The sequence below is a fragment of the Microcystis sp. M083S1 genome, assembly GCF_020246405.1.
Taxonomy (GTDB): Bacteria; Cyanobacteriota; Cyanobacteriia; order Cyanobacteriales; family Microcystaceae; genus Microcystis; species Microcystis aeruginosa_C.
On sequence record NZ_JADBTB010000054.1, the window covers coordinates 1 to 57,671 of the forward strand.

The following is a 57,671-nucleotide window of genomic DNA, read 5'->3' on the forward strand; positions in this document are numbered from 1 at the left end:
CCCGAAAAAATCCAACCCCCCAAAACCCGTAGGGGCGCATCGCGTGCGCCCAACCCCCACCAAAAAACCCCAAAAAACCCCCCCCAAAACCCGTAGGGGCGCACCGCGTGCGCCCAACCCCCACCAAAAAACCCCCAAAAAACCCCAATCCCGTGATTAACCCGATTATTGCCGGCGGGCGAACGCAGTTCGATAAACTCACTGACCACAGTTCGCCCCTACAAAATCGACCCGCCTAAGGGCGGGAAAGAAAAGAAAAGAGAAAAAATAGGGAATGAGGGTAAAAGGGGAAAAAGGAAAAAGGGTTAGAGAGTTCTCCCGAATACGCAGACTACCCGAAAACCGTCGTCCCTGTAGCTGTCGGGGCGGTCGCTGCAGAGGCGTAAAGCAGAACGGCAGACATCCGGATTGCTGCACCAAGAACCGCCCCGCATAGGAGAACAATTATCATCCCCATTTTTTATCCAGACACTGCCATCCCTCGGCGCACGGTCATAATTATCGTGCCAGGTATCGGCGCACCATTCCCAGACGTTCCCGTGCATATCGTAGAGTCCGAAGGCGTTTGGGGGAAACTGTCCCACGGGAGTCGTTTCTTCTCGATATTCTCCCTTCGCTTCCCCGGCGTAGGTTTCGCTGGCACGGTAGTTGGCCAATTCCCCCGTAATGGTTTCCCCAAAGTAGAATGGGGTAGTGGTTCCAGCACGACAAGCATATTCCCATTCCGCTTCACTCGGTAGTCGGTATTCCCTTCCGGTCAGCTTCGATAATCTTGCACAAAATTCGATCGCATCGTACCAGTTGACTTGTTCGACGGGTAGCTCATCCCCTTTGAACTTAGAAGGGTTTGTCTCCAGGTCGATGTCTATTTTAGCGGTTGCGGCGATCGCTTTCCACTGGGACTGGGTGATGGGATAACGTCCCATGTAGAAAGAAGAAACGGTTACTCGATGTTGAGGTCTTTCCCATCTAAATCCGTCCAGGTTAAATTTTTTCACCAGTCTTTCGATTTCCTCATCTTCTGTTCCCATCAGGAAAGTTCCCCCCGGAATGGCAACCATTTCTAAGGTGATGTCGTTGCCCAGATCTTCCCTGAAATATTGGGACTGTTTCGACTCTTTTTTGATTTGCTCACCCTTCGCATTTACTCGCACGATCTCAAAGTTAAATACTGATAACAGTTGTTTTGGCTCTTCTGGTTCAAGCTTGAACTGATAGCCAATTGCTCTTTCTAGTTGCTCAAATCCGTCTTCTTCCCAATAATCAAGCCGGTGAATATCTCGCAGATTCAAGCCAACTTCTGACATTCGCAGATCAGGAATTTCGCATTCTTCTAACCTCATGGGAATAAAAAAAATTGTCCCCGGTAGCATCTCTCCGAAGGTATCAAGTGCAATCCTCAACTCCCGTTGGATGTATCCCTGTTTATTAGCCGATTTCCCTGACAGACAGGCGAGAAAAATCTGACTAGCTTTAATCGCTTTCGGAATTTCATCTCGCCAAATTTGACCCGGAATCAGGTCTTTTTTATCCAACCAAGGTTTATATCCCGCTTGCTTGAGGCGGTTATACAGTGCCAAAACTGCTGGTTTGTCCTCACTGGCATGGGCCAAGAAAATTTGGATCTCTGACTTTTTCATAACTTTTTCTTATGACCACAAGTAGGGGAGAGCCAGATTAACTGGCAGAAAATCTCTAAATAAACCATTTAATTGATTATTACTCATTCTTAATTCTCCTGTCTCGGAGTCTCCTAACTACTGATTCCTCACCAACCAGGACAATTTGGGATTTTTACAGCAAGTCCACTTTCTCACTTTCCCCACCCGCGACCTTTTTCCGTTAGATTATAAATGGATACAAAACTTAACATTTTATCCAGAATCTACCGAGAGGGCAGACCGTGCGGCCAGATACCCTAGAAAATAACCAGCATTCAGCCGATAATTCGCTAGTTCCCGAAATTATCGCACTTAATCCTGAAATTGAGCCAGAGAAAACCGAATACTCGCCAAAACCGACAAAAACCAACTCTTGGCTATCGGGAGGAAAGGGTTTATTTATCGGTGTGGGATTGGGGGTTTTATTGACCCTAGGGGCGACTCGTTTCGCTAATCGACCCCAAACAGCCCAAAACCCCAATACTCAGCCCGTAGCGGCAAAAAATGAGGCACCAGCACAAACAGTAACCACCACTAGGGTAGAATCCACTCCCGTGGCCCGCACCCTGAAAGCGACTGGAAGCGTGGCAGCCGATGAATTAATCCCGATTCTTTCCCAAGCGACAGGACTACAAATCAAAGAAATCTTTGTCGATGAGGGTGATATCGTTAGCCAAGGTCAAATTCTCGCTCGTCTCGATGATACCGTCCTACAAGCGCAATTAACCCAAGCACAGGCAAATGTCGCCCAATCACGAGCGCGTTTGGCAGAATTGCAAGCGGGTAGCCGTAAAGAGGAGATCGCTGGAGCTAAACAAACTATTCAACGCATAAAAGCCGAAATTAGTCAAGCTCGATCGGATTGGGATTTGGCTAAAAAACGGGTCCAGAGAAACCAAAGTTTAGAAGCGGAAGGAGCGATCGCCCGGGATCGTCTCGATGAAGTCCTCAACGAAGAAAGAAACAAAGCGGCGATCGTACAACAGACCCAATCTCGTTTAGGAGAAGCAGAGCAGCAACTGGCACAATTGCAAGCCGGCAATCGTCCCGAAGTGATCGCCCAAGCTACAGCCCAATTAGCGGAAGCTCAAAGCCGTTTAGCCATTGTTAAAGCCCAATTAAACGAGACGCGCCTGATTTCCCCGGTTAGTGGCAAAATTGCCGAAAGAAATGGCCGCATCGGGGATACCACCAACGGTCAAAATGCTCTCTTTAAAATCATCGAAAATGGGCGTTTAGAGCTAAGATTGCGGGTTCCTGAGAATCAATTGCCCTTAATCCGCGTCGGAGCGCCCGTTACTATCACTTCCGATGCTAATAGCAGTTTAAAATTATCGGGACAGGTGCGCGAAATTAATCCCATCGTCGATGAGGCATCCCGTCAGGCAACGGTTAAAGTCGATTTAACCGACAATACAGGGTTAAAACCGGGGATGTTTTTACGAGGTGCGATCGTGACAAATATTAGCAATAGTTTAACCGTCCCCATGACCGCGGTTTTACCTCAAAAAGATAATCAAGCTCTAGTTTATTTAGTGGAACCTGATAACACTGTTACCGCCAAAACTGTGCAATTAGGTCAAATTATGCCCAATAACCGCGTGGAAATTCTCACCGGTTTACAAGCGGGCGATCGCATTGTGGTCAAAGGGGCAGCCTATCTCGGTGATGGCGACAAAATTACGGCAATCAGCGATCAGTAATCAGTAATCAGTGATCAGTAAACAGTAATCAGTAATCAGTGATCGGTGAAAAGACAGTAGCAAACTGCCATTTGATCAGGCTCACTTAATATATACTGCTCACTCAAAACTTAAAACTTAAAACTCAAATCTGATAACTGATAACCGGTAACTGAAAACTCACATCTGGTAACTGATAACTTACCCACTGATAACTGATAACTGATAACTGATAACTGAAATTATGGCTTTTAATATTTCTAATTGGTCTATCAAAAATCCCATTCCGACGATCCTGATCTCCCTGGTTATGGCCCTAATGGGATACATTGCCTTTCTAGGATTAGGGATCGATCGCTCTCCTAATATTGACATTCCGGCCGTGATTATCACCGTTAATCAACCCGGCGCAGGTCCAGAGGAATTGGAAACCCAAGTCACCAAAAAAGTCGAGGATGCGGTGGCTGCTTTGGGTAATATCGATCAAATTACTTCTACCGTTAACGAAGGCAGCAGCACCACCACCGTTAACTTTATCCTCGGCACTAACAGCGATCGCGCTACAAATGATGTACGCAATGCCATAGCGCAAATTCGGCAGGATTTACCCCAAGATACTAATGATCCAATTGTCCAACGTTTAGAATTTGCCGGGGGTGCGGTGATGAACTACACCATCTCCTCCCCGAAAAGATCGATCGCCGAATTAAGTGATCTAGTTGATCGTCAAATTGGCCGCGCTTTAACGGGAGTGCCGGGGGTAGCACGAGTCGATCGCGTTGGGGGAGTCGATCGAGAAGTGCGTGTAGATTTAGATCCTGGCCGTCTGATCGCCTACGGTATCACGGCCACGGCAGTTAATGACCAAATTCGCAGTTTTAATATTAATTTACCCGGAGGGCGCTCGGAAATCGCCGGCAGTGAACAAACTGTCCGCACCCTCGGCAGCGCTGAAACGATCGAAGATTTAAGAAATTATCAAATCTCTTTACCTAACGGTGATAGCGTCCCCTTAAGCAATTTAGGGACAGTTAGCGATAGTTCCAGTGATCCTCGACAAATGGCCCTCTTAGATGGGCAGCCAGTGGTGGGTTTTTCGATTCTACGGGGGACTGGCAGCACCTTGGTGACGGTAGAAACAGCAGTGCGCCAAGAAATCGAGAATTTAAAGAAAAAACTCCCCGAAGATATTAAATTTCAATTAATTTTTACCCGTGCTGACTCAATTCGTGCTAGTTACGAAAGCCTTCTTAGCGATCTCCTGATTGGTTGTATGATGACGGTGATCACGGTAGGTCTATTTTTAGGCAATTGGCGCGCCACGATTATCACGGGTTTAGCCCTGCCTTTGTCCATTTTCCCGACTTTTTGGGTGATGCAGTCCCTGAATTATACCCTTAACGGCATGACCCTACTGGCGTTAGCTTTAGCTTTGGGTAATCTGGTGGATGATGCGGTGTGTATGGTGGAGGACATCGATCAACATTTAGCTATGGGTAAAAAACCCCTGCAAGCGGCCTTTGATGCCTCAAAAGAGATTGGATTAGCCGTTTTAGCCAGTGCAGCGGCAATTATGGCGGTATTCCTGCCGGTTGCTTTTATGGGCGGTGTGCCGGGGCAATTCTTTCAACCTTTCGGCGTTACGGTGGCGGTTTCTACCCTATTCTCCAGTTTGATCGCTGTCACCGTCACCCCGATGTTAAGTGCCTATATTTTACAGCCGAAAAAGCTGAAAACCGGTGATAGTAATCCCTCCTCGCGCCCCCGTTTTCGTCCCTACAAAAGTTTGTTAACTTGGGCTTTACGTCATCGAATCCTGACTTTATTGGCGGCTTTGGCCTTTTTTATCGGTAGTTTACAGTTAGTTCCCTTGATTCCAAAAGGGTTATTTAGTTCCGGGGATACTGGATTAAGTACCATAAGCCTAGAATTGCCTCCCGGTGCGACTTTGAATGATACTGTTGCCGTGGCCAATCAGGTGAATAGTTTACTGCAAAAAAATCCCGCCGTCGCTAATGTTTTGGCTATTCCGGGAGATTCGGGGCGGGTAAACACGGGGTTAATATATGTTAATTTAGTTCCTAAGGAACAGCGATCGCTAACTCAACGGCAATTTGAGGAACAAACCCGTCGGGATTTCCAGAAGATACCGGGGGCAAGAGTGACTTTTCGGGCGCAGGGGGGAGCAGGAAGTAGCAAAGATGTGGCTATTGTCCTAAAAAGTGAAAATGGCGATGTTTTAACCCAAACTGCCCAAAAATTAGAGCGAGAAATGCGGGCTTTACCCGGTTTTGTCGAGGTAAGTTCCGGGGTAAGTTTAGTTAAACCGGAGATTATTATTCAACCGGATCCTGTCCGGGCTGCTGATCAGGGAGTCTCGGTCAGAGCGATCGCCCGTACTGCATCTTTAGCTTTAATCGGCGATAATGAGTTTAATTTAGCTAAATTTAACCTTGCTGACCGACAAATTCCCATCCGGGTAAAAATTGCCAACGATGGACGCAGCGAGATAGAAACTCTGCAAAATTTGCGGGTTCCTAGCAGTAATGGGACGTTAGTACCGCTTAACTCGGTGGCGACAATTAGCTTAGGTAGTGGACCTGCGGAAATTCAACGCTTTAACCGTCAACGTCAGGTTAATATTGGAGCTAATTTAGAGGGAGTTTCTTTGGGAAGTGCGGTGACACAAATTCGCGCTTTACCAATCATGAAAAACTTACCCCCAGAGGTGACAGAAGAACCCTTTGGTGATGCTCGCATTATGCGCGATATCTTTGCTCGTTTTTTGGGGGCGTTAAGTTTAGCAATTATTTCTATCTATGGGATTCTGGTCTTGTTGTATAACAATTTTCTCTATCCCCTAGCGATTTTAACTTCCCTTCCTTTATCGATTGGTGGTACTTTAATCGCTCTTTTAATTACCCAAAAAGAGTTAGGTTTATACGCTTTAATTGGCATAGTTTTACTGATGGGGTTAGTCACTAAAAATGCGATTCTGTTAGTAGATTTTGCCCTGAGTGGTATTGAGTCAGGGAAACCGCAATTTAAGGCGATGATTGATTCGGGAGTCTCTCGTTTACGACCAATTATTATGACCTCCGTTTCCACTGTTGCCGGGATGTTACCGATTGCTTTAGCTTTGGGTGCAGATGGGGAAATTCGCGCACCGATGGCGATTGCTGTTATTGGTGGTTTTACCACTTCCACCCTATTAACTTTGGTGGTTGTGCCGGTAATCTTTACTTACATCGATAGTTTTTACTATTGGTTGCGGGGATTATTTGTTAAACAAAAACCCACATCGATTTAGTAGTAAAATATCTTGCTGAAAGCTTGAGAAAAAACCCAGAGAAACTAACCCATGAATCCCTTGACAGTCACACATCAAACTCTATCCCTTCCCCCCATGGGCTGCGGTACTTGGGCCTGGGGAAATCGTCTTCTCTGGGGTTACGATGAGAGTATGGATAGCCAGTTACAAGCGGTTTTTAATCTCTGCGTCGAGCGGGGTGTCACCCTATTTGATACGGGAGACTCCTACGGCACAGGCAAACTCAACGGACAGAGTGAGAAGCTATTAGGACGCTTTACAGGGGAATATAGCGGTTATAACGCTGATCATATCCGTATTGCCACTAAACTCGCCCCTTATCCTTGGCGTTTAACCCGTCATGCCATGGTGAAAGCTTGTCAAGCTTCGGCAACCAGACTAGGCCGCCCGGTGGATTTAGTGCAAATGCACTGGTCAACGGGCAATTATGCGCCATGGCAGGAGGGAGGATTATTAGACGGATTGGGGGATTGTCTGGAAAAGGGGTTAGTTAAAGGAGTCGGTTTATCCAATTTTGGACCGAAAAGATTGAAGTCTGCCTATCAAAAGTTTGCCAGTCGCGGCATTCCTATTACCAGTTTACAGGTACAGTATTCTCTCCTTTCTACCTATCCTCTCACTGACTTAGGATTAAAGGAACTATGTGATCAATTGGGCATTAAAATTATTGCCTATAGTCCCCTAGCTTTGGGGTTATTAACGGGGAAATATCGAGATAATAAAAACTTACCCCCTGGATTACGTCGCTTCCTTTTTGGTCAATTAATTCCCGCTATTTCTCCTCTGATTAGTTGCCTAGAAGTTATTGCCCAAGCTAAAAATAAAACTATTAGCCAAGTTGCCTTAAATTGGTGTATCTGTAAGGGAACAATTCCCATCCCCGGAGCTAAAAATGTTCGACAAGCTGAGGATAATTTAGGTGCTTTAGGATGGAGTTTAGACAGTGGGGAAATAGCAGAATTAGATAAAATTGCCGCAGGTTTAGATAAAAAAATGGTGCAAAATATTTTTCAAACTAAGTAGGGTTGGCTGAAAAAGTTTGTTGGTGGGGTGTGGGGTGTGGAACGAACCACAAAGACACAAAGGACACAAAGATTGATCGCTTATAAGTTAAACTGATCACACAAAGAATAAGAGGGACAATTTCCCCCCGATAAGTCCAAAGACCAGTACTTTTTGATGTCAAAAAAGCCTAAAGATATTATCCAACAAGGTTTTTAGATTTATTCAACAAACCCTATATAACCATTAAGATAACTGCTATAATTGAGTTCGCTCGAACAACAAGAGATAATAAAGATATAAAAAGTTTTACAAATAAATATTTCAAAATCTTGGTTACAGGGGTCAATTTATAGGAGGTATAGATAGCATATAGCTAAGGTTTGTTCCAGTTAAGAGAAATAAATTGTTGAGGAGTCAATTGGTTATGTTCGGTTCTCTTACTTTGGGAATAATAACCCCAGTAAAACACTTGTGAACAAGGCGGTTTTAACAATGACTCAACCTTATGAAATGCCCGATGAGCGGGAGGGTTCTACTATGGAATCATCAACGAATAAAGATGTGATCGAATTTGATCCCAATGCGCCTTTGGGAAGCGAAAATCAAGCCTTAGAAGTAATGGAAGCCTCCGAGTCGATCGATACGATCGGTATCACTCAAGATTGGTTTTCAGCCCAAGAAGAATTAGAACAGCGCCTCGGAGGCAGTGAAACCTTTACCGCCTCCCTATCCGAGTCGATTGCGGACTATGACACCGGAGGGGAACGTATTCTCGGCACTGGCATCGGTTTTCGTAGCGTCGGTGGACTGCTTACCCCCGATGTGACTCTGAAAGTTTACGTCAGCGAAAAAGTGGCCGGGACAATTGCCGCTAGTGCTTTTGCCGCCGTACCCACCTCGATCGGGGGTATGCCTGTGGAAATAGAAGAAGTGGGCGAGATCGTCACCCAGTTATATAATCGTCGTTATGCGCGCCCAGTTCGTTGTGGTGTCTCCATCGGTCATCCGCAAGTAACCGCGGGGACTCTTGGCTGTCTGGTAGTGCTACGCAATAATAAGCTGTGCCTGTTGAGTAATAACCACGTCATCGCCAATTCCAACAACGCCCGTATCGGCGATCCGATTATCCAGCCCGGACGGGTTGATGGTGGGGTTGTCCCCGGCGATCGAATCGCCCTCTTGGAAAATTTTGTCCGGGTCAACTGTCCGGGCCCTAACTTGGTAGATGCGGCCGTTGCTTGGACAGCTTTTAGTTTTGTCGATCCGCGTCATGTCAGCTACACCCTCAATCCTACACCGATCGCCGCCCGCCTAGGTATGACGGTGAAGAAAAATGGTCGGACAACCCAAGCAACTATCGGCACGATTACCGATATTAACGTCAACATCTCCGTCGGCGGCTACTCCTGCGGTGCCGCCCAATTCCGCAATCAGATCGGCATCCGTGGCATCGGCGGCAATCCTTTTAGTCGCGGTGGGGACTCTGGTTCACTGATCGTGACGGCAAACAGCAATCAACCGGTCGCCCTCCTCTTTGCAGGACGAACAGACAACAGTATCACCTTTGCTAACCCGATCGGATCCGTGATCTCGCAACTTTCGATTCAGAGATTTGTCAACAGTCGCTAATTCCCCCTCAAGTTTTCCTCTGGCCAATCTCCACACCTGATCGCCGAATCCTAGAGGCGATCGGGTGTTGTTTCAGCTAAAATTTATTTGTCGCCGACCATCGATTTAATAGAGGTAACACCAATGAAAAATTATACTCAGGAACAGTTGTTGGCTTTGCGTGACAGCCAAGAAGCTTGGTTGATGGCTCAACCCGGTGTAACTGGCACCGGAATCGGTCTAGATGCCAGAGGGCAGCTGGTGTTACGCATCTTCACCAAAGGCATTTCTGCCAGCACACGCCAGTCTATTGCCGGGCAACTCCCCCATGTTCCCCTTGACTGGGAAGAAGGAGATGTAATCGCTTATTAAAGCCAGCGAGTGCCTGATGGCAAAATAACAGCGATCTTCAACTGTCTTGAGAGACCAATTTTAAGCTAGGACGGGGTTGGATTGTTCCCCCGTAAGCGACGGCAGTGTGAGGAGATAGGACAAGATGAGGAGATACACCCAGGGAAATTCGATAGATTTCCCCAGCTTTATCCATTAATTGCTGTTTAACTGGCTCTTTCGGCAAATTGTGCCGCCAAGCTAGGGGAATCCCCCCGATACCGTTGTACAATCCCGCCCAAATTCCCGCTAAAGTGCTAGTTAATTGCCGTTGATAGGGACTAGAATTAGCGCGACGCACGCTCACGGCGAAATCCTCGCTCGTTTGCAGAAAGGTATAGAGAGAAGCTGCGATCGCAATTCCTAAAGGTGAGATATCTTTCGCCCAAGCCGATAAAATGGACTCTAAGGGATGATTTTGCCCTAAAGCTGACTGAATCTGCTCTAATAGCTTATTCTTGGGGTTAATAGTTAGTAATTGCCCCATTAACTGATTTAAAGGCCTTTTTCCCTGTAATAACAGACCCACTGCCTCTCCCCAAATTATCGCTTCTTGTCGGGTTAACTCGGAAATTAAGCCCTTTTTTAGCCAAAAATTTAATCTAGCTTGCCAACGTTCCCCATGGTCAGGCCAGGTTAAAATCTCCGGCAACAGCACAAATAATAACGCCGATTCCGACTGCTGCTTGGCTGCGATCGCAAGGGAAAAATCCTCCTGAGATTGCAGAGCTTGCAAAAGCAGGGTCGTCCTCGGTGTAGCCTCATAGTTAAAGGCTGGTATTAGGGGTTGATTATGCAAGGATTCCCCAATATATGCCCCGATTAACCCTCCCTGAAGGCGATCGAGGGGTGAAAAGACCTTTTGCATAAATTAGCTCAATTTGCCCGGTAGGTGACTTCCCCGACTTTGCCCGGTTGCCCTAGTTGTTTAGCATTGGCGTTATTAACAGCAACGTAAACCCCGCCGGCATTACCCGCTCTCACGGTTAATTCTCGGTTTGCTTGCCAAGTGCGATGGGTTCCCTGGGGCAGCACACCCTCAAATTCTGTCTTCCCATCCACCACCACCCGCAGCCAGCAGTCATCCTCCAGTTTTACCCCCACCACCAGCTGCTGATTATTACTGGTTTTGTTGGCTACCGGTTGAAGGGGATTGCTTTTCCGTTGGACAATTTGCTGTTGTGGCAAGGAAGGCGGCGGTAAGCGATTCGATTGCAGTACCGATTTTTGCAGGACGTGGGATAGGGTTTGTACGGAACCAATAACTAAGATTAAATAGAGAAAATAGAGATGAATCGGGCGAATTTGAAGACTTGGCAGCGATAAAGACGGTTTTGTTCCCCTAAAAAAGTTATTGACCTTGGTGGGAAAACGTCGGCTAATCGTCTCACCATCCAGGGACAGACTATCGGCAAATTGTTTGATTAACCAACGAATATAAATCGGTTCGGGCAATGCCTCCAAATCCCCCGCTTCCAACGCTTCTAGGCGATGGCGCGGGATTAGGGTTTTCTGGGCAATTTCCTCGAGAGAAAGGGACTGTTCTAGGCGATTTTTTTGCAAATAAACGCCGATTTCCAGTAATTTGGTTCGCTGTTTACGCTGGGGGTCGAGTTGTGATTGGAGAAGGCGAAACATATCGCTATTAGGGCTGACTTTCAGCTTAGTTAATCTGGTTCTTTAAATATTTCAGTTCATCAAGGGTTAAAAAACGGTAATCACCCAAGGGTAAGGGGGAATTATTACCAGAGTTTAGTTGAATACGACCGATGGCACTGCGATGAAGTTTCAGGACGCGATAGCCTAACTCTTCGGCTACAGAGCGAATCTGCCGATTTCTTCCCTCCACTAAAATAACTTCTAGTAGGGTTTTTTGGTCGGTTTGCTTGAGTATCTCAACCTGTGCGGGTAAGGTTTTTTTTCCCTCTAAGAGGATACCTTCTCGCCAACGCTGGAGAGCAAGTCTATCAATCGCACCATCTAGCCAAACCCGATAGGTTTTGGGCAAATGATAACGGGGATGGGTGAGGGTGAGGGTCAGTTGACCGTCGTTGGTGAGGAGTAAAGCCCCAGTGGTGTTGATGTCCAACCTGCCTACGGGATGTAACCCTGTCTCGCTGGCGAGGGAGTCGGGCAAAAGGTCGATTACCGTCGGCCGGTTTTGTGGATCCTTACAGGTAGAAACCACACCAATGGGTTTGTTGATCAGTATATACAATCTTTTGGGACGATTGGCCGGTTCAATTTTTTTTCCGTCTATCTCTAGGTGATCTTTTTCGGGGTCGGCTTTTTCTCCTAACTGCACGATTTTGCCATTCCGTCTCACCCGGCCGGCTACGATCATCTCCTCCGCCCTTCTTCGGGAGGCAATTCCCCACTGGGCAAGGATTTTCTGGACTCTCTCCGCCATTTTTTTTTAGTTTTTAACCCTTTCTATCTCCTATTATAGGCATCCTAAAAGGGTTTTTTCGCCCAAATAGTGAAGAAAAACCGAATATCTCCGGCTGCCTCTTTGATTTTTTTTCTTTGAAAACTTCTCAAAAAAAAGAGGAGTAATCCCTTGACTTGGGCGGCGGCTTCGGTTATACTTTTCTTATAATGGAAATCTGTGCGTTTTTTAGTGAACTCTGCCACTCCATTATATATAAAGTCTTATAAAAATATTATTGCAAAAAGCCGTGAAAAAAGCAAGCAAAATTTTGCCGACAATTGTTAAAAAAGTCGGGCTAATTTTTTTTACGGGGGGATATGACTTTAAACGGGTTATTTCTCGGTTATCCAAGCGGTAAACTTTGATTGATGATAAATTGGGGACGTAAGCGACGGAGTTTGCGTCTCTTTGTTATAATTCAAAGGCTAGGCTATAATAACTCTTCATAAACACCGATAATTTTAGTCAAAGATGTAAAAAAATGAATATTCAACTCGTGGAATCTCTAGTTAATGCAATTAAATCCTTGTCCCTAGAAGAACAAGAATTGTTAGGAAAAAAACTCAAAGATCACCCCTCTTGGGAAATTGCATTAGAACGAATTGACGCAACTCGAAAAGCCATTTATGAACGTCGTCAGGGAAAACCATTTAAAACCGATGTTACTGAAATTATTCATCAAATGAGAGAAGAAAGAGATCGGCAATTGATGGAAGAAATTGTGAGTGAATAGAGAAAATAATGACTAATACATTTATCTGTGTTGATTCTAGTTTTATAGTTCGTTTAACAACGGTTGAACCTTCTGTAACAATGTACAGTCAACTCTGGCAAAAATGGATGACCGAGGAAAATTTAGTGATTGCACCAACTTTATTATGTTACGAAGTCACTAACGTATTTTATCATCTGAAAAAAGCTGGTCAAATTTTGGAGACGGAAGCGCAAACCCTCCTTACAGAAGTCTTAGATTTACCTATTCAGTTTCATGGAGATCATTACCTCCATTACCAAGCAATAGAAATTTCGCAAACCTTGAATCTTCCTGCTACTTATGATGCCCATTATCTAGTATTAGCTCAACGATTTCAAGCAAATTTATACACTAGCGATAAACGCTTATTTAACAGCGTTAAATCTTCTCTAAGTTGGGTTCATTTGGTTGAAGTGTAGATTTTTATTTCTCTCTCAATAGCTTTAGTTTTATTTAACCTGACTAGGCAGTATGCTTAGAAAAGCACAAAAGTCGAGCTAGTTTTGCTTACGGGGGGATATGACTTTAAACGGGTTATTTCTCGGTTATCCAAGCGGTAAACTTTGATTGATGATGAATTGGGGACGTAAGTGACGGAGTTTGCCTCTCTTTGTTATAATTCAAAGACTAGGCTATAATAACTCTTCATAAACACCGATAATTTTAGTCAAAGATGTAAAAAAGTAAGAGCATTATTGTGATAGGGTGTAATTAGTATAATTAAAGTAAAAATTATTCCAATGTAGCCATGATTAAAAATATTAATGTAACTGGACTTAAATCTGAACAAATTCAGCAGATACAGGTACTTATTGCTGCATTTAAAGCTCAAAATCAACTCAGTAAAAGGGAAACTGAAATTGATATGATTGAATACCTATTGGAAAATCCTATAGAGGTTGATAATTTAGAATTTATGAAACGAGAAGAAATTTATGACAGAATTTAAAAATCATAGTTGTTTTGTTGATTCTAATATTTGGCTTTATGCTTTTTCCACTGATAAAAAAGAAGAAACTAAAAGAATATTAGCGAAACAATTAATTAAAGAAAAGTCCATCATTATCAGTACCCAAATAATTAATGAGGTTTCTTGTAATTTACTTAAAAAGCATAAGCTTGATGAAAAACAACTGTTTAAATTAATTATTTCCTTTTGAAAATATCAAGTTATATCATTTAATCTTGATATTTTTGAATCTGCATCTAATCTGAGAACTCAATATCATCTATCATTTTGGGATAGTTTGGTGATTGCTTGCGCTTTATTTTCTGATGCAAATATTTTGTATTCAGAAGATATGCAGGATGGTTTAACTATTAATAAAAAATTCACTATTATTAATCCCTTTAAGCAATAAAATTATTTTACTGGTTAATGATGATAAATTTAGCATTAACTAGGTGATATTCGTACCAATGCAGCTAGTTTAATCATTGCTAAATATTCCTCTGGGGGAAATTTTAAATAAACCTATTAACGGATCAGATTCATTATTATCTTGAGGAGTTTTGGCAAGTATTAAAACTTCAAACACCTCACCCACATTTAATTCAGGGGTGGCAATTTCAATCTTATTACCGGGTAAAACCTGAGTGCTTATATATAAAGTATCTCCTGTCATTTTTTTAACAGATAAATAGTAGAAGTCATGACCAAATCTTCTTAACCAGAACTAACTTAGCTGACAATTAATTCTTTGTACCAATGCCATCACACAAATGCCTATCCTCCTCCCTGACACCAGAATTAGGGTTGTGCAAATAAACCCGCACCCAATCGCAACTACGCCCCATTAAATCACTTAAACCCCAGTCTGTCCCAAGATTCCAGAGTTTGATAGTGTTGTCCCAACTACCGCTCACCAAAGTCTTGCCGTCGGGACTAAAATTAACGCTTCGGACAGAGTTATCATGCCCCTTGAGGGTGCGAATTTCTTGGCGTTTTTCTACATTCCAGAGTTTGATAGTTTTGTCATCACTACCGCTCACCAAAGTCTTGCCGTCGGGACTAAAATTAACGCTTCTGACAGGGCCATCATGCCCCTTGAGGGTGCGGATTTCTTGGCGTTTTTCTACATTCCAGAGTTTGATAGTCTTGTCATAACTACCGCTCACCAAAGTCTTGCCGTCGGGACTAAAATTAACGCTTCTGACACGGCCATCATGCCGCTTGAGGGTGTGGATTTCTTCGCCTGTCTCTACATTCCAGAGTGTGATAGTCTTGTTATCACTACCGCTCACCAAAGTATTGCCGTCGGGACTAAAATTAACGCTTCTGACACGGTCATGATGCCCCTGGAAGCCATGGAAGGTGGGGATTTCCTTGCCTGTTTTTACATTCCAGAGTTTGATAGTCCCGTCCCAACTACCGCTCACCAAAGTCTCGCCGTTGGGACTAAAATTAACGCTTCTGACAAGGCCATTATGCTCCTCGAAGGTGTGGATTTTTTTGCCTGTTTTTACATCCCAGAGTATGATAGTTTTGTCATCACTACCGCTCACCAAAGTATTGCCGTCGGGACTAAAATTAACGCTTCTGACAGGGTAATCATGCCCCTTGAGGGTGCGGATTTCTTCGCCTGTTTCTACATTCCAGAGCTTGATAGTCCCGTCATCACTACTGCTCACCAAAGTCTTGCCGTCGGGACTAAAATTAACGCTATAGACAGGGCCATTATGCCCCTTGAGGGTGCGAATTTCTTGGCCTGTTTTTACATTCCAGAGTTTGATAGTTTTGTCCCGACTACCGCTCACCAAAGTCTTGCCGTCAGGACTGAAACTGACACTAATAACGTGCCAAGTCCGTATCTTTGAAATACTTGTGAAATCAGAGTTTTGAAAAAGTCGCACACGGTGTTACTTTTATTTACCCCATTCCGACTCACAATAATCAAACCTTCTTTTGTTTTCTTCATACTCCTCAACCGTTCCATAACCTTGTTTCCAATTCCTATCTCTTAGGAGTTGGTAACACATTCTCCCTCTCTCATGAATTTTGCTTGTCCTCGCTTGTTCTTTCGCGGACTCTACTTGTTCTTTCGCGGACTCTATCTCGTACTCTAGTTGTCGTTCAAGGTTATTTATTTCTTTTCGCTTTTCGGCGTTCTGCCATTGAATCAATATACCCAAAGCTAAAATCAAAATCGAACCTCCTGCTAGTACATAAACATAAACAGTCTGTCGTCTTACACGTTCTCGCCGCCTTTGTTCTTTGTCTCGCAGTTTTACACTTACTTGGATATAAAATAGCTCCCCTTCGCTCAAATCCTCTGGACGTTGTTTCAGCTTCTCTTCTGCCTCCGCCAACGCTGTACCCCGCAACAATCTGCTTTCATCCCATCCAGTTACGTCTCCATTTTCTATCTGTTGCCATTGATACATTCCTGCCCTTAATCGCTCTTGCCAAGCGCGAAAAACCCGGTCTGTGTCCATCCAGCCCCGCAATTCCCCCCAATTGCGAATCAGTGCTTCATGCACCACTTCCACCGTCTCCACCTGTGCCTCTTCACTGCGACTGGTGACAACTAAACGCGCATCCGCCAGTTGTTTCACCAGCGCCCAATTTACCGCCCCTAATTCCGCTTTTGTCGCCAGCCGCCGCGTATCTTCTGTGCCTTCCCCTGGGCGTACCAATTGGATGAAAATGCGCCGCACCTCTTTCCGTTGCGCCTCACTCAGCTTGTCATATTCTTCATTGGCATGGCGGGCCAAAGCACCCTGCACTTGGCCAATTTCTGTATATGCCAGATGGGTTAATTCTTTGCCCTGTCGCCGCTGCCACAATTCCGTCAAAGCAAACTCTAGTAATGGCAAATTCCCCGGCTCACTCTCCACATCATCGAGGATGCGTTTCACCAGTCCCGCTTCCAATGTCACCCCCAATTTTTGCGCCGGTTTTTCAATAACTTCTGTGAGTTCTTCTCGGTTCATCGGCCCCAATTTCAAGTCGGTATTTTGCAAGACATCAGCAAAGGGACGATAGGAAAGAGCATTCCCCAAGAAATCCGCCCGCATCGTTAATACCAACACCATTCCTACCCTTTCAAAAGGGGATGTAGTTAATTTATCGAGAAAATTACGACGGATTGTTTCATCAGGACAGAGGGTATAAAGTTCCTCAAATTGGTCGGCAATTACCAGCACCCGTTCACTGGGATAATTCTGTTGGATTTGGGCAACAACGTCAGCTAAAGAAATATCGCCATCACGCAAATAATTGGCTAACTGACGCGCTTGGGCGAGGCGTTCTGTCTCATTTAAATTAGTTGTATAAAGGGGAACTAATGCTAAAGCTAGGGCATGAAAAGGGTCAGAACCGGGACGAAAATGGGTAAACTGCCAGTGACCTTCTTGTTGCAATTTGGGGACTAATCCCGCAAAAACTACCGAGGATTTACCACTTCCCGACGCACCTAATAGGGGGATGAAATTACGGGTTTGGGTTGCCTGAAATAGGTTTGTGATAAAGCTTTTGCGCCCAAAAAAGTATTCTGCATCTCCTGGCCCAAAATGAAACAAGCCACGATAGGGACAGGGCAGTTTATCATCGGCAACATCGGCAGAATCAGCAGGTGCTATTCTTGCTTCTTCTCGATAATAGTAATTGGTAATCGTGATGGTTGCATTGCCAGTCCCAGAGGCAGCAGCATATTGAGCTTCTGTAATATTTTGTTGAATTTCGCTTGGTTCTGACATATCAACCATCCTGATTAATTAAAATACAGTCTCAGTCATCCTTAGATGTGCCATGCTCGGTGATGCCGCTAATACTAGCATTACCCGTGCCAGAGGTAGCAGCATATTTAACATTACTGATATTTTGGGTGATAATTTGTTGTCCACCGGGTTGTTCTTGGAGCTTGTCTAGTAAATCTTGGGCTAATTTAGTGATTTCATTATCTTTATCAACCCCGGCTTCGACAATTTTATCTTTTAACAAACCTTCAGCTTTCTTGATATCCTCTGGTTTTGCCTCTACCATTGCCTGTGCTAAAGCATCATTAGCAAACTTACGCTTAATCAAGGTTTTCAAACCTTGATATGTATCTTTAACGCCTTTTTCCGCCGTATCTTTAGCCGCAGCAACCGCACCGGCAGTCAAGGCCGTGATAATCAGAGAAACTGGTTCCATTGTTTGATACTCCCAATACAATATTGCTGATTCAATCTTAGATCAAATCAGTTTTTAATAGTAAGCCAAACCGCAATCAGCTAGAGAACTGGAATTTCACGGCCAAGGCACTAAACCTTAAAATTATTACTATGTAGGATTTGCTGAATAAATGTGAAATGTAGGCAAGGTAGGGGCTTTCTGGCTTTTCTCTGGAAACAGGTGCAAGATTTTGAGAGAATCGTGCTTCAAAACCTTGCGTCTTCATCGGCCCGCGTCCTGTAGGGGCGAAGCATTCGGGCAATAACCTATCGATGAAACCGTAGATTTTCTATCCGAATGCTTCGCCCGTACTTTTTGCCGCAAACCCTATATAAGAATCGTAGCTAAAAAAGCCAAACTACGGTTTTCCCTGTGGATGGGGTTTATCAGTTATGGGATTTGAGTTTTCAATTCACTGTTTACTGAACAATGAAAAAAGCTCCCTGATTATCGCCGATGATACCAACGGGTAAATAATTTTTCTAACTCCACCCAAACGAATAATAAGGTACTAAATCCCAAACAGATTAATAATTCTTCTTTAGTTAAAAATTGAGTGCCGAAAAAATCCCGCAGAGCAGGAACATAGATTAACATCAGTTGAAAAATTGTCGTCAGGGTTACTGCTACCCAGAGATAGGGATTAGTCAAAGGATTCATTTCTATGGTAAGATGATCGCTCGATCGCACGGAAATGGCATGACCCATCTGAGCTAAACAGAGAGTAGTAAAAACCATAGTTTTCCATGAACCAGTATTACCAAAAAGTGGATCCAAGCGCACAGCGATTAACATTTGAGTGATATTAATAATCGAAAAAATAATCCCAATTCTCACAATATAACTGCCCAAACCGCGAGCAAAAATACTTTCTTGGGGACTAAAAGGAGGGCGACGCATAATATTAGGAGAAGCGGGTTCCACTGCCAAAGCTAACGCGGGTAAACCATCAGTAACTAAATTCATCCAGAGAATTTGTAGGGGAGTGAGAGGAGTAGCTAAACCCAAAAGAGGCGAAGCAGCGATAGTAATCACTTCCCCGATATTACTGCCGAGAATATATTTAATAAAACTGCGAATATTGTTATAAACCACTCGCCCTTCTTCCGTGGCAGCGACGATGGTGGCAAAATTATCATCAAGGAGAATCATATCACTAGCCTCTTTGGTGACATCGGTGCCGGAGATTCCCATGGCAATGCCGATATCTGCTTGTTTCAGGGCCGGAGCATCATTAACCCCATCTCCGGTCATAGCGACAAATTTACCCTTTTTTTGCAAGGCGCGGACAATAGTTAATTTATGTTCGGGGGAAACACGGGCATAGATGTTAGTTTTGTCAATGATGTTTTCTAGCTGAATTGGTGATAATTTATCTAATTCTTGCCCTGAGATGACTAAAGCTCCCGCTTGGGCAATACCAAGACTTTTAGCCACCGCTAGAGCGGTTAATTGATGATCGCCGGTGATCATGATCGGACGGATTCCCGCTTCTCGACACCTAGCCACGGCGATTTGTACCTCCGGTCGCGCTGCGTCGATCATACCGACCATTCCTAACCAAATTAGCTCATCTTCGCTGATTTCAGTTGATTCTGGCGGATAAATTAGTGTTTTATAGGCTAATCCTAAGACTCGTAAACCCCTGTTAGCCATAGCATTGTTAGCGACTAAGACTTTTTCTTTTTGCCTATCCCCAAAAGGAAGACTTTCTAATCCCGATTGGTAGGAGAGACACTGTTCAAGGATTAATTCCGGGGAACCTTTGGTAAATAGTACGCGATTGACTCCTTGACAAATGACCGACATTCGCTTTCTTTGGGAAGAAAAAGGGATTTCAGCGATTCTAGGGAACTCTTGCTTGGTTAGGGATAAATTTAAGCCCGCTTTCGCCCCTAAAACTAATAAGGCTCCTTCCGTGGGATCGCCTAAAATGCTATCGTGACCGTTATCGAGGTCTAAACTGGCATCGTTGCAGAGGATACTGGCAATTAAAAGACGATGTAATTCTAGATCGGTTTTGGGATCGATCGCCCGTTGCTTGGAGTCTAAAAATTGTCCTTTTGGGCTATATCCTTCCCCAGTAACTAAAAAACTGCGATTAACTGTCTCTATCTCGCGTACAATCATTTTATTTTCCGTTAGCGTCCCGGTTTTGTCGGAACAGATCACATTAACGGAACCAAGGGTTTCTACTGCCGGCAGTTTACGAATCAAGGCCTGACGTTTGACCATGCGTTGGGTACCTAGGGCGAGAGTTAGGGTGATAACTGCGGGTAATCCTTCGGGAACGACGGCTACTGCCATACTAAGGGAAACTTCGACTAATTCCTCTAGGGCCGACCAACCGGCATTGATCAGGCCGATGGTAATAGTCAGGGCCACTAGAATGAGAGAACCAGCAACAAGGACATTGCCCAAGTGAGTCATTCTTTTTTGGAGAGGAGTGGGTTCATTGCCGACTGTTGCTAACATTTGAGCGATTTTGCCTAATTCCGTTGTCATCCCCGTACTGGTAACGATGACCTTGGCCCGGCCTTGCAGTACCTCTGTTCCAGTAAAGACAAAATTTAAGCGATCGCCAAGGGGAGTATCCCTGTCTAAGGGGTCAATGGAGGCGGATTTATTAACACTATTTGCCTCTCCTGTCAAGGCCGATTCGCGAATTTGCAGGTTAAAAGCTTCGATAATTTGGCCGTCGGCGCTGATTTGGGTTCCCGCTTCAATCAGCATGATGTCCCCGGGGACGAGATTAACCGCATCTATTTCTGTGCGTTGACCCTCGCGAATAACATTAACTTGGGGAGAGGAAAGTTTTTTTAAAGCGGCCAGAGCTTTTTCGGCGCGACTTTCTTGCAGATAGCCGAGGATGCCATTGAGGATGACAATTGTTAAGATAGCGATCGTATCTTTGAAGGGAACACCAATTTTAGCCAGATGACCGCGCTGCAATTCCAGTAAATCCAGTCCTCCGGAAATTATGGCCACGGCAATTAAGAGGAGGAGCATAATATTGGTAAACTGATCTAGGAGAATTTGCCAATTACTGCGCCCTGGACGTTCTTTTAGTTCATTTTTGCCATAATATTTAATTCTTTCGGCGATTTGCTCCCTATTGAGGCCATTAACAGCCGAACTACCGAGGATAGATAGGGTTGTTTCCACCGGATAGGTATGCCAAGGTTGTTGCAAGTTAAGGCTAGAATGGGCAGAATAGTCGGCATTAGCGGCCATGGCAAGTGAAGATAGTTGATCTAAATAGATCTTAGCCGTTTCTTTCCCTGGTAACAGGAAAAAACAAATGTTTAAACTGGCTCTTCCTGCTCATAGACAGTCTTAACGAGTAATGTAGATAAGTAGCTGGTTATAATTAAATTGAAGATAGATCCCCCCTTAATCCCCCCTTGATAAGGGGGGTGCCGATCCCCCCTTAATCCCCCCTTGATAAGGGGGGTGCCGATCCCCCCTTAATCCCCCCTTGATAAGGGTGGTGTCTGAAAGTTTTTAACATCTACCTACTTAGTCAACAGCTTAGTAGGGCAAAGTAAACCAAAATTGTGAACCTTTTTCGTCATTATTCATAATGCCAATTTCCCCTCCGTGAGCATGGATAATTTGACGACATAGATATAAACCTAGTCCTAAACTAATCTGATTATTATTATTGCCTCGTTGATAGCGATCAAATAATTGTTTTCTCTGGGTTTCGCTAATTCCCACCCCATTATCGGCAATGCTACACCGGAGATAATTGCCCTCTAGTCTAGCCGAGAAAGTGATAATTATCCCCTGGGGATTGTGTTTAAGGGCATTGGCTAATAAATTCTCAAAAACTCGCCAGAGATGGTGAGCATCGGCATTAACTAAGGGTAAATCGGGGGAAAAATTATTAATTAAAGTTGCTTGATTTTCCTTTAATCTTAACTCCCATTCCTGACCGATCTGTTGACCAATTTCGTAGAGAGATAAAGGATTTAGTTCTAGGGAAACTCCCCAAAGATCATTTTGTCGGGTTTCGACAAGAGAATCAATTAAAGTTAATTGTCGATCGCAACTGTCGGCCATCTGTTGTAAAATCTTCCGGGATACTTCTTTAGTTTCTCCCTGAGAATTTTTAATTAAATTATTTAAGATCATTAACATCCCGATCACGGGATTGCGGAGATCGTGAGAGACAGCATGAAGATAAATTTCTAAAGTTTCCTCAGTTTTTTGACGTTCTTTAATTTCGTTTTGTAGTTGTTTTTTTTGACGGCAAATAGTTAATTGATTTTCAATGCGGGCCATGACTTCTTCCCCTTGAAAAGGTTTAGAAATATAATCAACACCTCCCACTTGAAAAGCTTTGACTTTATCGAAGACATCATCAAGAGCGCTGATAAAAATCACGGGAATTTCTCTGGTTTTTTCATCAGCTTTTAACTGTTCACAAACTTGATAACCATTGAGATCGGGCATATTAATATCAAGGAGAATCAGATCGGGAATTAGCGATCGCACTGTATTCAGGGCCATCTGTCCATTAATCGCTTTCCGTACCTGATATCCCTTCTCGGTGAGCATAATCGACAATAGCCGCACATTATTGGGCAAATCATCGACAATTAAGACACTAGGGCGCGGTGTGAGTTGAGTCATGCCTGTTATTTTATAACTCAAACTATTTAGTAAAAGTGTATAAAAAAACAGACGCGACACTCGCATCTGTTACAAAATTAACTATATTTTGAGGACAAGAACATCTAAGGACTTTCACCACCCACAGCGATACCAGTACCATAAATCTGAGCATTTGTCAAGTTAATTCTCTCCATTGATGCACCCGTCACATCAGCATCATAAATCACCGCGCTGGTGAAATTGACTCCATCGAGATCAGCTTGATTCAAACTGGCATTAGTCAGAAAAGCTGCGGTTAAATTTGCGCCTTCTAGGTTAGCATCGGTCAAATCTGCGCCCTCTAAGTTAGCTTCCTCCAGATTAGCTCCCTGTAAATTCGCTTTTCTCAAATCGGCACCGATTAGATGCGCCCCTCTTAAATCTGCACCACGGAGATCACAGCCCGGACATTCCCGCGTATTCAATAACTCTTGTACCTGTTGGGGATTTTCCGCACCGACGGGGTTAATCAGCAGTAAGGAGGCTAGGGAACCTAGAACAATCATTAAAGTCCTTTTCATCTTTTTCGCCTCCTCTTTCGTTTTCCTCTCTACTTTTAGGATAGGAAAAAAGCTGCTAACCAACTTCCCCCGATCGGGCTAATTCTCCTGTTATCTCACTTTTGCTTGCTTTTGCTAGTCGATCTCTCCTTTCATTACCGTTGCGATCGCTGCTCGGGCATTTTCCTTAAATTCCTTGACATCGACGCGACTTAATAACCAAACTGCTAGGATCATTCCCAGTGCTTGCACAAGGAAAACTAAGCCATAGGCTAAAACCGGGCTAGAAAAGACAACTTTACCGATATTTAAAATCGTACCGCCTAAAACCGTGGCTAATCCCCGGGCGATCGCTTGGGATAATCCCCAAGCGCCGATAAAAGTTCCTGCGGTTTCGGCTGCGGTTAAATCTAACATTAAACTGGTAGCCCCGGCGGTAATCATTCCCGAAGCTAAACCGAAAAAGAGCAAGCTTGATTTTAATAAACTTTGATTAGCAGAAAAGCCGGCAAAAATCAAGAGAATAAAACAAATTGTTGCAAAAATACAGCCATATTTAGTGGTTTTTTGTTTACCGATGCGGGGAATGAGCATAAATCCCGTGGCGGCAATACCAAAAAGGGTTCCGGTTCCCCAAAAAGCGTTTAATTGGGTGGTTTGGGCGATACACATCCCAAAAACCTCGCCCCCAAACGGTTCCATAATTGCATCCTGCATAAATAAACTCAAAGTCATCATCAGCAGAAAGGTGAAAAATAAACCGGTTTGCCGACTAGCGGTGAGAACCTGTAACGCATCTTTAAAGGTAATTTGATCCTCTCTTTGCACGAGAGTGGACCGACTACTAAAACGAGAATATTTTTTTTCTACGCCAAAAGTCGCTAAAATACAAAGACCAAAAACGATAGCGGGCATAATCGTGAACACGGGGTTAATTGTCGCCTGTAGTTGCGGAATATTGGCTATAGGGGCTGATTGAGTCGGATCATAGGTCAAAATATTTGTACCGCAGATATTGGGAGTATCCAGCAAACGAGAACTAACGATCGCCCCGACGACAATTCCCACCATCAGCATTGACCAAACTATAGCAACTAATTGCGATCGATTATCTTCATCGGACACATCCACCAAGAGGGCAGCAAAAGGGGTGGAACTGGCGCTTAAAGCGAGTCCGTAGAGGGCGAAAATTAAGGCTAAGAGGGCAATCCAAGCGTAGGAAATGGTATTCCATCCCGAAGTTTGAATACTAAGTCCCAATTGCCAGACTACCTGCAAAGCAATAAAAGCTAAAGCGGTAAAAACTGCCGCCCCAATCCAGACATAACCGCTGCGATGATGACCTAAAATAGTTTTACCGTCGGATCTTTGCCCAAACCAGATGCGTGCTGGACTAACAAACTGGTGCATAGCGATCGCAGCTGCGGCGAGAAAGGGTAAAACTTTTAACTCATCGATCATAATCCGATTGAGAACCCCCAAAGTCAGCAGAGACATAATACCTAGTCCCATCTGAAAGAGTCCTAAGCGAAACATGGTGAAAAGTCCCAGTTTTGGCAGGGGTTTTGGGGATGAGTGAGTAGAATGGGGAATATCGCTGGTAGCCATGGTTAAATCAATACAAAAAAAGCCAGTATTTAAAAATTTAACGCAGGACGAGCAGACATCTTCTGGGGATTTAATTTTCTATCTCCAATAACCAAGTGGTCAGATCTGTCAAGCTGGTAAAATCGAGCAGCGCTTCTCCTAAAGTTTCTAATTGTTCTAGAGATAGTTCTCGGATTTGTTGGCCTAAAGTCGACGATATTTCACCTAAACGACGGTTAAGTAGCCGTAGAATCAAAGAAACCGCTTCTTCTCGTCTTCCTTCCTCTCTTCCTTGTGCTTTTCCACTTTCCCGGATATCCTGATAAATAACTGATTCGCGCATAATTTCTTCCCTTAATAAGCTTCCGATGATTTCCTTACTTAATACTAACCCCGCCAGAATTGCTGTAGCGGCGGCCAAATTGCTTTTTTCAGTTCTACCCTCGATATTATCAATTTTTGCGGCTACTTGTCGTAGAATTTCCTATTGTATTATCCATTTTCTGAATTTATCCATATCATTATTGACTACTGCTTCAAATGCCACGTTAGCATCAATTATCGTCCTTGTAAAATAAGTATTTATCGGCTGTATTTCAGGATCACTCTCGGTTTTAAATAAATATTTTCTGATTTCTAAAATAAGTCTTAAGCTGTATTCCTTATTTCTTTTTGAATAATATTCTAAAAGCTTACTTTTTGTGTTACTACTATGAACTAGCATATTTCTAATGCGATAGATATTATACACATCATTTTTGACATCGATTATTGCTTGTTTTATTTTATTCAAGCAAGTTGTGTGATCAATAAAATGACCACGAATCTCACTTATATATTTATCTACTTGACTATTTTTCTGCTCAAAATCATCAAAAATTAATTGAAAGTTTTCAACAAAATTACTTGCGTTTATCCGAATAGAACCGTTATCTTTTTTACTAATAAAAAATATATTTAAAATTTCATCAGATACTGAGAATCTATCCCATAGAAAGCCTTTTCTCGCTAAATTATCCGCAAAAATAGTTAGTAGATCAAAAAGATGGGATTTAATGGTAACAATAGCGAGCAATAATTGTAGGACTGAAATATTGTTCGCATTGTACCATTCTTCAAAAACAGGTTTATCAAATTCCCTCGGAAGCCTCACAGTAATTTTTTCCGATTTATTGATAAAATGCTCAAGGGAATACCAAGAATATAGAAGCGCGTCGGAACTTTGTACTGACTCAACAGATTTACGATATAGTTCAATGGCAGTTAACCATGTTTCAACGCTTTTATTAAGTGAGTTTTTAGAAGAAAGCCAATGACCAATTCTGTCAGTATAAATATTATTAGGAATATCAAATTCTTCATTCGATATATAAGAATGCTCAAAAAAAGCACCCTCACCTAGATCGTTACAGATAATGTAATTATTTGATATTATTTGTATTTCGTTGTTATTTGTCTTTTTCATGAGAGTATCCTTTTTTAGGAAGACAGACACAGCCCTCTCTACTGTTCTTATCGCTTGATCCTTCATTGAATAAAAATCATTTCCTTCGATGTCAACAGCAACATAATAAATACTCTCGGACATCACTTCAAATTCCTGTATTCTTTTTTCAAACTGAACACGATCAGAACTTTCATCTATGTATGTGTCGTCTCGAAAAATACTTTTTGTTATTTTTCCATGAATTCGCGGAATATAAAAATAAACGTTACCTATATTTAATGATTGAGAATTGGCTAGAGCAAAATTAGAAAGTTTAAAAATAACCTTATACTTTTTAGGTGGTTCGACATAAATTTTTTTCATCAGAAAAATCCTATCTTTAAGCCCCAAAGAGTCATAATATTGCTTGAGGGCAATTTTATAGTCTTCGTTTTCAGAATAAACTTCCTCGTTATATTTGGGTGATCCATATATGAGTCCACCGTATAAATATAATCCATCTGTACTTGTACTTATACGGTTCCAATGATCTTGAAACAAAGATAATTGTTTACGTAATAAATCTTCTAGAGTTTTAACATAGTATCCTCGCTCAATAAACATTATTATAATAGTGTTAACGATAAATTTTAATTCCTCTAGATTCATTTCTTCTTTGAGGATTTCTGTAATAAGTAAATTAAGTAAACCTTCAAGACTTTCTACTGAAATTATCTCTCTTTGTATTATTTCAACAAAATATAATATGTCTTTTAATTCAAATTTTTTAGAATCTGATGCTGAATTTAAAGCTTCTAAAATAAATTTCAACTGAGTAGATATTGGTTTTGCCCATAAACTCTTAGCCGATGGCTTCTCAGCAGATTTTTTTGGGTCTTCTAAATATTGTTTAATCTGTGTAGTAAAATAATTTTTGGCAAATTGATTTTTTGAAAATTTTTCTCGATTTTCTAAAATTTCTTCTTCTAAATCTGTTATAATTAAAATCAAGTGTTTGTTGTAATCATTGTCTTTTAATTCTTTAATTGCCTCACAGCTGTCTTCCCATATAGATTTTACGCTAATGAGGTTTTGACGAATAAACTCTGGAATATCTTCGATTTTAGAATCGCAAGCATCGCAATTGTGATCCATTTCTATTCTCTCAGTAAACTATAAATATAGTATAGCAGTTATCCTGCTGGTTTTACCCTCGTCAATCCCGCTATCGAATATCTTACTAACGAATACGGGACTTTCTATCGAGTTGAGGGGGAATTAATCGGCAGTAATCAAGTTCACCTATCCGTGCTAGTGGCGCATCGCGTGCGCCCAAAATATAATATGGATATTTCGACCAAATTGAGATGCAGCCGTCGAGGAAAGTGTAGATAACAATAAAACTGAGCCTCAAGGAGACTCAGTTTCTAGTTTTTTAAGGACGGGAAATTAACGAATGTACTCTTTGAGGATACTATTACGGTTAGGGTGACGCAGTTTCCGCAGAGCCTTGGCTTCTATTTGACGAATGCGCTCGCGAGTGACGTTGAAAATCTGGCCGATTTCTTCGAGTGTTTTCATCCGGCCATCATCTAAACCGTAGCGTAGCCGCAGCACATCGCGTTCGCGAGGACTAAGGGTATCGAGGACGTTTTCTAAATCCTCGCGTAATAAATTTTTAGAAACTTCATCTTCTGGGGTTTCCCCATCCGCTTCGATAAAGTCTCCTAAACGGGAATCTTCTTCTTTACCGATAGGAGTCTCTAGAGAAATCGGTAATTGGGCAGATTTGGCAATAAAACGCAGTTTTTCGATGGTCATCTCCATCTTGGTGGCGATTTCTTCCTCGGTGGGTTTGCGACGCATTTCCTGAGAAAGAATCTTGGTGGTTTTTTTGATCCGGGAGATGGTTTCGTAGAGGTGGACGGGAAGACGAATGGTGCGGGATTGATCAGCGATCGCCCGGGTGATGGCTTGACGAATCCACCAAGTGGCATAGGTGGAGAATTTATAACCCTTTTCGTGGTCGAATTTTTCGGCGGCGCGGATCAAACCGAGGGAACCTTCTTGAATTAAATCTTGGAAGGAAAGACCGCGATTCATGTATTTCTTGGCGATCGAAACCACTAAACGCAGGTTCGATTGTACCATTTTTTCCTTAGCGCGACGACCATGGTACAAACGACGCTTAAAGGCCGATAAGTATTCCTTTGATTTGGCCAGCCATTCTTCCAGCAGGGGAGCCGTTAGCTCCGTCTTACCTAAATAAGCCTTAATATCCGATAGTTTCGGCTCTTTTTCCGATTTTTCAACGATAATTTTTTCGATGCGCTCGAACAGGAAAACCTGTTTTCCCCATTCAGCATCGCTATAGAGGCAAAAATCTTCGCGAATGCGTTCTAATTTCAGGAGATCGGCGATTTTTCTCGCTAATTCGATCTCCTCCTCCGCTCTCAATAACCGAATCCTGCCGATCTCTTGCAGATAAATCCGAATCGAATCTTCTGTATAGGGTTTTTTTCTAGCGGCGTCGCGACGACGAGCGCTGGCAAGGCGGCGGGTTTTTTTGCCATCGTTGCTATCGCTGGTTTCTTCTAGCTCTAACTCGATATCCTCATCATCGAAGTCTTCGTCTAGGTCAATCAAATCTAAATCCAATTGCGGCTCGGTAAGGGTTAGTACATCGTGGGCCTGCATCATGCCGTTTTCCTCTTGCTCCTTCTGTGCAAAACTAGAAGATCGAATCTCAATCTAGGTGATACTGAACAAATTTGTGTCTCAAATCCGAGAGGGGCAAAGACTTTTCCGATTGTAGCTTTAATTACAACAAATGGGAGAAGATTTTTGCTTAAATTTCCTTGTGTCGATGCGATTTTAGCGACACGGAATGCTGTTTTAGCTCGGTCAACTCATAATCTGGCTCCTGCAAAAATTGGGTAAATGGCTGGAGGACTGGAATCCGATCGCCGGTTTGTCTGCGGTGTTGACCAGATAGCTAAGTATCAAAGGAATTATGGGATGGGTTAACTGTTCCCACTGGCAAGAGGAACATAATCCCTATTGGCCCTTGGCTAATTCCTTTAGTCTTTAGCTATTGTATTTAATTTGATCGGATTCTTACGGATAAATTTCATCCCTCATTGCTTTTACGCGAATCTGTTTTTGGTACATTAGCACCATGATTAATCAGAGCGCAAGCTCATAATATTAACTTAGCAACATTTTAGAAATTTGCGAGACAAATTTAAGATTTTCTCCAACAGCACCATGGGAATTATGAATTATGAATGATGAAGTGGGGTGGTCACTGCGTGCGCGTTGCGGGGGGAAGTGGGGAAGTGGGGTGATGGGGTAGTGGGGGAATTTCAAGTAACACCCTAACACCCTAACACCCTAACACCCTATCTAGACTTGTAGCATTTCGGGGGTTTTTTCCTTCTGCTGCAGTGCGACATGGAGACGGTTTAAGGCACTGACGTAGGCGCGAGCGGAGGCGACAATAATATCGGTATCGGCCGCGCGAGCAGAGTAGGTGCGTCCTTCGTAACGGAGACGGATAGTCACTTCTCCTAAAGCATCGATTCCCTCGGTCACTTCCCGCACCGAGAAAGAGATTAATTCGTTAGGAATCTGCACCACTCGATCGATCGCTTTGCAGAGAGCATCTACCGGTCCTGTACCAATGGCCGCATCGGATAACTCGCTACCGTCGGGAGTGCGAATCGTTACCGTGGCCGTGGGTCTGGCACTATTTCCACAGGACACTTGTACTAACTCAAGGCGGAAGTGATCGGGAACCGTATCGATTTCATCGTTAACAATCGCTTCTAGATCGCGATCGGTGATTTCCTTTTTGCGATCGGCCATTTCTTTAAACTGGATGAAAGCGTTATTAAGTTCCGTTTCCGAAAGCTCAAAACCCAATTCCTGTAAACGAGAGCGAAAAGCGTTGCGGCCGGAGAGTTTACCGAGGACGATCTGATTATTAGTTAAACCGATCGATTCTGCATCCATAATCTCATAGGTGAGTTTATGTTTTAACACCCCGTCCTGATGGATTCCCGACTCGTGTGCGAAAGCGTTAGCACCGACGATCGCCTTATTCGGTTGCACGATCATGCCGGTAAGATTAGAAACTAGGCGAGAAGTGCGATAGATTTCCTTGGTGTTGATCTTGGTTAAAGGTTCCGTGGACTCTGCTGGACGACCGAGGAAAGGATTAAAATAGGAGCGCCGGACATGAAGGGCCATCACCAATTCTTCTAGGGAAGCATTACCGGCACGCTCACCGATACCATTAATAGTACATTCCAACTGTCGAGCGCCATTTTTAACTGCTTCGAGGAAATTAGCCACCGCTAACCCTAGATCGTCGTGACCATGGACGGAGATAATCGCTTGGTCGATATTGGGGACATTTTCCTTAATTCCCCGGATTAAAGCCCCAAATTCGCTAGGGGTGGTATAACCGACGGTATCGGGAATATTAACGGTGGTGGCTCCTGCGGCGATCGCTCTTTCGAGGACTTGGTAGAGGAATTCCGGATCGCTGCGGCCGGCATCTTCGGGGGAAAATTCCACATCATTAAGAAAGGATTTGGCATAGGCCACCATTTCCGGCACAATCTCAAGAACTTCCTGACGAGTCTTCTTAAGTTTGTATTGGAGGTGTATATCAGATGTGGCTAGGAAGGTGTGAATTCTGGGCTTGGCGGCGGGTCTGAGCGCATCGGCGGCAGATTTGATATCTTTTTGGGTAGTGCGGGCTAATCCGCAAATAATCGGGCTATCAGCTTCGCCGCCGACGCTGGCGGCAATTTTCTGCACCGCATCAAAGTCTCCCGGACTAGCGTGGGGAAAACCTGCTTCAATGACATCAACTCCCAGTCGTGCCAGTGCGCGTGCTATGGTTAGCTTCTCATCCACATTTAAAGCGGCACCCGGGGACTGTTCCCCATCTCGAAGGGTGGTATCGAAGATAATCACACGGTCTGGACTGGTATTCATAGTTTTTTTGTACCGTTAACGAACTTGGGAGTTGTTCCTCTGATTATAGCAGCCGAGGCCGAGGGGGTTATAAGGAAAATTGCCCTGAGAATTTCTCGACCTGCTCGCGCTTTTCCGGCTTGCCCTTTTTTTGGCTACCATAGAGGATATGGATAAATTGGCGAGGGAGTTAAAAATGTTTGGCAAACCAGGGAAGGAACCGAACCCACCGGAGGTAAAAGACCTACAGGAGGTGATGTTTTCGATTAAGCAAAATCTCGAACCAGATCAGGATAAAACCGATATTAATCTTGTTGAGACTCCTACTCCAGAGGTGGTTACTGTAGTTGAAAATATTAGTAAAATTCTCTCTCCCTATTTTATCGTTTTGGTGGGTTTATTTCTCTATGATCGGAATAGTTTTATCGGTTTTTTGTTAGTCTTTACGGGAGTTTTAGCGATTTTTGGGGTTTCTCTAAAGGATATTAATAAACTCGTTGAAGAAGGGAAAAAGTTTTTCCAATCTAAGTAGTTTTATCCTCTGGATATGGTGATAACTGATAACTGATAACTGATAACTGATATAAGATTATGTCTTTAGTTGCATCGTTACTCGATCGAGTATCTCCTCAGAGTTTACAACAATTGCGAGCCAGTGATCGATCTTGGCAAGCTTTGCGTTTAGAAAATCCAGTTATTCCCACGGTAATTAATCAAAGTCAAGAATCTTTAGGAGAGACGGATTTTGATCTAGTTATTGCCGGGGGAACTTTGGGAATTTTCATCGGGGCTGCTTTGCAAACCAGGGGCTGGCGTGTGGCATTATTAGAAAGAGGTATTCTGCGCGGTCGTGAGCAGGAGTGGAATATTTCCCGTTTAGAATTAAGCAGTTTTTTAGAGTTAGATTTATTGACCGAAGCTGAATTAAATCAAGCGATAGCGACGGAATATAATCCTGCTAGGGTGGGATTTTATCAAGGTTATGAGCTTTGGGTCAGAGATATTTTAAATATTGGTGTTAATCCGGTTTATTTGCTAGAGACTTTAAAAACTAAGTTTTTGCAAGCGGGAGGGAAGTTATTAGAAAATTCGGGGTTTAGTGGGGGGATTATTCATCCCGATGGAGTAATGGTTAAAACGGGAGAAATGACTTTAAAAACCCGTTTATTAATCGATGCCATGGGTCATTTTTCAGCAATTGCAAAACAGGCAAGAAAAGGAGAAAAACCCGATGGAGTTTGTTTAGTGGTGGGTAGTTGCGGTCAGGGTTTTCCCAGTAATGAAACTGGTGATTTGATTTATTCTTTTACCCCAATCTTGCACCAATGTCAATACTTTTGGGAAGCATTTCCCGCTAGGGATGGTCGGACAACTTATTTATTTACCTATCTTGATACCCATCCCGATCGCTTTAGTTTAGAATTTTTGATGGAGGAGTATTTAAGATTACTGCCGGAGTATCAAAAGGTGGATTTAGAAGCGGTAAACTTTCAGCGTTTTCTAGCGGGTTTTTTCCCGGCCTATCGTCAAAGTCCTTTAAAAATGCCTTGGTCAAGAATTCTAGCAGTGGGAGATAGTAGCGGTAGTCAATCTCCGGTCAGTTTTGGTGGTTTTGGGGCAATGGTCAGACATTTAAAAAGGCTAACTTTCGCCATCGAGGAAGCTTTACAAATCGATGCTTTAAACCGAGAAGATTTAGCCCTTTTACAACCCTATCAACCCAATATATCGGTAACGTGGCTATTTCAAAAAACTATGAGTGTTGCCATGTCTGCTAACCCTAATCCCAATCAAATTAATGACTTAATGAGTGGAGTTTTTCGGGTAATGGATAAGTTGGGAGATGAGGTCTTAAAACCGTTTTTACAGGATGTGGTGCAGTTTTCTTCCCTCTCAAAAACTTTGCCTTTGGTTAATCCTCAATTAGTTTTACCGATGATTCCACAAGTGGGTATCAGTCCTTTTATCGATTGGACGGGACATTATTTTAATTTAGCTTTGTATAGTGGTTTATATCCCTTGGCAGCCACCTTAAAACCTGTTTTAGAAAAGTTACCCGACAAGCAAAAATATCTTTATCATCGTTATTTGGATAGTTGGAAATATGGCTCTGGGGGAGATTTTATCAGTAATCAGTGATCAGTAAACAGTGATCAGTGAACTGATTACTGATAGGGTGCATCTCTTATTGGTGACATTCTCTCACATATTGGTGAGCAGCAGAAGTTATTCCAAGAGGGCGAATGCAATTCGCCCCTACAATAATATTATCGCGTCAATGGTAGGGGCGCACTGCGTGCGCCCAAATGTAATATAGATATTTCTACAAAATTGAGATGCACCCCATCTGATAACTGATAACTGATTTAATCTTTATCTTGAAAAAATTGTTGATCGAGATAATTAACTTTAGCATAGGGTTCTAAAGCGGAGAGAATTTGTCGGCCATAACTGCGGGCATTGACACGATTATCGAGGACAGCCACACAACCTTGACACTCCCGGAGAGACTGGACAGATTGCTGAATTTCCCTTACTGCTGTGGGTAAAAGATAGGCACGAAACCAGTCGAGATGTTGTCGTTTATAGTAGGCAATTTTGCCAGCAACGAGAGGATTTTCGGGGGAGGGTAAGGGTAAAGTAGCGATAATTAATAAACTGGGAGTCGGAAATTTTTCTTGATGGGTTTGCCAGAATTGCCAACCACAAACGAGAATAGTATTACTATTAATCTCAGTTTTTTCCACTTGCACTCGCGAACCGTAATCGGCTGCCATTTGGGTGGCAATTTGTGCCTTGAGGGGAACATCTTCAATCAGGATTACTATCGGTTGTTCACTGGTATGATTAGCACTAACTAATTCCCGCACTTGCTTTAATAACATCGGTTGAAATTCGGGGGTATTGGGGGCGCTGATGCGATCGGGTAGATATAAATGAATATATTCACTTTCGCGATCGGCTGCAAACTTTAAAGTTAAAATTTCTCCGATACCCTGATTTTGACGGTATAAATTAGCGGATTTTTCGCTATCTAAAAAACTGCCGATTAAAACAAAGGGTTGCTGCTGCCAAATCGGTTTGAAAAAACTAGCCACCTCCAAAGGACTGATTTTTAGGGTAAATTCTTCTCGATCTCGATCTACTGATGTCCAGAGGAGATAATTATGCTCGGGGATTTTTGCCGCTAAAAGTTGCCAAGCAGAATTAGTGACTAAGTCTTGATCCAAGCGTTGCAGGAGAGCAATTATATATTCTTTTTCCTTGGCATCAATAAGATAGCAATTATAGGGATTAATTGGATGACCAAGAATACTTTGGCTAAGTTGTGCTTTAATTAAGTCTATAACCTCTTTATGCTGGGGATATGCTGACCCTAAAGCGAACCATTGTTCGGGAGTAATGGTGACGGTGAGATAATCTACTAGACAAGTTTCTAAATCTTCGGCCCGATCGATTATTGTGGGGATATTCTGGGGAAAATGACCGAGATTGCCCAATTTATCCTCTAACCATTGTTGGGGTGTGGTGAGGAGTAAACCGGTAAAATTAGCGGGAAAGCGATCGCTTTTGAGGATATCTCGCTGAGTTTGTAACCATGCTTGCAGATGGGGGATTTCCACTTCTAACAGTAGGTTTAGTTCTGACTCTGGGGCAACAATCAGAACAGGTGTATCACCCAAAAGAGCCGGGGTGAGATAACTGAGACAATAACGGGATAGAGTAGTTCCAGTTTGTATGAGAGAGGAACGTTTTAAGCGTAAAGCTCTAGCCACCAGTCGCCCCATAGTGAGATGATGAGACCAGTAAAAGCGTCCTTGTTCGCGTAAAAAAGCGCGTAGGGAAGAATGAACCGCTGCTTCTAATAAAACCATCTCATCTCAGTTATTGGTTATCAGTGATCGGTTATCAGTGGGAAGGGAGAGGTTTACAAGTGATCTTTCATCAGTCAAACCTACTCCCACGAGTTGACCGTGGATATTTTAAGTTTATGCTGTTGCATCTGCTTTTTACTTGCGACTTGGTGTGAGATGATCTAGAAATGTCTATTTTATGAGAAGGATAAAGAAAAGTAATGGCAGAAATTCAGTTTTCCAGGGGGTTAAAAGAACCGGTTGTTCCCGATATCCGCTTAAGTCGCACTAAAACGGGAGAGAAGGGATCGGCAAAATTTTATTTTGATCAACCGACTATCCTCGGAGATCAACAAACCGAGGAAATCACGGGGATGTATCTCATCGATGAGGAAGGAGAAATCGTCACCAGGGAAGTAAAAGGCAAATTTATCAACGGTAAACCCATGGCGATCGAAGCTACGGTTATTTTTAATTCTCCCGCAGAGTGGGATCGTTTTATGCGTTTTATGGAACGTTACGGTAGCGAAAACGGTCTAGAATTTACTAAATCTTCCTGATTTTACCCTTAGCTTCTGGCAATTTGTCAAAAAACCCGCATTCAGGATCGATGCGGGTAGAAGTGAAAAATCAGAGGAAAAACCTATTTAACTCCCAACAATTCCACATCGAAAAGTAAAGTCGCGTTGGGAGGAATTACCCCACCGGCACCCCGCGCACCATAACCCAATTCTGGGGGGATAATTAAGGTACGCTGTCCACCGACTTTCATCGATGCGACTCCTTCATCCCATCCTTTGATCACTTGACCCACTCCAATGGTAAAGGTAAAAGGTTGATTGCGATCCTTGGAACTATCGAATTTTTTGCCGTCTGTGAGGGTTCCCGTGTAGTGAACAGTCACTTTTTGACCTTTTTGGGGACTTTCTCCAGTTCCTTCCACGATATCGATGTATTTTAGTCCCGAATCGGTGGTAACTGCTTGATCTAAATCCATGGAGATGATTTCCTTATTAATAGTTTGAGTGATAGCGGGTGGATCTATTTCTGCGGCGATCGCATTGGTTTTTTCCCCTCCACCAAAGAGGGAAGCAACGATTAAAAATAAGCCACAAACCGCAATAATAGCAAAACTGAGCAAGATTTCGCGCATTGATTTCATAGTTCCCTAACGCCAGAGTTTATTCTCTAAGTCTCTCACCTGCCGTTCTAATCTATCAATCCTTCCCCGCAGTTCGTCCATTTCCGATTGTCGGGGAACCCCTAAATCCCGCAAGATCTGGCGAATATAGCGTTCTAAGTTATTCTCGAAGTTTCCCTGTTCGGACTTCATCTGTGTCATCAGATCATCGACAAAGTTTTTAGCCTGATCGGAATTGATTTTACCGTCTTTTACTAATTCATCGCTCACTTCTTTGATCTTTTCTGCCACCATGGAAGTAGTGCCAATACCCATCAGCAGCAATTGTTTAATCCAGTCGCTATTATCCATTGTTTTCACACTTTTCAAGGAGACGGGGATAAAAATATCCCTATTCCATTATGGACTTTTGCGGCGGTAACGGCAGAGCGATCGAGCAGATAACCCCCTAAGGTTATTCCAGTGGAACTACCCCCATCTAGGTTTAAACCGTCTGTTGCCGCCATTAACAGCAAAATTCGAGCTAATTCGCCTAAAGTTGCCCCCCTTCCCCCGACGCGATTATGGATAGCAACTAGCAGAATTTTTCCTTCTCGGCTAACTGCGATCGCACTGCGGGAAGCTTGTTGATTTTGGAATGCAGGACTAAATTTTTCGGCATTTCCATCCAAAACTATGCGCCCATTCTGCAATAATAGGGGGCCAGCACCTAAAATCTGAGGATAATTGGCAAAATCCCTCGGTAGGGTGACGCTATCGAGGTTGACTGTCTCACCAATATTTAAATTAATATCTGTCTTTCGGCAGATGACTAAATAGCCATTTTCTGGTATGTCTATACTGTTCTGTGGGGAAAGATTATTTAATTTCTCCGTCACGCGATCGCCTTGGACGACTAACCCAGTTTCCCGCTCGGTGAGGGGATGATAATTACTTCCCCAATCGCGAGTATAACGACTGCAGCCGGCTGCCACAAAGGCACTATTTAACTGGGTTAGGGGAAAACGTTGTCCGGTGGCAGTAATGAGAGTTTCCTCTAAACTCAGGCGATCGATCCTGATTTTACCACGATTATCCCATGCGATCGCTCCTCGGTTTAAAATTGGTCCAGATAACCATTTGCCATCCACACGAATTGCTCCCAAAGGTAACTGATTATTACGATTAAAAAAGCCGCCATTAATCATCGCTACTGCGTTACTTTCGCTATTAATCGTGATCAGGGGATTAGTGCCGCGCATTGAGGTGGAATTAGCGGTAATTGGTTTAATAGTTATCTGAGGATTTCTAGGATCGATTTCTAACCAAGTCACGGGAAACCAATCTTTGTCTAACTGGATATATTTTTGATTCCAGATTAACCCTGGTTGCCAAACAATGCGCTTTTCATCCATAGCATCGGGACGAGAATCAATGATAATTCGGGGAGGATTATCCACACTGCTGATCTGTAATCCGTAGGCAGTGGGAAGGTTAATTTTTAAACGACTGATCACCCCATTATTTTCTAAGGAAGTGATCTGAGTGGCTAAGTTATTATTAGAGTTACCTAGATCATCTTCATCGTTATTTTGATTACTGTTGCTGATATTTTGGGGTTGAAACCTAGAGACGAGCGATTGCTGGGCATTTCCTTCTAGGGTAATCACTGCTTGATTTTTTGCCTGACTAACTTGCCAAAAGGTCGGGCGATCAAGTTGAATAATAATCCTTTGTACTGCTCCATAATTTTCTAGCTGAATATCTTGAATCTGGGGAGCAGGAAAGTTAATAGTTAAACTATCACCATTAATAGTGGTTGTTGCCCCCATTTTTAGTAAAATATCCGTAACATCCAGCCAGCGATCGGAATCGATTAAATTAGCCGATAAAGTTTGTAAATTAAACCAGCTTATCGGTTGCTTTTTTGGATCATTTGTGCTAAGAAAATCCATGCCGAATAATTGTCTTGCTCCCGTGTCACTCATGGCGATTCTGGTACTATTTGCTGTTGTCCACTGTCGCCAAGAAACGGGCAAAGAACGACCATTAAGAATAATTTTTTTTCCCTGTTGCTGGGTTGATAAATCCCTAGCAGCTAAAGTTATTGGTGATCTGTGATCGGCTAAAGATATAGCTGGACTGCCGATAATTATCAAGGAAGTTACCGTTAAACAGATAGATGATAAATTCAGATAATTTAACTTCATAAATATCTCCCTAAATCACCTGAGTTAAGATGATAAAGAGCAATGATTTTTTCCGTGACTTCTGTAATAGTGAGATGATCGGTATTAACTTCGATCGCATCTGTGGCTTTTCGCAGGGGTGCTAGGGAGCGATTACTATCCAAATAATCCCTTTTTTCAATCTCTTGGGTTAATTCTGCGAGACTAATACCCCCATTTCCCTGCGCTTCTAAGTCTTTTAATCTCCTTCTGGCTCTTTCTTCGGGTGTCGCTGTCAAGAAAATCTTTAATTCCGCTTCTGGGAAAACATTAGTACCAATATCCCGACCTTCCACAACTATTCCCCCCGATATTCCCATCTGTCTTTGCAGGGTGACTAACTGCTGTCTCACCGCTTTTTGAGCGGCAATTCTGGACACTTGCGAGGTAATTGCGGGAGAGCGAATCTCTAAAGTCACATCCTGCCCGTTAATCTTCACTATAGTCACATTTTCGGGATTATCGGCCGGGATTATTTCTATCTTCGCTAAAGATAATAACTCGGCGATGGCCGCTTCTGCGGACAAATCCAGACCGGAATTCACCACTAACCATGTCACCGCGCGATACATCGCACCGGTATCGAGATAGGTTAACCCCAATTTTTCGGCTACTAAGCGCGTTACCGTCGATTTTCCTGCTCCAGCAGGTCCATCAATAGCGATAACTGCCCGACGTTGACGCAAGATAATATTATCAATTAAACGGGTTTGACCGATCGATCCTGCGATCGCTAATAAGCCCCCTGTCTCGATCTGCTCGATCGGTTGTAAACTCTGGGGATGGACTAAATCCAGATACTGAGGGCGAAATTCTGGCACTCTGTCGAGATTTTTTTGCACAATAGCCAGTAGTTTTTCCCTTTGTCTTTCCCCTAAACGAAAACTTTCGAGGGCTAATTGCAAACTTTGGGCGATAATTGTCGCTTTTTCCCTTTCTGTGGCCGATAGATACTGATTGCGAGAACTAACTGCTAATCCCGATGTTTCTCGCACTGTAGCACAAGCGCGAATCTCGATCGCTAAATTTAAATCCCTGACTAATTGTCGGATAATCGCTAACTGTTGGGCATCCTTTTCGCCAAAATAGGCGATCGTCGGTGCAATTATATTAAACAACCGCGTGACAATTGTGGCTACTCCCTGAAAATGCCCCGGACGAAAAGCACTACATAACCCGCTAGTCAGAGAAATCGGGGGAACAACTGCGGTTATCTCCTCAGAATTACCAATTCCTAAAGTTTCCGCACTGGGAGCAAAAATAGCAGCAACTCCCAAAGATTCACACAATTGGCGATCGCTGTCAAGGCTGCGGGGATAGCGAGAAAAATCCTCTGTGGGGCCAAATTGTAGAGGATTAACAAAAATACTGACCACAGTTACCTCCGCTTCCGTCACTGCGCGTCGAATTAGACTAGCATGACCTTTATGGAGAGCGCCCATGGTTGGCACGAGGGCAATACTATGATCATGGCGATAATCAGCCAAAAAAGTGCGTAAACCGGGGATTGTTGTGAATATTTGCACAGGGTTCACTCCTTTAATAGCCTATTCCACTACTATTCGCCAGGGGATGCTGCCCGATGATCAATTCGGCTGCTTCCGGGGAATCGGCTTTAAATAATAACATCCCATCGCCTCTTTCTGTCCAATAACTCGTTTTTGTCTCCTGTCGGCTCTCTTGGGTTTGGTGGGTAAAATGTATTTTATAAGATATATTCCCGCCAGCGAGCGACTGGAACGAACCACAAAGACACAAAGGACACAAAGATTGATCGGTTCTATATAAGTTAAACTGATCACACAAAGAATAAGAGAGGCTCCTGTGCTGTCTCGGTTGACCGCTGCATATATGCTTGTTTAACAAACCGGGGCATAATTTTTTTCAGGACGATGACCGGTAAGCAGCCCGACAATTAAGTAGGTAGGTGTTAAAAAAGATCAGTTCCCCCCTTATCAAGGCAGATCCCCCCGCCTATCGGCACCCCCCTTATCAAGGGAGATCCCCCCGCCTATCGGCACCCCCCTTATCAAGGGAGATCCCCCCGCCTATCGGCACCCCCCTTATCAAGGGAGATCCCCCCGCCTATCGGCACCCCCCTTATCAAGGGGGGCAGGGGGGATCGAACCTAAAATCTATCTTTAATTTAATTAAAACGAGCTAATTATATAGATTAATGGCAAAAAAGACTTGACAAAATCCCTCGATTTGACCTATACTTTCTAGTATAATGGGAATCCGTGCCGAAATATATATAAGCCTTTTTGCTTCCGCTATAAGTTTGTCCGAGAAGCAATCGAGAAAACCATAAACGGGTCATTGGAGGAGCCTTATGCCAGAATCTAAATATGAGATTATTTCAGTTAAAGTTAAAGAAAATGTCACCATGTTAGTGGAAGCGAGAAGTTTCGGTGGTGAACGGGAAGTATCCGATCAAATATTTGACTTTCAAGGTGTGGCTGATACAATTGAGGCAGTTACTGAATCGATCGCTGCTACGATAAGTAAAGTGCAGCCCAAAAAGGCGACTGTAGAATTTGGGGTAGAAGTCAGGGTAAAATCTGGTAAACTAACCGCTTTAATTGTGGAAGGTGAAGGAAAGGGAAATTTAAAAATTACTCTGGAATGGGGAGGATAAATTGATTAAATGCTTACCCCGGAATCTCTGCCCCCGTACACTGTCAGGTTAAAGTTAATCTATGGGTCAGGAACAGGCTTTTTTGTGGGACAAGGGTTAATTTTGACCTGTCTTCATGTGGTAAAAGATGCGCGGGATAATCGCGAGACTATCGAGATAATTTGGCAAGGTCAAATTTCTGGGGCTAAAATTATCCACTTACCGAATCTAGACGGGATCGATCTGGCTCTTTTACAATTAAACTCGTCTTTAGATCACAAATATGTCGATTTTGATCACGATTTACAATTAACAGATAAATTATACACTTTCGGCTATACCAACAAGTATCCGAACGGTGATCCTAGTGACTTTGAGTATATAGGTTTAACGGGGGATGAAAACCCCCTAATCAAGTTTAAATTAGGGCAAGTACAACCCGGTTTTAGTGGTTCACCGCTTGTAAATTTACGCACGGGGAAAGTGTGCGGAGTGGTGAATATAACCAGAGATGAGTACAGTGATTTAGGAGGAAGAGCGATTCCAGTTCAGACTATTTTTAAATATTTTCCGCAATTACAACCCCAAAAAAATGCCCATAATCCTTTTAAACCCACTTCCGGAGGTATTAAAGAAATTCAGCAGATTTTTGGCCGAAAACAAGAAATTAAAGATATTTTTGAGGTTTTAAATTCCGGCAGTAGTGCTGCTATTATCGGGGAAAGGGGAACGGGAAAAACCACCCTGCTTTGGGGAATTTACCATCAAGCAAGGGAGTATTTGCTTAGTCATCGACAACCCTTGTATCTCAACTTAGAAGGATTAGCAGGAGATAAGGATTTTTATTATGAATTATGTCATCAGATTGGTATAGCTGCGAATTACGATAAACCGCTCAAAGGAACTAGATTAACTAGGGAATTAGAAAAACACAAAATCCTGTTATTATTGGATGTGGTAGATAATATGACTCAAAAATATTTCAGCTATCAGCTTAGAAGTCAATTAAGAGAGTTAGCCAATCGTCCCGATCCACCTTTAAGATTAGTAGTAGCGGCTAATCGTTCCCTTGATGTTTTATTTCCTGATAACAAAGGAGGTGATTCACCTTTCGAGGGAATTTGTCAACAATTTCCGATTAAATTATGGGATGAAGCTAAAATTAAAGAGTTTATTAGTCATCGTCTAAGTCAAACTGGAGTGACTTTTACTGAGGAGGAAATAAGTTCTCTTGTTAGGCAAAGTCAAGGAAAGCCGCGAGAGGTGATGCAAAGTTGTTTTAAACTTTATCAAACCAAAGTCAATAACTCAGCATCCCGAACTTAGGTTATAACTAAACAATAAGTTGATTTAATTTTGGGTTTGATCCCCCCTGCCCCCCTTGATAAGGGGGGTTTGATCCTACCTTGATAAGGGGGGTTTGATCCTACCTTGATAAGGGGGGTTTGATCCTACCTTGATAAGGGGGGTTTGATCCTACCTTGATAAGGGGGGTTTGATCCCCCCTACCCCCCTTGATAAGGGGGGTTTGATCCTACCTTGATAAGGGGGTTTGATCCTACCTTGATAAGGGGGTTTTGATCCCCCCTGCCCCCCTTGATAAGGGGGGTGCTGAATAGTAGGGTTGATTCATGAATCAACCCTACCTTGAGTAACACCTAACTACTTAATAAACCATCACCGGGTAAATAGCTAGAGATAGAAATTATGAAGGAAAGCACCGTCCCCAGAATTAATCTCGCTCCTAAACTCAAACGCGATTTATCTTTATGGAATCCTTTTGATTATCTTTTGCTGTTGTACTGGGTGTTTTATTTTCCCCAAGCAGTGCGCTGGTATGTGGAAACGAGAGGCGGCGGCGATAAATTAAAAGAACAGAAAACATGGCGCGATAAAATACAATTTCTCCGCGACCATCGCGTACAATTGCGTCTAGGGATTCAGGGTCTTCTCTTAACTGTAATTACCCCTCTGATTATCTTTAGCATAGCGGCAAATTTAGGACTTTCTGTTAATTGGGTGGGCGTGTGGTTCGGCGTGGGGTTCGGCGTGGGGTTGGGCGTGGTGTTCGGCGTGGTGTACGGCGTGGTGTACGGCGTGGGGTTGGGCGTGGTGTCGGGCGTGGTGTGGGGCGTGGTGTTGGGCGTGGCGAACGGCGTGGCGAACGGCGTGTGGAACGTGGTGTCGGGCGTGGTGTGGGGCGTGGGGTACGGCGTGGGGTACGGCGTGGCGAACGGCGTGTGGAACGTGGTGTTGGGCGTGGTGTACGGCGTGGGGTCCGGCGTGGGGTTCGGCGTGGTGTCCGGCGTGGTGTCGGGCGTGGTGTCGGGCGTGGTGTCGGACGTGGTGTTCGGCGTGGAGTTCGGCGTGGTGTCCGGCGTGGTGTCCGGCGTGGTGTCCGGCGTGGTCGGCGTGGTGTTCGGCGTGAAGTCGGGCGTGGTGTGGAGCGTGGTGTTGGGCGTGGTGTGGAGCGTGGGGTTTATATTCGTCTTTCCCCGTCCTGATAATTGGCTAATCGGGCTTTTGGCTGGCCCTCAAGGGCGACTTTTTCCCCGTATTACCTTTCTACCGCTGCCGGGGTTAACCTCGACTCTACAACAATGGTTACAGCAAGACTGGGAAACAGCTATTAATAACCTCAATCAATACCTTCGGTACAGCCACCAGTTTATTCCTGTCCTTGTCGCCATTAACCGCGTTTTATCGCAATTCCCAGAGGCAGAAATTATCTATCGGGTGTCCCGTCTGGCAGAAAATCCCTCCGATTGGCAATTGTTAAAATATGCGTCCGCGAAACTGTTTTTTCTTACTGACAGCAAAATCCGTCTAGATACCCCTGCTCGTGCCGCCGCCGCCGGTTTTTGGTATCTTCACCAACAGGACACCGAAAAAGCCGAAAAAGCCTTTGCTGTGGTACGTTCCCTCGCCTACGGGGAAGAAATGTATAGCCTCGCCCAAACTTTACACCGATTTAGTCTGGCAGCAACTCCCGATAGTATCGCTTCCCTGAAAGTTGCCCCCATTGCCGCAGAACCTTCATTACGTCCGCAAACTTGGCAAGCTATCAGCAGTTTAAATCGAGTTATCGCAGAAATGGCTTTAGTCCAGAGAAGTTACTCCCAACAGACCAGATCCCTCGCTCTTAATCGGATTATCGGGGAATTAATCGATATAGCCGACCAACAGGCGGCCAATTTACCCCCAGCAGAAAAAGAATTAATCCTTTCCATCGTCCTAAAATGGCTAGAAATTAGCATATCCATCGCGAAAACGGTGGGAACGGTGACTATTACCCAACCGATTCCTAATCCCTACATTATCGGTGATCCGGTGATCGGTAAACGCTTTGTTGGTCGTGGGGATATCCTGCGGGAACTTCAGTCAATGTGGTCGGGAGATAACCTATCCTCCGTAGTTCTCTATGGTCATCGTCGCATGGGTAAAACTTCGATTCTACGCAATCTGGAGGCATATCTCCCACCAAATGTCTCGGTTATCTACATTAATTTACAGCGCTTGGCCACAGTAACCAGCCTAGCCGAAGTTCTCCTGACTATGGCTGAGGAAATCGCCCAAACTTTGGCAATTGATGCCCCAGAAGAGGAAAAAATCTCCCAACATCCAGAAATGTATTTTAATCGTTATTTAGACCGTCTGATGCGCCAGATTCTGCCGGAAAAAGCTAAAACCGGTTTAATTATTGCCCTCGATGAGTTCGAGATAATTGAGGATTTAATCGAAGCGAATACCCTCCCCCAGAATTTCCTCGGCTATCTGCGTTCCCTTGTCCAGAGTAGTCCGCGTCTAGCTTTTGTTTTTGCCGGATTACATACCCTAGAGGAGATGACTGCCGATTATTTTCATCCTTTTTTTGGCAGTGTTTACCCGATTCCAGTTAGTTTCCTCTCTCCTGAATCTACTCGCGTTATCCTCGCTAATCCCGTTGGGGAAGACGAGGATTTTCCCCTAGACTATACCCCATCCGCTTTGGACAAAATTTATCAACTTACCCACGGTCAACCCTATCTAGTACAACTGATCGGCTTTCATCTGGTACGTTTTTATAATAAACAGGTCTTTGAGTTGCAACGTCCCCAAGATATTCGTTTTCAGGTGGAAGATGTGGAAAAAGCCATCGATGCTGAGTTTTTCCAAAGGGGGAATTATTATTTTACGGGTGTCTGGAAACAGGCTAAACAAGATGCGGCCGGACAACAGGAGATTTTAATAGTTCTTTCTCCCCATCTGCAAGGATTAACCCTGGCAGATTTACTGTCCAGCACCGGATTAACTGCCACAACTCTCGACCGGGCCCTAAAAACCCTTGAAAATCATCATGTCATCGAATGCCAAGACTCTCGTTATCGGATTGCTGTGGAATTATTCCGTCGTTGGGTATCGGAAACGAAACAAGAAACAATGACCTAAATTCTTTTGTTATATTTTTGGTTTTTGCTCTCACAGTAGGGTTGATTCACAGTAGGGTTGATTCACAGTAGGGTTGATTCACAGTAGGGTTGATTCACAGTAGGGTTGATTCACAGTAGGGTTGATTCACAGTAGGGTTGATTCATGAATCAACCCTACCCGACCCCCCCGATGTCGAGGGGAGTTGGGGGATTGGGGGAAAATGGGTCTTAGCTTACCCACACCCGGCCCCGACGAAAAACTTTAGTATAATCAAGAACACTGAGTATTTATTAGCTTTTCTGTCTAAGATTGATGTTAAAGGCTGTTCTGTTCGATTTTAATGGGGTGATCATCAATGATGAACCGATCCATCAAGAGTTAATCAATGAAATCTTGATCGGGGAAAATTTACTGCCCCTAGGGTCGGAATTTGCGGAGTTATGTCTGGGAAGAAGTGATCGCGTCTGTTTGCGTAATGTTCTCACCCGTCGCGGTCGTCAAGTGACCGAGGAGTATCTGACTAAGTTAATTAACAAAAAAACCAGTTTATACCGAGAAAGATTAGGAAAATTAGAGAAACTTCCTATTTATGAAGAGATATACTCTTTTTTAAAACGGGTTAAGGCCAGGGATCTACAAATCGGTTTGGTGACGGGAGCAATACGCTCGGAAGTAGAATCGATCTTGCAACAGACGGGCCTTGGGGATTACTTTAGTGTCATTGTCACCGGTGATGATATCAGCACCAGTAAACCCCAACCGGATGGTTATTTACTGGCCGTAGAAAGATTCAATCGTTGGAATTTTAATCTGCAATTGCAACCCTGGGAATGTCTGGTGATTGAAGATACTTTTGCTGGTTGCGAAGCGGCAAAAAGAGCGGGAATGCAGGTGGTGGGAATCGCTCATACCTACCCCTTCCATTTTATGCAGAGAGTGTCTAACTGGGCGATCGATAATTTCTCCCAACTAGACCTCGATCGCGTGGAAGAAACTTTTAGCCAAATCGGGGATAAAAAGGAGCGATCAGGATTTTTAGGCGATCTATGACCATCTAGAGGCGATTCACAAGCTGAAAATCCCTACTTGTAAAAATCGGCAATTCGTGTTATGCTAACGAAAGTGCTAAGAAAATGCGGGTGTAGTTTAGTGGTAAAACCCTAGCCTTCCAAGCTAATGATAGGGGTTCGATTCCCCTCACCCGCTTAAGCTGTTGTGCAGTCACACATTATCTGTCGTCTGATGGATAAAGGTTTTTGGCTATTGTAGTAAATATGTATGGGAGAAGTTTAGAGCTGTTCATGTCGCGGCAGCGGAGGAGTTACGGCCGATTTCAGAAATCTTAGAGGAGTTGGAAGTATTAAAAAAGTTTTGAGTCGGTTGGACTAGGATAGTGAAAGAATACCGAGAGGACGTGAGCATGACACCAACAACCACGAAAACGCTCTACGATACCGATTTCGCTCTCTGGATCGACGAAACAGTAGATCGATTAAAAGCCGGAGATTTCGCTGCGATCGATCTGGACAATTTAATCGAGGAGGTGGAATCCTTGGGAATTGGTCAGCGTAAATCGGTTCATAGTTTTCTGGTTCGTTTACTGGAGCATCTCTTAAAACGGTGTTATGTCGCTCTCCCGGATTGTTATCGGGGATGGGAGATCGAGATCCGGAATTTTCGCAACGAGTTAAAAAAAGAGTTTAAATACTCACCGAGTTTAAAAAGCTTTCTAGTCGAGATCTTTGGGGAATCCTACGGGGAAGCGTTGGAGTCGGTGCGCGAGGATTATCCTGATACCAGTTTTCCTGATGTTTGTCCTTTTGCGAAGGATGTGGATACTCTGTTAACTGAAAAGTTTTGGAGAGATGGACAGTGAGGGAGTAAAGATAAAAAGTGAGATTGCCATAAAGCTTCGGAGTAATTGAGAGCAATGCAATACTTAAAAAATATCAGTCTAGCCAAAGACTGGAAATTAGATAAATTGGGCGAATGTTATCAAAAAATATCGACAAACTATCAGCCTTTTGAAAAGGGAAATACGCCTTATACAGAACTTGAATATATAGCGAGCGGTTTTCCCAATTTAGTTGGTCTCGGTCTTGAATCTAAAGTTAAAATTGGTAAGATAGAATTTCCTGTTAATGACGTTTTATTCGGAAAGCTACGACCTTATCTACAAAAATATTTAAATGGGTTTTGTGCAACAGACATCCTTGTTATCAGGGTAAATGTTCAGCTTTTACCTAAATTTTTACTTTATACAGTTCCTGACAATTTGTTTGTTAAATATGCAATTTCAACAACTACATTAGACCTAATTTTGGAAAAAATCAATCAACATCGGGCAAAATTAAATACTTTACAAGATTTATCTCAGAACCTTCTCCATCAACTGATGACCGCTCAAATCCGAGTTGATGACCTCGATTTATCCGCCATCGACCTTGAACTAGGGGAAGGAGGTGAATAATAATGCTAACCTTCGATGAACTATGGGAACTGCTCATCGCTCAGGATGAGAGTGTTCAGATTGAAGTAAAACGAGGATCGGAATTCGGGAAAAGCTGTTGGGAAACGATTAGTGCGTTCGCCAACGAACCAGGATTAGATGGCGGTTACTTGATTTTAGGAATTAAAGCTCTAGAGGGTAGCGACGGCGATAAATACGAGATCGAAGGACTCGATGACCCGGACAAAATTCAACGAGATCTCGCCAGCCAATGCCGGGAAGTGTTTAATATTACGATTCGCCCGCGGGTAGAGACAGTGACTAAAAGCGGAAAAACCCTGGTCGTCGCTTTTATCCCCGAAGCCCAGCCCTCGGAAAAACCCGTTTATATTACCAGTAGAGGAATCTCAAAGGGCGGGTTTAGACGGATCGCCTCCACCGATCAGAGACTAACCGAAACAGATATCGAACTTTTCTATCGGGAGCGTAACTCCCAAAGCTACGACGCTACTCCCTTTCCCGATGCTACTCTAGACGATCTAGACCTGGACGCGATCGCCGCTTACCGTAGAGAGAGAAAAGCTTTTAATCCTGATGCGAGCGAACTCAATTATGATGATCGGGAATTGTTATACTCTCTGAACGCGATCGTTAAACATCCTACCCAAAAAGGAGAATACTGCCTTACCTTTGCTGGCTTAATTCTATTTGGAAATGCGATCACTCTACGTCGCCATTGCCCCATGCACCGTATCGACTACATTCTTGTAGAAGGGAAAGAATGGGTCGCCGATCCCGATAAGCGTTTTCAAGTCGTTGAAGTCCGGGAACCTCTACTGTTAGCGATTCCTAGACTAATCACCCTGGTACTCAACGATCTGCCCAAAGCTTTCAGTCTTGACGAAAACGGTATTCACAGAAGAGAAATCCCTATCATCCCTCGTAGAGTAATTCGGGAGGCAATTGTGAATGCCGTCATGCACCGCAATTATCGAGAGCGAAGTCCCGTTCAAATTATCCGTTTCTCCGATCGTTTAGAGATTCATAATCCGGGCTATTCTCTCAAACCTACAGATGAATTCGATCAACCGACTTCAAAAACTCGTAACGAAAAAATTGCCACAGTTCTCCATGAAGTGAATATGGCGGAAACCAAAGGATCGGGTGGTAAAATTATGTTAGACAAAATGTTAGAAGCTAATCTGACTCTACCTCTATTCGTTTCCAACCGAGATAGAGATTATTTTTGCGTCACTCTTTTTACCCATCATCTTCTCGATGACGAGGATATTCAATGGCTGACAAAATTTAAAAATCACACATTAAGTCCAGATGAAACAAAAGCACTTGTCGTATTAAGACAAGTGGGAATGATTAATAACTTAATTTACCGTGTTACTAACGATGTTGATACTCTCACCGCCAGTCAACATCTAAGACGCTTACGGGACGCTGGATTACTCGAACAGCAGGGTAAAGGCTCGGCTACTTGTTACACTCTGGCTTCAGGCGCTCAGTCCGCTCGGCCCGATCAAGACAAAGACTCTAATCCGGAAAGTAACGCGAGAGATCATAGCTTATCCAGACAGCAGGACACCTCTAATCCAGACAGTAGTACAGAGGGAGCGGAAAGCTTATCTGGACAGCAGGACACCTCTAATCCAGACAGTAGTACAGAGGGAGCGGAAAGCTTATCTGGACAGCTGGACATCTCTAATCCAGACAGTAGTACATTTGCGTCTAGACAACTTGAGCTTGATCTATTCGCTGTTGTTGAATCGGAATCTTTAAAGGAACGGTTAGCGAGCTTAGGGAAGCGACCCGGCACGAAAGAAATAAGAGAATTAATTCTTGACTTATGTGAAATCAAAGATCGCTCATCAAGCGAACTAGCATCGTTACTACAACGAAGCAGGAAACATCTACTATGCGAGCATATTAAACCTTTGATCCAGGAGGGAGAGCTTGAATATACAAACCCAGAAAAATTGAACGATCCTCATCAGACTTACCGAACCACTCGCCAATACAAAAAAATCTAAGTAGGGTCTGCTGAATAAATCTAAAAACCTTGTTGGGTAAGACTTTTAGACCTTTTGTCAATCAAAAAGTACTGGATCTGGGAGTGATCGGGGGGAAATTTAGGCACTTTTTCCCTGAAAATTAGGTAATTGGCCACCTCAAAACTGGTAAAACCCCACACCCCACACCCCACACCCCACACCCTGCCCCCAGGAAAAACTTTTTCAGCAAACCCTAAGTAGAGCGTATTTATCTCATGCCTAAACCAACAGAGAGCAGAAGGGTTCAAAGTCGTATCCTAACCTACGCGGGAGAGAGCGGACGGCAGATCGTCCCTCGTGCCGAAGCCGAAACCCGAAGAGGATTCCATAACTTTAATTGCGCCTACCTACTATAGGTCTAATAAAGTTGTTAAGTATTGCCGTTATCGATCGAGATCGGGTTAGCTTGGAGATAGCAGTGAGCATTCAGCTTTAAACACTTAATAACTGCTAACCGAATCATTGATAAGGGGGTTTTTTCATGGCTTTTAGCCGTTCTAGCGGTATTTTGCTTCATCCCACCAGTCACCCCGGCCGTTACGGGATTGGAGAACTAGGTAGGGAAGCCTATCAATTTATCGATTTTTTGGCTCAAAGTGGTCAAAAACTCTGGCAAATTCTCCCTTTAGGCCCCACAGGGTACGGTAACTCTCCCTACATGAGTTTTAGTGCCATTGCCGGCAATCATCTCCTGATTAGTCTCGATCTTCTTCGGGAGAAAAACCTGCTTAGTGAGGCAGATTTCGAGGATATTCCCGATTTTCCCCTCGATCAAGTGGATTTTGATAAATTGATCGCTTGGAAAATTCCCCTACTTAGAAAGGCGGCGAGCAATTTTGTCAAGGGTTCTGACACAATTCTTTACAAACAGTTTGCCGGCTTTTGTGCTGGTAATGCCGATTGGTTAGAGGATTATGCCCTCTTTATGGCCCTATCCCACGCTTACCAGGGTAAAGCATGGATGGAATGGCCGACAGAAATTCGCGAACGTCATTGGGGAGCGTTGGAAACACCGAAACAGGAGTTACAAGAGGAGATTTTTCTGCACAAATTCCTGCAATTTGAGTTTTTTGAGCAGTGGTTAGCCCTAAAACGCTATGCTAACTCCCTCGGTATCGAGATTATCGGTGATATCCCCATTTATGTCTCCCATAATAGTGCCGATGTTTGGGCAAATCCGCAGGTTTTCCGACTAGATCCGCAAACCGGTAATCCCTTGGAAGTGGCCGGGGTTCCCCCAGATTATTTCTCAGAAACGGGGCAATTATGGGGAAATCCTCTTTATAACTGGGATTATCTCAAAAATACGGGCTTTGACTGGTGGGTACGCCGTTTAAAAGCGGTTCTTTCCCTAGTCGATATCATCCGTATCGATCATTTTCGCGGATTAGAGGCCTATTGGGCGGTGGCTTTTGGCCAGGAAAATGCTATTAATGGTCATTGGCTCAAGGCCCCGGGTTATGATCTCTTTAATACTATTGGCGCTCGTTTAGGTAAATTGCCGATTATTGCCGAAGATTTGGGCGATATTGACCAAGCAGTCTTAGATTTTCGCGATCACTTTGCCTTCCCTGGGATGAAGATTCTCCACTTCGCTTTTGGGGGTGATGCGGGTAATCCCTATCTTCCTTTCAACGTCGAACGCAACTGTGTGATTTATACCGGCACTCACGATAATAATACTACTGTGGGCTGGTTTCAGGATAACGCCAACGACTACGAAAAAGCGCGACTTTATCAATATCTTGGCGCTCCCAGTGGTCAGGGAGTGGCTTGGGATCTGATTCGACTGGCCTATAGTTCCGTGGCTAATCAGGCGATCGTACCGTTACAGGATGTGTTAAGTTTAGGATCCGATGCGCGTATGAATACCCCCAGTGTCGCAGAAGGGAATTGGTCATGGCGCTATCGTCAGGAAGCTTTAACCGGAGAATATAGCGAGAGATTGCGGGATTTAGTCAATCTTTTTGGCAGAAATCGTTAAATCTCAACCCTTTTGTCGAGACGTTACCCCTAACGTCTCTTTTTGTCCGGTTAATGTGAGGGAGAATTTTTTAGCAATCTTTGCCGGATGCGATCGAGATTTTCTTGACTATTGACGGGTAAATGGGGTAGGGGTAATTCTAAATTGGGCCAATTACTCAAATCATGGCAAGGACAGGATAAACCCGATTGTCCCATCACTTCAATTGGTACAGGTATAGTACAACGAGCGCAGGGATGAAATTCCCATTGAGGGGAAAGTAAGTCTTGGATAGTTTGTTGAGTACCTTCTAGGTAACAATCGCCACTTTGAGGATCAAGCATTTTTTGCCAACAATCCTCAAACTCCGACGAATAGCGATCAGCATTGAAAATTGGCAGCGGAAATAGCATAGCTTGGTTTTTGGGACAAATAACTTTTTTTCCCAATTGAAACCAATGGGCGAGATATTTTTTAACGGCGGAGGTGTCTGACATATAGTTAGGTGTGGAGGCTGCCCTGATTATTGCTCTTACCATCAATCCTAGCGTTAACTTCTGGTGTCGGACAGGTCTTAGGATGATTGATGATCGAGTTTAATAATTATTTTAGTAACTGAGCATCGGGAGCTAGATTAATCCCAATAAACTCACCATTAAAGCTTTTTGGGCGTGCATCCGATTTTCCGCTTGTTCCCAGACTTTTGATTGTACACCCTCGATCGCCCCGTCGGTAATTTCTTCGCCCCGGTGAGCAGGTAAACAATGGAGAATAATCGCGTCTTTGTCAGCGTGACTCATTAGCTGTTCATTGACTTGGTAGGGCTGAAAAACGGGAATTCGGGCATCAGCGAGGCTTTCCTGTCCCATACTCGCCCAGACATCAGTATAAACCACCTGAGAGTCTTTTACAGCAGTAACGGGATCGTCGGTAATTAAGATTTTACTACCGGTTTTCTCGCCAATAGCCTGGGCGCTGGCGACAATTTCCCCATCCGGTTGATAGTTTGCGGGGGAGGCAACCCGCACATTTAACCCCATCAAAGCACCACCCAAGAGGAGAGAATTAGCGACATTATTACCATCCCCCACATAGGTGAGGTTAATTCCCCTTAAAGTCTGAAAAGTCTCTTGGATAGTCTGTAAATCGGCTAATATCTGGCAGGGATGTTCTAAATCCGTTAAAGCGTTGATAATCGGGATGCGCGAGTAATTGGCAAAAGCTTCTAAATCCTCTTGTTTAAAGGTGCGAACCGCGAGAATATCGAGATAGCGATCGAGTACCCGGGCTGTATCGGCTAAGGGTTCCCCTCGCCCCACTTGGGTTACACTGGGGTTAAGATCGATCACCTGTCCCCCTAACTGGTACATGGCGACGGTAAAGGAAACCCGCGTCCTGGTGGAAGCTTTATAAAATAGCAATCCCAAGACTTTTTTGCAGCTAGGGTTAAGATTACCAGCTTTAAGCTGTGCCGATAGATTGAGTAGGGCGCTGATTTCTTCGCTACTCATGTCGGTTATTCTTAAAACATCTCGTCCTTTTAAAGTGGCTACCATTGGTTTTTCTCTCGATAAACAGGGGTCTTGATTGGGTTTTATGGCAGTTAGCGGTTAGCAAAAATCTTGAGTAAAGACCCTATTATAATCCAGTTTTTTCGCTATTAGGCAATTTTTCCCGAAAATTTTCATTTTGGGGGTGTTAGCTGGACTAACATCCTCACTTTTTCTGTTAAATTAGGTAGGTGTTAAACATTGTCAGATTCACCCCTTATCAAGGTAGATCCCCCCGCCTATCGGCACCCCCCTTATCAAGGTAGATCCCCCCGCCTATCGGCACCCCCCTTATCAAGGCGGATCCCCCCGCCTATCGGCACCCCCCTTATCAAGGTAGATCCCCCCGCCTATCGGCACCCCCCTTATCAAGGTAGATCCCCCCGCCTATCGGCACCCCCCTTATCAAGGTAGATCCCCCCGCCTATCGGCACCCCCCTTATCAAGGGGGGCAGGGGGGATCAAACCCAAAATCTAATTTCTACTTAACTAATTTTGCCCCACACTTAGAACAAAAATTAGACGAGGGCGGATTTTTGTGTCCACAATTACCGCAGATAATTAAAGCTGGGTTAGCCACTTCCGTCACCGGAGAAAGAGGAATTTCTCCACCGCTATCCAACTTATAGTTATGGATTAACTGCAAAATAATTGCATCTTCCCGTTTATATTCTGTATTATCTTTTCCTCCTGTTAATTCCTCGGAACGTTGTTGTAAATATTCAATGAAAGTCCGATACAAAGCTTGTTTTTTCTCGGGAGTGGCTGCAGCCTGTAACTTAGCTGTCACCTGACTTTGAATTTTTTCCTTATCTTCGCGACAAGCTTTTACTTCTAACACCTGTACCGCATCTTCCCAACTGGTAGCGATATCGACTTTTTTTAATCCCGTTGCGGTTTTAATTTCATAGCGAATTGTTTTCTCATTAGTGACTCGATTGACTTCTGGAAAAAGCACTTTTAAAGCCCGGGCTGTCACCACCAATTGATAAATACTCGGATCTTCGGGAAAAACATCCCAGAAAGGAGGTTCCTTTTGGATATGCACGGGGATGGGTAAATCGCGATTTTCTCCCATTTGTTGGGCGCGTTTAGCGAGAATAAATTCTCCTTTCCAGTCCTGATAGGATTGCCGCAGTTCTCGCATTCCCTCGAGACAGCGTAGGGAAAAACCGCCAATTTCCTGCACGAAGACAAGACGATGTTTTTCCACTTCTGCCAAGGGTTTAATGTCGTCTTCGTTGGGGATAAATTCCCGCAGTTTCGGAATAATTTTTTGGGCTGCAGGGTTATTGGTATTTCTTCCCCCAATCAGGGCAACATTTTGATTTAATTGGGGCGTAAAACCCGCATCTTTTCCCCGCAAAACCGCAGGATTGAGCATAATTAGGGGTCGCGATTTTTGGTAGGCAATGCGAAGATTATTGATAATATCGGCATCGTTGTTATAAATTTTTAACAAGCGATCACAAGCGGCTAATTCCTGCTGAATTCGACTACTAACGGGGGCATTTTGTAGTAATTGATTAGCTTGGTTTATGATAACTTGTTGAAAATCTCCTTGACGAATATCGGCAATCTCGGTGATGTCAAATAAACGCATATTTTCATCAGCGCGGCGCGTTTCTTTCCAGAGGGGGCTAGATTGCTTTAAAATCTCTTCTGAGAGGGGTAAACAAAGGTTATCCATACCTGTATCGTAGGCATTTTTGTTACCGGCAATCCCCGAGGCAAATTGTTCGATCAAGTCTTGATAAAGACTATTTAATTCTTGTCTGTCAAATATTTTAATCCCATTAATTAACAAAGCATCGGCACTATCAATCTGTTGATTAGACTGGAGATTAAATAGATCGCGACTTTGAATTAATTTCTGACGAAAGCGATTAAACCGGCTTTCTAATTGATTAAGATGTTCCAGTAAACGATTAATAACCTCTACTCCTGCACCTCTGGTTTTTCGTTGAATATTGGCCATTAAATGGCCTTCCAATCCCGTTAAAGCTTGTTCACAATATTCTTCCATCTTATCTTTTTTCGAGATATGAAGTTTATCTTTCAGATCATTAATTTCTGCTAAAGCTGTATCATATTCTCGTTGACGTTTACTTTCATTTTGACTCCAAACCTGTTCTTGATCGCGACGGAATTTTTCTGCTATGTCGGTGAAGATTTGTCGTACTGAAACAATAAAACTCTCGGCAAATTTTACCCCACGGTTCCGATCCTCAAGGATATTATAAAACTCCATTTCTAGAGACTTTTTACCCCGTTGAATAATTTCATCCCGGTTATTATAAATCTTTTTCAGGTAATCGCCGTGCAGCCGTTCATCGGGACTCAATTCTAGTAAATGATTGCGTTTAAATTCCTCGACTCTTGGCGTTAAATAATCATTAATAAATTGGAGAATTTTTCCCTGTTCATTGCCTAAAATATTAACACCCTGTTTGGTACAAGATAGCCAATTATCTTGATTGATTTCCTGACGAGTTTCGTTAATCCATTGGGAGATTATGGCAATTAAAGAGCGATCCTTGTCGGCACATAAATCCATAATTAATTCCCCTTCGCTCAAGCGCATTCTTTTGAGGATATCACCTCTTACTAAGTCCAACATTTGAGCGGGTAAAATCACGGCATCATTCAGCCACCAATTAATTAAATCTTTGGCTAAACGTTCCGATAAGGAGGCACGAATTTGGGCAATAGGAATTTCAATAGTTGATAGCCCAAAACTCATAAATTGCTTAGGATAACCGCGACCTCCGGGGTCAGCTTGCGCCCAAGAACCCTTAATATTATCTCTAATGGAACGCTTATGGGGGGCAAAATCAGAGGTCATATCTAGGAAAATATTTTGGGCGATCATTTCCCGAATTTGACCGAGTTTAAAATCCCCTTCGCCGTTTTTTGTCCCCACTAAATATGTAAAATCAAAGGGGGGTAACTTACTAACAACTTCATCGACCAAACCGCTGCTAAACTGTTGATGGTATTCGGTTCTGTAGTCAGAAAAGTAATTTAATTCCATCAGGGCAGCGTAACCATTAGCCAAAACTCGATCGCCGACACTAATCCCCGCAAATGCTTCAGGAGTGGGAACAATTGCCGTACTCAAAGGACTACTTTCCCCGCGTAACCAATTACGAATACAGTAGCCTAGATCGATTAACATTCCGCTACCTGTACCACCGTTTAAAGACCCCGTAGTAAAGACATTAATAGCAGTATTATTAACTTTAATTCCATAGCGATCGAGCATAAAGTTTTCTTGTCCCTTTACCCGTCTCACCGCATCCAGAAATTTTCTTTGGATCTCATGATAATTGCAAAATAAAGCAAAACGGCCACAGGCGCGAATTTGTCCCGCTCCCGCTTCCAGGGAAGTAATATTTCTCTCTAATTCCGGGGGAAACCAACTATTAATCCAGGGATATCTATCCATGTCAGATACCATCTCCTGTACCTGTTTTCCACTCACCCGGGCCCAGTGTTTTTCGTTATCTTTAAAAGCACTGCCAGCAGCTTCAGGATTACTGATTTTATAATCCTTATCCGTGTCAACCACCAAAAAACTGACAATCGGAAAATTGCTCAAACTGCCATAACTTTCCTCGATTAGACGACGCAAGCGCGATAAAATTTCGTTACCCGTGCCACCAATACCCACTAAAACCGTGGGAACCATGCTTTTTTCTTCTACTGCTGCTGGCATAATTATTTAACTCCTAAGGCCATTTCTTGACGGTTGCGAGGGACTTCGTAGGTGAGGAAATCGTAGGCTAATTTAGTGTTAGGAAAAATCGCCCGCGCTTCCTCTAACAGATTGGAAATATCCAGAGAATTACCCGGTAGATAACGGGGACTAAAATGGGTCATTAATAACAATTTTACCCGGGCTGCCAAGGCCACCTGGGCTGCCATCGTCGAAGTGGAATGAACACTTTCAAAGGCTAACCCGGCATCTTGGTGTGCAAAAGTCGCCTCATGAATTAGCACATCTGCATTCTGTGCCAATTCGATCGAGCCTTCACAGAAAATAGTATCAGTACAATAGGCAATTTTACGGCCGATTTCCGTTTCTCCGCAGAGGGACTGACCGCGAATTTTTCTGCCATCGGGGAGGGTGACAGTTTCCCCTTTTTTCAGCTTGCCGTAAATTGGTCCGGGGGGAATACCTAAAGCGTTGGCTTTTTCCACATCAAAACGTCCAGGACGGTCTTTTTCGGCGATGCGATA

Annotated in this window: 42 protein-coding genes, 1 tRNA gene and 3 pseudogenes (1 of these 46 running past the window's edge); 21 read left to right on the forward strand and 25 right to left on the reverse strand. The window is 43.6% G+C overall.

Annotation, left to right across the window (positions count from 1 at the left end; translation table 11 throughout):
* Positions 1–209: hypothetical protein (locus IM450_RS04730; RefSeq protein WP_287720591.1), on the reverse strand; the 209-nt coding region annotated here is incomplete at its 3' end.
* 96 nt (positions 210–305) lie between these two features.
* Positions 306–1,640: an SUMF1/EgtB/PvdO family nonheme iron enzyme gene (locus tag IM450_RS04735; RefSeq protein WP_287665064.1), complete on the reverse strand. Its 1,335-nt coding sequence runs from the start codon at positions 1,638–1,640 to the stop codon at positions 306–308.
* 263 nt (positions 1,641–1,903) lie between these two features.
* Here IM450_RS04735 and IM450_RS04740 point away from each other — a divergent pair, with 263 nt between their 5' ends.
* The 5 genes from IM450_RS04740 to IM450_RS04760 all read left to right on the forward strand — a co-directional run bounded on the left by IM450_RS04740 (position 1,904) and on the right by IM450_RS04760 (position 9,659).
* Positions 1,904–3,364, forward strand: coding sequence for an efflux RND transporter periplasmic adaptor subunit (locus IM450_RS04740; RefSeq protein ID WP_287665067.1), 1,461 nt, complete (start codon positions 1,904–1,906; stop codon positions 3,362–3,364).
* 223 nt (positions 3,365–3,587) lie between these two features.
* Positions 3,588–6,653, forward strand: a complete 3,066-nt coding sequence (locus tag IM450_RS04745) for an efflux RND transporter permease subunit (RefSeq protein ID WP_287665070.1) — start codon at positions 3,588–3,590, stop codon at positions 6,651–6,653.
* A gap of 51 nt (positions 6,654–6,704) precedes the next feature.
* A complete protein-coding gene (locus tag IM450_RS04750; protein WP_194013350.1) occupies positions 6,705–7,697 on the forward strand; it encodes an aldo/keto reductase in 993 nt (330 codons plus the stop codon).
* Positions 7,698–8,171: 474 nt separating this feature from the next.
* Positions 8,172–9,308 (forward strand): hypothetical protein, encoded by a 1,137-nt coding sequence (locus IM450_RS04755; RefSeq protein ID WP_287665074.1) that lies wholly within the window; start codon positions 8,172–8,174, stop codon positions 9,306–9,308.
* 123 nt (positions 9,309–9,431) lie between these two features.
* Entirely contained in the window at positions 9,432–9,659 is a 228-nt protein-coding gene (locus tag IM450_RS04760; RefSeq protein WP_002803885.1) for a hypothetical protein, read from the forward strand.
* Positions 9,660–9,696: 37 nt separating this feature from the next.
* Here the strand turns inward: IM450_RS04760 and IM450_RS04765 are convergent, their stop codons facing one another.
* From IM450_RS04765 to IM450_RS04775, 3 genes are read right to left on the reverse strand one after another with little or no spacing between them, the layout of a single operon-like run.
* Positions 9,697–10,545: a hypothetical protein gene (locus tag IM450_RS04765; protein ID WP_287665078.1), complete on the reverse strand. Its 849-nt coding sequence runs from the start codon at positions 10,543–10,545 to the stop codon at positions 9,697–9,699.
* 8 nt (positions 10,546–10,553) lie between these two features.
* Positions 10,554–11,315 (reverse strand): helix-turn-helix domain-containing protein, encoded by a 762-nt coding sequence (locus tag IM450_RS04770; RefSeq protein WP_287665081.1) that lies wholly within the window; start codon positions 11,313–11,315, stop codon positions 10,554–10,556.
* A 25-nt stretch (positions 11,316–11,340) separates the two neighbouring features.
* Positions 11,341–12,087 (reverse strand): pseudouridine synthase, encoded by a 747-nt coding sequence (locus IM450_RS04775; protein ID WP_002803891.1) that lies wholly within the window; start codon positions 12,085–12,087, stop codon positions 11,341–11,343.
* A gap of 502 nt (positions 12,088–12,589) precedes the next feature.
* On the opposite strand from IM450_RS04775, the gene IM450_RS04780 reads away from it, so the two are divergent.
* The 4 genes and pseudogenes from IM450_RS04780 to IM450_RS22660 all read left to right on the forward strand — a co-directional run bounded on the left by IM450_RS04780 (position 12,590) and on the right by IM450_RS22660 (position 14,223).
* A complete protein-coding gene (locus IM450_RS04780; protein ID WP_008205084.1) occupies positions 12,590–12,841 on the forward strand; it encodes a hypothetical protein in 252 nt (83 codons plus the stop codon).
* A gap of 8 nt (positions 12,842–12,849) precedes the next feature.
* Positions 12,850–13,281, forward strand: a complete 432-nt coding sequence (locus IM450_RS04785) for a type II toxin-antitoxin system VapC family toxin (protein WP_287665087.1) — start codon at positions 12,850–12,852, stop codon at positions 13,279–13,281.
* A gap of 329 nt (positions 13,282–13,610) precedes the next feature.
* The gene (locus IM450_RS04790) at positions 13,611–13,811 is read left to right on the forward strand and encodes a hypothetical protein (RefSeq protein ID WP_287720593.1); all 201 of its coding nucleotides are present in this window, start codon (positions 13,611–13,613) and stop codon (positions 13,809–13,811) included.
* Positions 13,798–14,223 (forward strand): annotated as a pseudogene (locus IM450_RS22660) (PIN domain-containing protein). Before IM450_RS04790 ends, IM450_RS22660 begins: the two are co-directional and overlap by 14 nt.
* Positions 14,224–14,292: 69 nt before the next feature.
* Here IM450_RS22660 and IM450_RS04800 read toward each other — a convergent pair.
* The 11 genes and pseudogenes from IM450_RS04800 to IM450_RS04855 all read right to left on the reverse strand — a co-directional run bounded on the left by IM450_RS04800 (position 14,293) and on the right by IM450_RS04855 (position 31,196).
* Positions 14,293–14,487 (reverse strand): hypothetical protein, encoded by a 195-nt coding sequence (locus tag IM450_RS04800; RefSeq protein WP_079209040.1) that lies wholly within the window; start codon positions 14,485–14,487, stop codon positions 14,293–14,295.
* Positions 14,488–14,554: 67 nt separating this feature from the next.
* Positions 14,555–17,560 (reverse strand): annotated as a pseudogene (locus tag IM450_RS22665) (nSTAND1 domain-containing NTPase).
* A gap of 31 nt (positions 17,561–17,591) precedes the next feature.
* A complete protein-coding gene (locus IM450_RS04815) occupies positions 17,592–17,996 on the reverse strand; it encodes a hypothetical protein (RefSeq protein WP_287665097.1) in 405 nt (134 codons plus the stop codon).
* 468 nt (positions 17,997–18,464) lie between these two features.
* A complete protein-coding gene (locus IM450_RS04820; RefSeq protein WP_287665100.1) occupies positions 18,465–21,251 on the reverse strand; it encodes a cation-translocating P-type ATPase in 2,787 nt (928 codons plus the stop codon).
* Between the two features lie 297 nt (positions 21,252–21,548).
* On the reverse strand, positions 21,549–22,655 hold the full coding sequence (locus tag IM450_RS04825) for a hybrid sensor histidine kinase/response regulator (protein WP_287665103.1): 1,107 nt from the start codon (positions 22,653–22,655) through the stop codon (positions 21,549–21,551).
* 104 nt (positions 22,656–22,759) lie between these two features.
* Positions 22,760–23,197, reverse strand: a complete 438-nt coding sequence (locus tag IM450_RS04830; protein WP_002803909.1) for a pentapeptide repeat-containing protein — start codon at positions 23,195–23,197, stop codon at positions 22,760–22,762.
* Between the two features lie 114 nt (positions 23,198–23,311).
* Positions 23,312–24,784: a BCD family MFS transporter gene (locus IM450_RS04835; protein WP_002803912.1), complete on the reverse strand. Its 1,473-nt coding sequence runs from the start codon at positions 24,782–24,784 to the stop codon at positions 23,312–23,314.
* A gap of 70 nt (positions 24,785–24,854) precedes the next feature.
* A pseudogene (locus tag IM450_RS04840) lies at positions 24,855–25,247 on the reverse strand (DUF4351 domain-containing protein); the annotation flags it as partial.
* Positions 25,248–27,344 (reverse strand): hypothetical protein, encoded by a 2,097-nt coding sequence (locus IM450_RS04845; RefSeq protein WP_287665110.1) that lies wholly within the window; start codon positions 27,342–27,344, stop codon positions 25,248–25,250.
* Positions 27,345–27,638: 294 nt separating this feature from the next.
* Positions 27,639–28,889 (reverse strand): RNA polymerase sigma factor RpoD, encoded by a 1,251-nt coding sequence (rpoD, locus tag IM450_RS04850; RefSeq protein WP_287665112.1) that lies wholly within the window; start codon positions 28,887–28,889, stop codon positions 27,639–27,641.
* Positions 28,890–29,594: 705 nt separating this feature from the next.
* Positions 29,595–31,196 carry a 2-isopropylmalate synthase gene (locus IM450_RS04855; RefSeq protein WP_287665115.1) on the reverse strand — a complete coding sequence of 534 codons (1,602 nt, stop codon included), beginning with the start codon at positions 31,194–31,196 and terminating at the stop codon, positions 29,595–29,597.
* Between the two features lie 175 nt (positions 31,197–31,371).
* On the opposite strand from IM450_RS04855, the gene IM450_RS04860 reads away from it, so the two are divergent.
* Both IM450_RS04860 and IM450_RS04865 read left to right on the forward strand, forming a co-directional pair.
* On the forward strand, positions 31,372–31,707 hold the full coding sequence (locus IM450_RS04860; protein WP_043998133.1) for a hypothetical protein: 336 nt from the start codon (positions 31,372–31,374) through the stop codon (positions 31,705–31,707).
* Positions 31,708–31,766: 59 nt separating this feature from the next.
* On the forward strand, positions 31,767–33,314 hold the full coding sequence (locus tag IM450_RS04865; protein ID WP_287665118.1) for an FAD-dependent oxidoreductase: 1,548 nt from the start codon (positions 31,767–31,769) through the stop codon (positions 33,312–33,314).
* Between the two features lie 227 nt (positions 33,315–33,541).
* Here IM450_RS04865 and IM450_RS04870 read toward each other — a convergent pair whose 3' ends face one another.
* Entirely contained in the window at positions 33,542–35,050 is a 1,509-nt protein-coding gene (locus IM450_RS04870; RefSeq protein WP_287665120.1) for a helicase C-terminal domain-containing protein, read from the reverse strand.
* Between the two features lie 200 nt (positions 35,051–35,250).
* On the opposite strand from IM450_RS04870, the gene psb28 reads away from it, so the two are divergent.
* Entirely contained in the window at positions 35,251–35,589 is a 339-nt protein-coding gene (psb28, locus tag IM450_RS04875) for a photosystem II reaction center protein Psb28 (protein WP_002746239.1), read from the forward strand.
* Between the two features lie 83 nt (positions 35,590–35,672).
* Here psb28 and IM450_RS04880 read toward each other — a convergent pair whose 3' ends face one another.
* Genes IM450_RS04880 through IM450_RS04895 form a run of 4 tightly spaced genes read right to left on the reverse strand, consistent with a single transcriptional unit; the run spans position 35,673 to position 39,903 of the window.
* On the reverse strand, positions 35,673–36,191 hold the full coding sequence (locus IM450_RS04880; protein WP_002803929.1) for an FKBP-type peptidyl-prolyl cis-trans isomerase: 519 nt from the start codon (positions 36,189–36,191) through the stop codon (positions 35,673–35,675).
* A 6-nt stretch (positions 36,192–36,197) separates the two neighbouring features.
* Positions 36,198–36,521 (reverse strand): phasin family protein, encoded by a 324-nt coding sequence (locus IM450_RS04885; RefSeq protein WP_002737682.1) that lies wholly within the window; start codon positions 36,519–36,521, stop codon positions 36,198–36,200.
* A 14-nt stretch (positions 36,522–36,535) separates the two neighbouring features.
* A complete protein-coding gene (locus tag IM450_RS04890; protein WP_287665125.1) occupies positions 36,536–38,359 on the reverse strand; it encodes a phosphodiester glycosidase family protein in 1,824 nt (607 codons plus the stop codon).
* Positions 38,356–39,903, reverse strand: a complete 1,548-nt coding sequence (locus IM450_RS04895; RefSeq protein ID WP_287665128.1) for a bifunctional pantoate--beta-alanine ligase/(d)CMP kinase — start codon at positions 39,901–39,903, stop codon at positions 38,356–38,358. Before IM450_RS04895 ends, IM450_RS04890 begins: the two co-directional genes overlap by 4 nt.
* Positions 39,904–40,709: 806 nt before the next feature.
* Between IM450_RS04895 and IM450_RS04900 the strand changes: the two genes are divergently transcribed.
* The 9 genes from IM450_RS04900 (at position 40,710) to malQ (ending at position 51,900) form a co-directional block, all read left to right on the forward strand.
* Positions 40,710–41,015, forward strand: a complete 306-nt coding sequence (locus IM450_RS04900) for a CU044_2847 family protein (protein ID WP_287665130.1) — start codon at positions 40,710–40,712, stop codon at positions 41,013–41,015.
* A 9-nt stretch (positions 41,016–41,024) separates the two neighbouring features.
* The gene (locus IM450_RS04905; protein WP_287665132.1) at positions 41,025–42,320 is read left to right on the forward strand and encodes a S1 family peptidase; all 1,296 of its coding nucleotides are present in this window, start codon (positions 41,025–41,027) and stop codon (positions 42,318–42,320) included.
* A 381-nt stretch (positions 42,321–42,701) separates the two neighbouring features.
* Complete coding sequence (locus tag IM450_RS04910) at positions 42,702–45,422, forward strand: AAA family ATPase (RefSeq protein WP_287665135.1); 2,721 nt, start codon at positions 42,702–42,704, stop codon at positions 45,420–45,422.
* A gap of 294 nt (positions 45,423–45,716) precedes the next feature.
* The gene (locus IM450_RS04915) at positions 45,717–46,454 is read left to right on the forward strand and encodes an HAD family hydrolase (RefSeq protein ID WP_287665137.1); all 738 of its coding nucleotides are present in this window, start codon (positions 45,717–45,719) and stop codon (positions 46,452–46,454) included.
* An 85-nt stretch (positions 46,455–46,539) separates the two neighbouring features.
* Positions 46,540–46,610: transfer RNA gene (locus IM450_RS04920), tRNA-Gly, on the forward strand.
* A 214-nt stretch (positions 46,611–46,824) separates the two neighbouring features.
* Entirely contained in the window at positions 46,825–47,280 is a 456-nt protein-coding gene (locus IM450_RS04925) for a DUF29 domain-containing protein (protein WP_159250611.1), read from the forward strand.
* A 54-nt stretch (positions 47,281–47,334) separates the two neighbouring features.
* On the forward strand, positions 47,335–47,874 hold the full coding sequence (locus IM450_RS04930) for a restriction endonuclease subunit S (RefSeq protein ID WP_287665140.1): 540 nt from the start codon (positions 47,335–47,337) through the stop codon (positions 47,872–47,874).
* A gap of 2 nt (positions 47,875–47,876) precedes the next feature.
* Positions 47,877–49,895 carry an ATP-binding protein gene (locus IM450_RS04935; protein ID WP_287665143.1) on the forward strand — a complete coding sequence of 673 codons (2,019 nt, stop codon included), beginning with the start codon at positions 47,877–47,879 and terminating at the stop codon, positions 49,893–49,895.
* A gap of 502 nt (positions 49,896–50,397) precedes the next feature.
* Positions 50,398–51,900, forward strand: a complete 1,503-nt coding sequence (malQ, locus tag IM450_RS04940) for a 4-alpha-glucanotransferase (protein ID WP_287665146.1) — start codon at positions 50,398–50,400, stop codon at positions 51,898–51,900.
* Positions 51,901–51,950: 50 nt separating this feature from the next.
* On the opposite strand, the gene IM450_RS04945 is transcribed toward malQ, so the two are convergent.
* The 4 genes from IM450_RS04945 to IM450_RS04960 all read right to left on the reverse strand — a co-directional run.
* Positions 51,951–52,376: a hypothetical protein gene (locus tag IM450_RS04945; RefSeq protein ID WP_108935920.1), complete on the reverse strand. Its 426-nt coding sequence runs from the start codon at positions 52,374–52,376 to the stop codon at positions 51,951–51,953.
* 132 nt (positions 52,377–52,508) lie between these two features.
* The gene (gene argF, locus IM450_RS04950; RefSeq protein WP_069475144.1) at positions 52,509–53,435 is read right to left on the reverse strand and encodes an ornithine carbamoyltransferase; all 927 of its coding nucleotides are present in this window, start codon (positions 53,433–53,435) and stop codon (positions 52,509–52,511) included.
* Between the two features lie 475 nt (positions 53,436–53,910).
* Positions 53,911–57,147 (reverse strand): tubulin-like doman-containing protein, encoded by a 3,237-nt coding sequence (locus IM450_RS04955; protein ID WP_287668965.1) that lies wholly within the window; start codon positions 57,145–57,147, stop codon positions 53,911–53,913.
* Positions 57,148–57,149: 2 nt separating this feature from the next.
* A protein-coding gene (locus tag IM450_RS04960; RefSeq protein WP_287668968.1) for a ribonuclease Z crosses the window boundary here: on the reverse strand, positions 57,150–57,671 show its 3' portion. It continues 435 nt past the right edge of the window; the window shows 522 of its 957 coding nt (coding positions 436–957); its start codon lies beyond the right edge, outside the window — the gene reads right to left on this strand; its stop codon occupies positions 57,150–57,152.

What these genes read in the sequence shown, in the direction of transcription:
- IM450_RS04750 (WP_194013350.1), top strand. Translation starts at nt 6,705, where the DNA reads ATGAATCCCTTGACAGTCACACATCAAACTCTATCCCTTCCCCCCATG.
- rpoD (WP_287665112.1), bottom strand. Translation starts at nt 28,889, where the DNA reads ATGATGCAGGCCCACGATGTACTAACCCTTACCGAGCCGCAATTGGAT.
- IM450_RS04870 (WP_287665120.1), bottom strand. Translation starts at nt 35,050, where the DNA reads ATGGTTTTATTAGAAGCAGCGGTTCATTCTTCCCTACGCGCTTTTTTA.
- IM450_RS04905 (WP_287665132.1), top strand. Translation starts at nt 41,025, where the DNA reads ATGCTTACCCCGGAATCTCTGCCCCCGTACACTGTCAGGTTAAAGTTA.
- IM450_RS04915 (WP_287665137.1), top strand. Translation starts at nt 45,717, where the DNA reads ATGTTAAAGGCTGTTCTGTTCGATTTTAATGGGGTGATCATCAATGAT.
- IM450_RS04910 (WP_287665135.1), top strand. Translation starts at nt 42,702, where the DNA reads ATGAAGGAAAGCACCGTCCCCAGAATTAATCTCGCTCCTAAACTCAAA.
- IM450_RS04820 (WP_287665100.1), bottom strand. Translation starts at nt 21,251, where the DNA reads ATGGCCGCTAATGCCGACTATTCTGCCCATTCTAGCCTTAACTTGCAA.
- IM450_RS04945 (WP_108935920.1), bottom strand. Translation starts at nt 52,376, where the DNA reads ATGTCAGACACCTCCGCCGTTAAAAAATATCTCGCCCATTGGTTTCAA.
- IM450_RS04775 (WP_002803891.1), bottom strand. Translation starts at nt 12,087, where the DNA reads ATGGCGGAGAGAGTCCAGAAAATCCTTGCCCAGTGGGGAATTGCCTCC.
- IM450_RS04865 (WP_287665118.1), top strand. Translation starts at nt 31,767, where the DNA reads ATGTCTTTAGTTGCATCGTTACTCGATCGAGTATCTCCTCAGAGTTTA.
- IM450_RS04785 (WP_287665087.1), top strand. Translation starts at nt 12,850, where the DNA reads ATGACTAATACATTTATCTGTGTTGATTCTAGTTTTATAGTTCGTTTA.
- IM450_RS04745 (WP_287665070.1), top strand. Translation starts at nt 3,588, where the DNA reads ATGGCTTTTAATATTTCTAATTGGTCTATCAAAAATCCCATTCCGACG.
- IM450_RS04770 (WP_287665081.1), bottom strand. Translation starts at nt 11,315, where the DNA reads ATGTTTCGCCTTCTCCAATCACAACTCGACCCCCAGCGTAAACAGCGA.
- IM450_RS04765 (WP_287665078.1), bottom strand. Translation starts at nt 10,545, where the DNA reads ATGCAAAAGGTCTTTTCACCCCTCGATCGCCTTCAGGGAGGGTTAATC.
- IM450_RS04880 (WP_002803929.1), bottom strand. Translation starts at nt 36,191, where the DNA reads ATGAAATCAATGCGCGAAATCTTGCTCAGTTTTGCTATTATTGCGGTT.
- IM450_RS04935 (WP_287665143.1), top strand. Translation starts at nt 47,877, where the DNA reads ATGCTAACCTTCGATGAACTATGGGAACTGCTCATCGCTCAGGATGAG.
- IM450_RS04900 (WP_287665130.1), top strand. Translation starts at nt 40,710, where the DNA reads ATGCCAGAATCTAAATATGAGATTATTTCAGTTAAAGTTAAAGAAAAT.
- IM450_RS04835 (WP_002803912.1), bottom strand. Translation starts at nt 24,784, where the DNA reads ATGGCTACCAGCGATATTCCCCATTCTACTCACTCATCCCCAAAACCC.
- psb28 (WP_002746239.1), top strand. Translation starts at nt 35,251, where the DNA reads ATGGCAGAAATTCAGTTTTCCAGGGGGTTAAAAGAACCGGTTGTTCCC.
- IM450_RS04735 (WP_287665064.1), bottom strand. Translation starts at nt 1,640, where the DNA reads ATGAAAAAGTCAGAGATCCAAATTTTCTTGGCCCATGCCAGTGAGGAC.
- IM450_RS04780 (WP_008205084.1), top strand. Translation starts at nt 12,590, where the DNA reads ATGAATATTCAACTCGTGGAATCTCTAGTTAATGCAATTAAATCCTTG.
- IM450_RS04855 (WP_287665115.1), bottom strand. Translation starts at nt 31,196, where the DNA reads ATGAATACCAGTCCAGACCGTGTGATTATCTTCGATACCACCCTTCGA.
- IM450_RS04830 (WP_002803909.1), bottom strand. Translation starts at nt 23,197, where the DNA reads ATGAAAAGGACTTTAATGATTGTTCTAGGTTCCCTAGCCTCCTTACTG.
- IM450_RS04885 (WP_002737682.1), bottom strand. Translation starts at nt 36,521, where the DNA reads ATGGATAATAGCGACTGGATTAAACAATTGCTGCTGATGGGTATTGGC.
- IM450_RS04815 (WP_287665097.1), bottom strand. Translation starts at nt 17,996, where the DNA reads ATGGAACCAGTTTCTCTGATTATCACGGCCTTGACTGCCGGTGCGGTT.
- IM450_RS04760 (WP_002803885.1), top strand. Translation starts at nt 9,432, where the DNA reads ATGAAAAATTATACTCAGGAACAGTTGTTGGCTTTGCGTGACAGCCAA.
- argF (WP_069475144.1), bottom strand. Translation starts at nt 53,435, where the DNA reads ATGGTAGCCACTTTAAAAGGACGAGATGTTTTAAGAATAACCGACATG.
- IM450_RS04845 (WP_287665110.1), bottom strand. Translation starts at nt 27,344, where the DNA reads ATGGATCACAATTGCGATGCTTGCGATTCTAAAATCGAAGATATTCCA.
- IM450_RS04800 (WP_079209040.1), bottom strand. Translation starts at nt 14,487, where the DNA reads ATGACAGGAGATACTTTATATATAAGCACTCAGGTTTTACCCGGTAAT.
- IM450_RS04790 (WP_287720593.1), top strand. Translation starts at nt 13,611, where the DNA reads ATGATTAAAAATATTAATGTAACTGGACTTAAATCTGAACAAATTCAG.
- IM450_RS04930 (WP_287665140.1), top strand. Translation starts at nt 47,335, where the DNA reads ATGCAATACTTAAAAAATATCAGTCTAGCCAAAGACTGGAAATTAGAT.
- IM450_RS04860 (WP_043998133.1), top strand. Translation starts at nt 31,372, where the DNA reads ATGTTTGGCAAACCAGGGAAGGAACCGAACCCACCGGAGGTAAAAGAC.
- IM450_RS04955 (WP_287668965.1), bottom strand. Translation starts at nt 57,147, where the DNA reads ATGCCAGCAGCAGTAGAAGAAAAAAGCATGGTTCCCACGGTTTTAGTG.
- IM450_RS04825 (WP_287665103.1), bottom strand. Translation starts at nt 22,655, where the DNA reads ATGACTCAACTCACACCGCGCCCTAGTGTCTTAATTGTCGATGATTTG.
- IM450_RS04925 (WP_159250611.1), top strand. Translation starts at nt 46,825, where the DNA reads ATGACACCAACAACCACGAAAACGCTCTACGATACCGATTTCGCTCTC.
- IM450_RS04890 (WP_287665125.1), bottom strand. Translation starts at nt 38,359, where the DNA reads ATGAAGTTAAATTATCTGAATTTATCATCTATCTGTTTAACGGTAACT.
- IM450_RS04755 (WP_287665074.1), top strand. Translation starts at nt 8,172, where the DNA reads ATGACTCAACCTTATGAAATGCCCGATGAGCGGGAGGGTTCTACTATG.
- malQ (WP_287665146.1), top strand. Translation starts at nt 50,398, where the DNA reads ATGGCTTTTAGCCGTTCTAGCGGTATTTTGCTTCATCCCACCAGTCAC.